The sequence below is a fragment of the Catellatospora aurea genome (genome assembly GCF_042663325.1).
In the GTDB taxonomy this organism is placed as follows: Bacteria; Actinomycetota; Actinomycetes; order Mycobacteriales; family Micromonosporaceae; genus Catellatospora; species Catellatospora aurea.
This window is the reverse complement of the sequence record NZ_JBHTAC010000022.1, coordinates 56,662-112,615: the sequence shown is the minus strand read 5'-3', so window position 1 is coordinate 112,615 and position 55,954 is coordinate 56,662. Positions and strand designations below refer to the sequence as shown.

At 72.0% G+C, this 55,954-nt stretch carries 57 protein-coding genes (2 of these 57 running past the window's edge); 28 read left to right on the top strand and 29 right to left on the bottom strand.

From position 1 onward, the window contains the following. Positions 1–1,608, bottom strand: part of the annotated coding region (locus tag ACFQO7_RS21780; protein ID WP_376808074.1) for a beta-ketoacyl synthase N-terminal-like domain-containing protein (this coding region is incomplete at its 3' end). Its footprint begins 3,037 nt before the window's first position; 1,608 of its 4,645 annotated nt are in view. 252 nt (positions 1,609–1,860) lie between these two features. Between ACFQO7_RS21780 and ACFQO7_RS21775 the strand changes: the two genes are divergently transcribed. The 9 genes from ACFQO7_RS21775 to katG all read left to right on the top strand — a co-directional run bounded on the left by ACFQO7_RS21775 (position 1,861) and on the right by katG (position 12,303). After that, a complete protein-coding gene (locus tag ACFQO7_RS21775; RefSeq protein WP_376808073.1) occupies positions 1,861–2,625 on the top strand; it encodes an SDR family NAD(P)-dependent oxidoreductase in 765 nt (254 codons plus the stop codon). Between the two features lie 32 nt (positions 2,626–2,657). Further along, the gene (locus tag ACFQO7_RS21770; RefSeq protein WP_376808072.1) at positions 2,658–3,860 is read left to right on the top strand and encodes a cytochrome P450; all 1,203 of its coding nucleotides are present in this window, start codon (positions 2,658–2,660) and stop codon (positions 3,858–3,860) included. Further along, positions 3,857–4,072: a ferredoxin gene (locus ACFQO7_RS21765; RefSeq protein WP_376808071.1), complete on the top strand. Its 216-nt coding sequence runs from the start codon at positions 3,857–3,859 to the stop codon at positions 4,070–4,072. The genes ACFQO7_RS21770 and ACFQO7_RS21765 overlap by 4 nt, the downstream gene beginning before the upstream one ends. Before the next feature lie 38 nt (positions 4,073–4,110). Then, complete coding sequence (locus ACFQO7_RS21760; RefSeq protein WP_376808070.1) at positions 4,111–5,583, top strand: MFS transporter; 1,473 nt, start codon at positions 4,111–4,113, stop codon at positions 5,581–5,583. Positions 5,584–5,858: 275 nt separating this feature from the next. After that, positions 5,859–7,472 carry an FAD-binding oxidoreductase gene (locus ACFQO7_RS21755; RefSeq protein ID WP_376808069.1) on the top strand — a complete coding sequence of 538 codons (1,614 nt, stop codon included), beginning with the start codon at positions 5,859–5,861 and terminating at the stop codon, positions 7,470–7,472. A 57-nt stretch (positions 7,473–7,529) separates the two neighbouring features. Beyond that, complete coding sequence (locus ACFQO7_RS21750) at positions 7,530–8,321, top strand: SDR family NAD(P)-dependent oxidoreductase (RefSeq protein WP_376808068.1); 792 nt, start codon at positions 7,530–7,532, stop codon at positions 8,319–8,321. 8 nt (positions 8,322–8,329) lie between these two features. Continuing rightward, on the top strand, positions 8,330–9,427 hold the full coding sequence (locus ACFQO7_RS21745) for an NAD(P)-dependent alcohol dehydrogenase (protein WP_376808067.1): 1,098 nt from the start codon (positions 8,330–8,332) through the stop codon (positions 9,425–9,427). Between the two features lie 150 nt (positions 9,428–9,577). Further along, complete coding sequence (locus tag ACFQO7_RS21740; protein ID WP_376808066.1) at positions 9,578–10,003, top strand: Fur family transcriptional regulator; 426 nt, start codon at positions 9,578–9,580, stop codon at positions 10,001–10,003. A gap of 23 nt (positions 10,004–10,026) precedes the next feature. Continuing rightward, positions 10,027–12,303, top strand: a complete 2,277-nt coding sequence (gene katG, locus ACFQO7_RS21735; protein ID WP_376808065.1) for a catalase/peroxidase HPI — start codon at positions 10,027–10,029, stop codon at positions 12,301–12,303. Positions 12,304–12,350: 47 nt separating this feature from the next. Here the strand turns inward: katG and ACFQO7_RS21730 are convergent, their stop codons facing one another. After that, complete coding sequence (locus ACFQO7_RS21730) at positions 12,351–13,430, bottom strand: hypothetical protein (RefSeq protein ID WP_376808064.1); 1,080 nt, start codon at positions 13,428–13,430, stop codon at positions 12,351–12,353. Next, positions 13,427–14,038: a flavoprotein gene (locus tag ACFQO7_RS21725; protein WP_376808063.1), complete on the bottom strand. Its 612-nt coding sequence runs from the start codon at positions 14,036–14,038 to the stop codon at positions 13,427–13,429. Before ACFQO7_RS21725 ends, ACFQO7_RS21730 begins: the two co-directional genes overlap by 4 nt. 156 nt (positions 14,039–14,194) lie before the next feature. Here ACFQO7_RS21725 and ACFQO7_RS21720 point away from each other — a divergent pair, with 156 nt between their 5' ends. Beyond that, complete coding sequence (locus ACFQO7_RS21720; RefSeq protein WP_376808062.1) at positions 14,195–14,377, top strand: hypothetical protein; 183 nt, start codon at positions 14,195–14,197, stop codon at positions 14,375–14,377. Continuing rightward, positions 14,374–15,606, top strand: coding sequence for an RNA-guided endonuclease InsQ/TnpB family protein (locus ACFQO7_RS21715; protein WP_376808061.1), 1,233 nt, complete (start codon positions 14,374–14,376; stop codon positions 15,604–15,606). The genes ACFQO7_RS21720 and ACFQO7_RS21715 overlap by 4 nt, the downstream gene beginning before the upstream one ends. Before the next feature lie 33 nt (positions 15,607–15,639). Here ACFQO7_RS21715 and ACFQO7_RS21710 read toward each other — a convergent pair whose 3' ends face one another. From ACFQO7_RS21710 to ACFQO7_RS21675, 8 genes are all read right to left on the bottom strand, one after another. Beyond that, entirely contained in the window at positions 15,640–16,986 is a 1,347-nt protein-coding gene (locus ACFQO7_RS21710; RefSeq protein WP_376808060.1) for a SagB family peptide dehydrogenase, read from the bottom strand. Further along, positions 16,983–18,140, bottom strand: a complete 1,158-nt coding sequence (locus ACFQO7_RS21705) for a hypothetical protein (RefSeq protein ID WP_376808059.1) — start codon at positions 18,138–18,140, stop codon at positions 16,983–16,985. Before ACFQO7_RS21705 ends, ACFQO7_RS21710 begins: the two co-directional genes overlap by 4 nt. Further along, on the bottom strand, positions 18,137–18,643 hold the full coding sequence (locus tag ACFQO7_RS21700; RefSeq protein ID WP_376808058.1) for a hypothetical protein: 507 nt from the start codon (positions 18,641–18,643) through the stop codon (positions 18,137–18,139). The genes ACFQO7_RS21705 and ACFQO7_RS21700 overlap by 4 nt, the downstream gene beginning before the upstream one ends. Next, on the bottom strand, positions 18,643–20,100 hold the full coding sequence (locus ACFQO7_RS21695) for a hypothetical protein (protein ID WP_376808057.1): 1,458 nt from the start codon (positions 20,098–20,100) through the stop codon (positions 18,643–18,645). Before ACFQO7_RS21695 ends, ACFQO7_RS21700 begins: the two co-directional genes overlap by 1 nt. After that, positions 20,097–20,720 carry a TOMM precursor leader peptide-binding protein gene (locus ACFQO7_RS21690; protein ID WP_376808056.1) on the bottom strand — a complete coding sequence of 208 codons (624 nt, stop codon included), beginning with the start codon at positions 20,718–20,720 and terminating at the stop codon, positions 20,097–20,099. Before ACFQO7_RS21690 ends, ACFQO7_RS21695 begins: the two co-directional genes overlap by 4 nt. After that, positions 20,699–21,964, bottom strand: coding sequence for a YcaO-like family protein (locus ACFQO7_RS21685; protein WP_376808055.1), 1,266 nt, complete (start codon positions 21,962–21,964; stop codon positions 20,699–20,701). The genes ACFQO7_RS21690 and ACFQO7_RS21685 overlap by 22 nt, the downstream gene beginning before the upstream one ends. An 82-nt stretch (positions 21,965–22,046) precedes the next feature. After that, on the bottom strand, positions 22,047–22,208 hold the full coding sequence (locus ACFQO7_RS21680; protein WP_203692783.1) for a hypothetical protein: 162 nt from the start codon (positions 22,206–22,208) through the stop codon (positions 22,047–22,049). Positions 22,209–22,498: 290 nt separating this feature from the next. Then, complete coding sequence (locus ACFQO7_RS21675; RefSeq protein ID WP_376808054.1) at positions 22,499–24,328, bottom strand: glycoside hydrolase family 76 protein; 1,830 nt, start codon at positions 24,326–24,328, stop codon at positions 22,499–22,501. Positions 24,329–24,502: 174 nt separating this feature from the next. Here ACFQO7_RS21675 and ACFQO7_RS21670 point away from each other — a divergent pair, with 174 nt between their 5' ends. Next, a complete protein-coding gene (locus ACFQO7_RS21670; RefSeq protein ID WP_376808053.1) occupies positions 24,503–25,807 on the top strand; it encodes a serpin family protein in 1,305 nt (434 codons plus the stop codon). Positions 25,808–25,826: 19 nt separating this feature from the next. Here ACFQO7_RS21670 and ACFQO7_RS21665 read toward each other — a convergent pair whose 3' ends face one another. Then, the gene (locus ACFQO7_RS21665) at positions 25,827–26,501 is read right to left on the bottom strand and encodes a PhzF family phenazine biosynthesis protein (protein WP_376808052.1); all 675 of its coding nucleotides are present in this window, start codon (positions 26,499–26,501) and stop codon (positions 25,827–25,829) included. Between the two features lie 181 nt (positions 26,502–26,682). Here ACFQO7_RS21665 and ACFQO7_RS21660 point away from each other — a divergent pair, with 181 nt between their 5' ends. Continuing rightward, positions 26,683–27,420 (top strand): tetratricopeptide repeat protein, encoded by a 738-nt coding sequence (locus ACFQO7_RS21660; protein WP_376808051.1) that lies wholly within the window; start codon positions 26,683–26,685, stop codon positions 27,418–27,420. Between the two features lie 44 nt (positions 27,421–27,464). Then, positions 27,465–28,154, top strand: a complete 690-nt coding sequence (locus ACFQO7_RS21655) for a type 1 glutamine amidotransferase domain-containing protein (RefSeq protein WP_376808050.1) — start codon at positions 27,465–27,467, stop codon at positions 28,152–28,154. Here ACFQO7_RS21655 and ACFQO7_RS21650 read toward each other — a convergent pair. From ACFQO7_RS21650 to ACFQO7_RS21640, 3 genes are all read right to left on the bottom strand, one after another. Continuing rightward, entirely contained in the window at positions 28,144–29,535 is a 1,392-nt protein-coding gene (locus tag ACFQO7_RS21650) for a WD40 repeat domain-containing protein (protein ID WP_376808049.1), read from the bottom strand. The two genes, ACFQO7_RS21655 and ACFQO7_RS21650, sit on opposite strands and share 11 nt — an antisense overlap. After that, positions 29,532–30,032 carry a SigE family RNA polymerase sigma factor gene (locus ACFQO7_RS21645; protein ID WP_376808048.1) on the bottom strand — a complete coding sequence of 167 codons (501 nt, stop codon included), beginning with the start codon at positions 30,030–30,032 and terminating at the stop codon, positions 29,532–29,534. The genes ACFQO7_RS21650 and ACFQO7_RS21645 overlap by 4 nt, the downstream gene beginning before the upstream one ends. A 76-nt stretch (positions 30,033–30,108) precedes the next feature. After that, positions 30,109–31,266 (bottom strand): GyrI-like domain-containing protein, encoded by a 1,158-nt coding sequence (locus ACFQO7_RS21640; protein ID WP_376808047.1) that lies wholly within the window; start codon positions 31,264–31,266, stop codon positions 30,109–30,111. Between the two features lie 200 nt (positions 31,267–31,466). Between ACFQO7_RS21640 and ACFQO7_RS21635 the strand changes: the two genes are divergently transcribed. Continuing rightward, the gene (locus ACFQO7_RS21635; RefSeq protein ID WP_376808046.1) at positions 31,467–31,844 is read left to right on the top strand and encodes a family 43 glycosylhydrolase; all 378 of its coding nucleotides are present in this window, start codon (positions 31,467–31,469) and stop codon (positions 31,842–31,844) included. On the opposite strand, the gene ACFQO7_RS21630 is transcribed toward ACFQO7_RS21635, so the two are convergent. Further along, positions 31,829–32,242, bottom strand: a complete 414-nt coding sequence (locus ACFQO7_RS21630) for a cupin domain-containing protein (protein WP_376808045.1) — start codon at positions 32,240–32,242, stop codon at positions 31,829–31,831. The genes ACFQO7_RS21635 and ACFQO7_RS21630 overlap by 16 nt on opposite strands. A 180-nt stretch (positions 32,243–32,422) precedes the next feature. Here ACFQO7_RS21630 and ACFQO7_RS21625 point away from each other — a divergent pair, with 180 nt between their 5' ends. Beyond that, positions 32,423–33,643, top strand: coding sequence for an amidohydrolase family protein (locus ACFQO7_RS21625; protein ID WP_376808044.1), 1,221 nt, complete (start codon positions 32,423–32,425; stop codon positions 33,641–33,643). An 80-nt stretch (positions 33,644–33,723) separates the two neighbouring features. Here the strand turns inward: ACFQO7_RS21625 and ACFQO7_RS21620 are convergent, their stop codons facing one another. From ACFQO7_RS21620 to ACFQO7_RS21610, 3 genes are all read right to left on the bottom strand, one after another. Further along, complete coding sequence (locus ACFQO7_RS21620; RefSeq protein WP_376808043.1) at positions 33,724–34,461, bottom strand: class I SAM-dependent methyltransferase; 738 nt, start codon at positions 34,459–34,461, stop codon at positions 33,724–33,726. Positions 34,462–34,500: 39 nt separating this feature from the next. Beyond that, positions 34,501–35,106: a TetR family transcriptional regulator gene (locus ACFQO7_RS21615; protein WP_376808042.1), complete on the bottom strand. Its 606-nt coding sequence runs from the start codon at positions 35,104–35,106 to the stop codon at positions 34,501–34,503. Between the two features lie 64 nt (positions 35,107–35,170). Next, positions 35,171–35,878: an SDR family oxidoreductase gene (locus ACFQO7_RS21610; RefSeq protein ID WP_376808041.1), complete on the bottom strand. Its 708-nt coding sequence runs from the start codon at positions 35,876–35,878 to the stop codon at positions 35,171–35,173. Positions 35,879–36,145: 267 nt separating this feature from the next. On the opposite strand from ACFQO7_RS21610, the gene ACFQO7_RS21605 reads away from it, so the two are divergent. After that, positions 36,146–36,706, top strand: a complete 561-nt coding sequence (locus tag ACFQO7_RS21605; RefSeq protein WP_376808040.1) for a cation:proton antiporter — start codon at positions 36,146–36,148, stop codon at positions 36,704–36,706. A 16-nt stretch (positions 36,707–36,722) separates the two neighbouring features. Here the strand turns inward: ACFQO7_RS21605 and ACFQO7_RS21600 are convergent, their stop codons facing one another. Next, positions 36,723–37,529 (bottom strand): hypothetical protein, encoded by an 807-nt coding sequence (locus ACFQO7_RS21600; RefSeq protein ID WP_376808039.1) that lies wholly within the window; start codon positions 37,527–37,529, stop codon positions 36,723–36,725. 231 nt (positions 37,530–37,760) lie between these two features. Beyond that, positions 37,761–38,369, bottom strand: coding sequence for a VOC family protein (locus tag ACFQO7_RS21595; protein ID WP_376808038.1), 609 nt, complete (start codon positions 38,367–38,369; stop codon positions 37,761–37,763). 177 nt (positions 38,370–38,546) lie between these two features. On the opposite strand from ACFQO7_RS21595, the gene ACFQO7_RS21590 reads away from it, so the two are divergent. Further along, entirely contained in the window at positions 38,547–39,131 is a 585-nt protein-coding gene (locus ACFQO7_RS21590; protein WP_376808037.1) for an NADPH-dependent FMN reductase, read from the top strand. Positions 39,132–39,143: 12 nt separating this feature from the next. On the opposite strand, the gene ACFQO7_RS21585 is transcribed toward ACFQO7_RS21590, so the two are convergent. From ACFQO7_RS21585 to ACFQO7_RS21575, 3 genes are all read right to left on the bottom strand, one after another. Beyond that, positions 39,144–40,184, bottom strand: coding sequence for a magnesium transporter CorA family protein (locus tag ACFQO7_RS21585; protein ID WP_376808036.1), 1,041 nt, complete (start codon positions 40,182–40,184; stop codon positions 39,144–39,146). 54 nt (positions 40,185–40,238) lie between these two features. Beyond that, positions 40,239–41,396, bottom strand: coding sequence for a DUF1996 domain-containing protein (locus tag ACFQO7_RS21580; protein ID WP_376808035.1), 1,158 nt, complete (start codon positions 41,394–41,396; stop codon positions 40,239–40,241). A gap of 80 nt (positions 41,397–41,476) precedes the next feature. Next, positions 41,477–42,052: a hypothetical protein gene (locus ACFQO7_RS21575; RefSeq protein WP_376808034.1), complete on the bottom strand. Its 576-nt coding sequence runs from the start codon at positions 42,050–42,052 to the stop codon at positions 41,477–41,479. Positions 42,053–42,141: 89 nt separating this feature from the next. Here ACFQO7_RS21575 and ACFQO7_RS21570 point away from each other — a divergent pair, with 89 nt between their 5' ends. Together ACFQO7_RS21570 and ACFQO7_RS21565 are read left to right on the top strand one after the other, a co-directional pair. Continuing rightward, positions 42,142–42,753 (top strand): hypothetical protein, encoded by a 612-nt coding sequence (locus ACFQO7_RS21570; protein WP_376808033.1) that lies wholly within the window; start codon positions 42,142–42,144, stop codon positions 42,751–42,753. A gap of 26 nt (positions 42,754–42,779) precedes the next feature. Continuing rightward, positions 42,780–43,865: a DUF1996 domain-containing protein gene (locus ACFQO7_RS21565; protein WP_376808032.1), complete on the top strand. Its 1,086-nt coding sequence runs from the start codon at positions 42,780–42,782 to the stop codon at positions 43,863–43,865. Between the two features lie 67 nt (positions 43,866–43,932). On the opposite strand, the gene ACFQO7_RS21560 is transcribed toward ACFQO7_RS21565, so the two are convergent. Continuing rightward, positions 43,933–44,670 carry a YqeB family protein gene (locus ACFQO7_RS21560; protein ID WP_376808031.1) on the bottom strand — a complete coding sequence of 246 codons (738 nt, stop codon included), beginning with the start codon at positions 44,668–44,670 and terminating at the stop codon, positions 43,933–43,935. A gap of 302 nt (positions 44,671–44,972) precedes the next feature. Here ACFQO7_RS21560 and ACFQO7_RS21555 point away from each other — a divergent pair, with 302 nt between their 5' ends. The 3 genes from ACFQO7_RS21555 to ACFQO7_RS21545 are packed head-to-tail and all read left to right on the top strand — an operon-like array spanning position 44,973 to position 47,523. Next, positions 44,973–46,691, top strand: coding sequence for a protein kinase domain-containing protein (locus tag ACFQO7_RS21555; RefSeq protein ID WP_376808030.1), 1,719 nt, complete (start codon positions 44,973–44,975; stop codon positions 46,689–46,691). A gap of 26 nt (positions 46,692–46,717) precedes the next feature. Then, positions 46,718–47,125 carry a hypothetical protein gene (locus tag ACFQO7_RS21550; protein WP_376808029.1) on the top strand — a complete coding sequence of 136 codons (408 nt, stop codon included), beginning with the start codon at positions 46,718–46,720 and terminating at the stop codon, positions 47,123–47,125. A gap of 29 nt (positions 47,126–47,154) precedes the next feature. Continuing rightward, positions 47,155–47,523: an aldo/keto reductase gene (locus ACFQO7_RS21545; protein WP_376808028.1), complete on the top strand. Its 369-nt coding sequence runs from the start codon at positions 47,155–47,157 to the stop codon at positions 47,521–47,523. On the opposite strand, the gene ACFQO7_RS21540 is transcribed toward ACFQO7_RS21545, so the two are convergent. Continuing rightward, a complete protein-coding gene (locus tag ACFQO7_RS21540; protein WP_376808027.1) occupies positions 47,454–49,415 on the bottom strand; it encodes a zinc ribbon domain-containing protein in 1,962 nt (653 codons plus the stop codon). The two genes, ACFQO7_RS21545 and ACFQO7_RS21540, sit on opposite strands and share 70 nt — an antisense overlap. 173 nt (positions 49,416–49,588) lie before the next feature. Between ACFQO7_RS21540 and ACFQO7_RS21535 the strand changes: the two genes are divergently transcribed. Continuing rightward, entirely contained in the window at positions 49,589–50,161 is a 573-nt protein-coding gene (locus ACFQO7_RS21535) for an aldo/keto reductase (RefSeq protein WP_376808076.1), read from the top strand. A gap of 16 nt (positions 50,162–50,177) precedes the next feature. On the opposite strand, the gene ACFQO7_RS21530 is transcribed toward ACFQO7_RS21535, so the two are convergent. Then, entirely contained in the window at positions 50,178–50,687 is a 510-nt protein-coding gene (locus tag ACFQO7_RS21530) for a hypothetical protein (RefSeq protein ID WP_376808026.1), read from the bottom strand. Positions 50,688–51,293: 606 nt separating this feature from the next. Between ACFQO7_RS21530 and ACFQO7_RS21525 the strand changes: the two genes are divergently transcribed. From ACFQO7_RS21525 to ACFQO7_RS21515, 3 genes are read left to right on the top strand one after another with little or no spacing between them, the layout of a single operon-like run. Next, positions 51,294–52,076 (top strand): alpha/beta hydrolase family protein, encoded by a 783-nt coding sequence (locus ACFQO7_RS21525; RefSeq protein ID WP_376808025.1) that lies wholly within the window; start codon positions 51,294–51,296, stop codon positions 52,074–52,076. 60 nt (positions 52,077–52,136) lie between these two features. Continuing rightward, positions 52,137–53,081 (top strand): acyltransferase domain-containing protein, encoded by a 945-nt coding sequence (locus ACFQO7_RS21520; RefSeq protein WP_376808024.1) that lies wholly within the window; start codon positions 52,137–52,139, stop codon positions 53,079–53,081. Positions 53,082–53,115: 34 nt separating this feature from the next. Then, a complete protein-coding gene (locus ACFQO7_RS21515) occupies positions 53,116–53,841 on the top strand; it encodes a hypothetical protein (RefSeq protein ID WP_376808023.1) in 726 nt (241 codons plus the stop codon). Between the two features lie 4 nt (positions 53,842–53,845). Here the strand turns inward: ACFQO7_RS21515 and ACFQO7_RS21510 are convergent, their stop codons facing one another. Beyond that, positions 53,846–54,397 (bottom strand): M15 family metallopeptidase, encoded by a 552-nt coding sequence (locus tag ACFQO7_RS21510; RefSeq protein ID WP_376808022.1) that lies wholly within the window; start codon positions 54,395–54,397, stop codon positions 53,846–53,848. Positions 54,398–54,550: 153 nt separating this feature from the next. Next, complete coding sequence (locus ACFQO7_RS21505; RefSeq protein WP_376808021.1) at positions 54,551–55,264, bottom strand: hypothetical protein; 714 nt, start codon at positions 55,262–55,264, stop codon at positions 54,551–54,553. A gap of 99 nt (positions 55,265–55,363) precedes the next feature. Between ACFQO7_RS21505 and secA2 the strand changes: the two genes are divergently transcribed. Continuing rightward, positions 55,364–55,954: the beginning of an accessory Sec system translocase SecA2 gene (gene secA2, locus ACFQO7_RS21500; protein WP_376808020.1), read on the top strand. 1,878 nt of this gene lie beyond the right edge of the window; only the first 591 of its 2,469 coding nucleotides appear in the window; its start codon is at positions 55,364–55,366; its stop codon lies off the right edge, out of view.

The following is a 55,954-nucleotide window of genomic DNA, read 5'->3' as shown; positions in this document are numbered from 1 at the left end:
CAAGGCGGCGAGTTTGCCGCCGACGGCCTGGCCGGTGTGGACCTGTCCGGCGGGGGTGCCCGCGGCCAGCGCCGCCAGCCCGGCGTGCAGCTCGTCGGGGGTGGAGCCGACGACGACGGCGCGGTGCTCGAACGCGGTGCGCGTGGCGGCCAGCGACCAGCCGACGTCGGCGACGCCCTCGGGTGCGAGCTCGGCCAGCGCGCGGGCCTGGTCGCGCAGGCCGGGCGTGGTGCGCGCAGACAGCGGCCACACGCCGACCGGCGCGTGCGCGGTGGTCGGAGAGGTCGGGATCGCGGGCGGCTCGCTGAGTACGAGGTGGCAGTTGGTGCCGCCCATGCCGAAGCCGCTGACCCCGGCCAGCAGCGTGTCGTCCGGGCGGGGCCAGGCCGACAGCTCGCGCGCGACGGACAGGCGCAGCTCGTCGAGCGGGATCGCCGGGTTCGGGGTCTCGTAGTTGAGGCTGGCCGGGATCTTCCGGTGGTGCAGCGCGAGCGCGGCCTTGATCAGGCCGGTCACGCCGGCCGCGCCCTCCAGGTGCCCCACGTTGGTCTTGACCGAGCCGACGAGCAGCGGCCGGCTCGGGTCGCGGTCCGCGCCGAGGACCGCGCCGAGCGCGGCGGCCTCGATCGGGTCGCCGACCCGGGTGCCGGTGCCGTGCAGTTCGACGTACTGGACCTGGGCGGGGTCGACCCCGGCCGCGGCGTACGCGTCGCGGAGCACCGCGCGCTGCCCGTCGGCGCTGGGGGTGGTCAGGGTCTCGCCGACGCCGTTGTTGACCGCGCCGCCGCGGATGACGCAGTAGATCGTGTCGCCGTCGGCCAGCGCCGCGGCCAGGGGCTTGAGCAGCACCGCGCCGCCGCCCTCGCCGCGCACGTAACCGTTGGCGCGGGCGTCGAAGGCGTGGCAGCGGCCGTCGGGCGACAGCCCGCCCCACTTGCTGGAGATGATCGAGGTTTCGGGCAGCAGGCTCAGATTCACGCCGCCCGCGATGGCGGTGTCGGACTCGCCCCGGCGCAGGCTCTCGCAGGCCAGGTGCACGGCGACCAGCGACGAGGACTGTCCGCTGTCCACGGTGAGGCTGGGGCCGTGCACGCCGAGGAAGTGCGACAGTCGGCTGGACAGCACGCTGCGCTGCACGCCCGGGGCGGTGTGCTGGGAGGCGGTGGGCACGCCGTCGCGGTAGACGAGCCGGGCGTAGTCGTCCCAGATCGAGCCGACGAACACGGCCAGGCGGGTGCCGCGCACCGAGGCGGGCAGCACGCCCGCGTCCTCCAGCGCCTCCCACCCGAGTTCGAGCACGAGGCGCTGCTGCGGGTCCATGGCCGCGGCCTCGCGAGGCGAGACGTGGAAGAACGCCGCGTCGAACCGGTCGACGCCGTCCAGGAAGGATCCCCACTTCGAGGTCATCCGGCCGGGTGACGACGGGTCGGGGTCGTATGCCGCCGCCGCGTCCCAGCGGTCTGCCGGGACCTCGGTGACGGTCTGCGCTCCGTCGCGCAGCAGCCGCCAGAAATCGCGTCCGGACGCGACGCCCGGCAGCCGGACCGACATGCCCACCACTGCGATCGAGTGCGCGTGCCCCGCGTCGGGATCAACAGTATGAGTCATTCTCTCCGCCCCACCATGAACAGCGATGCCGAACCCGTGACACCGAGATGTCTATTGAGACACAGCAATGGCAATAGGCTGTCCGGGAAACCGTCGCGAGGACAACCCCTACAAATCCCCTAATGCGCATAGGGGTGTCCGTTGTTACGCTCCCGGATATCTCATTCGGCGTCCCCGGTGATGTGCCGTGGGCGCGGTATTCCGCCGCGGGCGCCAGCTTTGGCCGTCCACATCCTCCGGAGCGTTCACGTCATGGACCTTGGCCTGAAGAACAAGGTGGCCGTCGTCACCGGTGCCAGCTCGGGCGTCGGCCGCGCCACCGCCCTGGCCCTGGCGGCCGCCGGCGCGCGTGTGCTCGGCACGTACCACAGCAACCCGAACGGCACGAAGGAACTGCTGGAGCAGGCCGAACGCGCGGGCACCGAGGCCCTGGCGACCCGGCTGGACCTGGCCGACGCCGGGTCGATCCAGGCGGCGGTGGACACCGCGGCCGCGCGCTGGGGCGCGGTGCACATCCTGGTCAACAACGCGGTGGCGCTGCCGCCGTTCCCGGCGCACGGCGAGCTGTTCGAGCATGCCCCGCCGCAGCGCTTCGTGGACTCGCTGACCAGCAACCTCACCGGGCCCTACCTGCTGAGCCGGGCGGTGGTCGGGCACATGCGGGCCGCGGGCTGGGGACGCATCGTGCACGTGTCGTCCACGTTCGCCGAGGACGGCTTCCCGGGGCGGGCGCCGTACGCGGCCGCGAAGTCGGGGCTGCACGGCCTGACCAAGGTCATGTCGCGGGAGCTGGCCCGCGCCGGCATCTACACCAACGTGGTGGTGCCCGGCTTCATCCCGGCCGACGGCCAGCCGCAGTCGCTGATCCAGTACGCGTCGGCCGCCGCCGCGACCAAGCGCACCACCTCCGCGCAGGACGTGGCCAACACGATCGCGTTCCTGTGCTCGGCCGCGAACTCCAACATCACCGGCCAGGTGGTCCGGGTCGACGGCCACTTCCTCACCCCCGCGCCCTGATCCCACCGCTCGCCCTGGAGGGCCGATTCGCCATGAACGACGAGAACGAGGCCGGGGAGCTGCCCGAGCTGCCGATGACCCGCGAGTGCCCGTACCACCCCCCAGCGGCGTACGAGGAGCTGCGGGCGATCGGGCCGGTGACGCGGGTGCGCCAGTTCGACGGCCGTCCGGTGTGGGCGGTGACCGGCCATCTGGAGACCCGTGAGCTGCTGTCCAGCCCGCACATGTCGGTGGACCGGTTCCACCCGAACTTCCCGATGCCGATCCCGGCGCTGACGCAGCTGCAGAGTTCGCGTACGCCCGCGATCGGGGCCCTGATCCGCACGGACCCGCCGGAGCACACCCGGCAGCGCAAGGACATCCTGCCCAGCTTCACCCTGAAGAAGATCGGCGTGCTGCGGCCGCGCATCGAGCAGATCTGCGCGGACCGCCTCGACGCGATCACGGCCAAGGGACCGGTCGTCGATCTGGTCGAGGAGTACACCAAACCCGCCGTGGCGATGGTGCTGTCGCAGCTGCTCGGCGTCCCGTTCGCCGACCGGGAGTACTTCGAGGACCTCACCTACCGCCGGTTCGATCCGGCGCAGGTGGTGGACGCGCTGGCCGACCTGACCGACTACCTGTCGCGGCTGCTGCGGGCCAAGGAGACCGACCCGGGCGACGGCCTGCTCGACGATCTGGTGGCCAAGGTCCTCGCCGGTGAGCTGGAGCGCGACGAGCTGGTCAAGTACGCGCTGGTGCTGGTGATCGCCGGGCAGGAGACCACGGCCAACACCATCGCGCTGAGCGTGCTGACCCTGCTGGAGCACCCGGATCAGCTGGCGCTGCTGCTCGACGACCCGTCGCTGTGGCCGAACGCGGTCGAGGAACTGCTGCGCTTCCTGGCCATCACCGGCGGGCTGTCCCGAGTCGCCACCGCCGACATCCAGCTCGGCGACCTCACCATCGCCGACGGCGACGGGCTGATCTTCCTCAACCCGGGGGCCAACCGGGACGAGGCCCAGTTCGAGCGGCCCAACGAGCTCGACGTGCGGCGCACCGTGCGCAACCACCTGACCTTCGGTTTCGGCATCCACCAGTGCATCGGGCAGAACCTGGCCCGGGTGGAGGTGGAGATCGCGCTGCGGGCCCTGTTCACCCGCATCCCCGCCCTGCGGCTGGCGGTGCCGATGGAGCAGATCCCGATGCGCCAGGGCCTGGTCTTCGGCATCGCCGAGCTGCCGGTGACCTGGTGAGCGGCGCGAGGACGCTGCTGCCCAGCGGCGACGCCACCCGGTGCATCGGGGCCGGGCAGTGCGTGCGGACCGCACCCGACGTGTTCGACCAGGACGACGGCGGCACCGTCGTGGTGCTGGTCGCGGAGGTCGACGAAAGCCACCGCGCGCTGCTCGACGAGGCGGCCTACCTGTGCCCCGCGTCGGCCATCAGCTTCACCGAGCGGGGCTGAGACCAGCCCCCTCCCGTCCCGGACTTGAGGAAGAAGAGATGACGACAACCGACGCGGTGACCAGCCCGGAGCAGACCGGGCGCGGCCCGTCGAGCCGCTGGACCGGCCTGGCGGTGATCTCGCTGGCCCAGCTGATGGTCACCCTGGACTCGACCATCGTTGCGGTGGCGCTGCCCTCCGCGCAGCAGGACGTCGGCCTGACCGACGTGACCCGGCAGTGGGCGGTCACCGCGTACGCGCTGACCTTCGGCGGGCTGCTGCTGCTGGGCGGCCGGATCGGCGACCACATCGGACGCCGCCGCTCGCTGATCATCGGCGTGGCCGGGTTCGCGCTGGCCTCGGCGCTGGGCGGCGCGGCCGGCAGCGCCGAGACGCTGCTGGCGGCGCGGGCGCTGCAGGGCGTGTTCGCGGCGCTGATCGCCCCGGCGACGCTGTCGCTGATCAGCCTGACGTTCCTGGATCCGAAGGAGCGGGCCAGGGCGTTCGGCATCTTCACCGCCACCTCGATGTCGGGCGGCGCGACCGGCCTGGTGCTCGGTGGCGCGCTGACCACGCTGCTGGACTGGCGCTGGTGCCTGTACGTCAACCTGCCCATCGCGGCGCTCATCCTGGTCGGCGCCTGGCTGACCGTGCCGAGGACGGACGGACGGCACGAGGCCAAGCTCGACGTGCCGGGAGCGGTGCTGGGCACCCTGGGTCTGCTGTCGCTGATCTACGGCCTGGGCGAGGCGGCCAACCTGGGCTGGTCGTCCCCGGTGATCATCGGCGCGCTGCTGGTGGGCGCGCTGCTGCTGGCGACCTTCGCGGTGGTGGAGTCGAAGGTGAGTGCGCCGCTGCTGCCGCTGCGGGTGCTGACCAACCGCAACAGCGGCGGGGCGTTCCTGGCCATGGCGATCTCCGCGTTCTGCATGCTCGGCATGTTCCTCGGCATGACCTACCAGTTGCAGTCGGTCATGGGCTACAAGCCGATCCAGGCGGGTCTGGCCTTCCTCGCCTACATCGTCACCGCCGCGATCTACTCCACGCAGGTGGCTCCGAAGCTGCTGCTGCGGGTGCGCCCCGGAATGATGATCTCGGCGGGGCTGGTCGTGTCCGCGATCGGCCTGCTGCTGCTGACCCGCCTCACACCGGAGTCGACGTACCCGGTGGACATCCTGCCGGCGCTGCTGCTGTTCGGCATCGGTGTCGGCAACATCGCCGTGCCCATCTTCAGCACCGCGATGTCGGCCGCCGACGCCCGTGACGCGGGCATCGTGTCGGCCGTGGTCAGCACCTCGCAGCAGATCGGCGGCTCGATCGGCACCGCGCTGCTGAACACCGTGTCCGCGGTGGCCGCCGCGGGATACCTGCTCGGCAATCCGACCGGCGCCGACCCGGAGGCGGCCGCGATGGTGCACGGCCTGGCCGTGGCCTGCGCGGTCGCGGGCGGGGTCGCCCTGGTCGGCGCGCTGGCCGCCCGGCTGCTCATCGTGATCGACCCCCGGCGCAAGAAGGAAGCCGCAGCAGGCTGACCCCATCCGCAGCGGCCCCCCGGAATTGTTCGATTACCGACAGGAACCATTCCGGGGGCCTTTTAGCACACGGCCGCGACAGCATTCCGCAAGCCATTGGTCACCGAGCGGTGATAAGCACGGGAAATGGGGTCCCATAGGGGTTTGTTAGGGGTCGACTCGACCGTGACAATGCGTGATCCTCGCCTTGGCGCAAACGCCTCTCCATCGCATTAGGAGAATCGTTCGACAAAAAGCGCCACGACCATTCCCTCGACCCCTCGAAGGACTCACGCATGTCCAGGCTCAGCCGAAGAATGCTCATCGCCGGAGCGGGTTCCGCCGCGGCCGGCCTCGCCACCGGCGTCGTCGCCGCGCCGGCGGCCGCGCACGACCCGGGCGAGCTCCCGCCGGGGCTGACCACGATCACGCCGGCCGACCCGCGTTACGCGGACACGCAGCTGCGCGGCTACAACAAGCGCTTCGTCGGCACGCCCGAGGCCGTCCGCATCGTCGGCAGCACCGAGCACGTGGTGCAGGCGGTCCGCGAAGCGGTGCGCGGCGGCAAGCGCATCGGCGTCCGCTCGGGCGGGCACGGCCTCGACGGCCTGGTCGACGACCCCGCCGTCAAAATCGTCATCGACTTCACCGAGATGCGCGACATCGCGTTCGACCCGGTGCGCAACGCGTTCACCATCGAGCCCGGCGCGACCCTGGGCCAGATCTACCGCACCCTCTACTACGGCTGGGGCGTCACCATCCCCGGCGGCGTGTGCCCGGCGGTCGGCGCGGGCGGCCACTTCGTCGGCGGCGGCGTGGGCCCGCTGTCGCGGCAGTACGGCCTGGTCGCCGACCTCGTCGTCGCCGTGGAGGTGGTGACCGTCGACGCGGCGGGCATCGTGCGGGCGGTGGTCGCCACCGACAACCCCGCCGACCCCAACTACGACCTGTGGTGGGCGCACACCGGCGGCGGTGGCGGCAACTTCGGCGTGGTCACCAAGTTCTGGCTGCGCCAGCCGGGCGTACGGTCCACCAACCCCACCCAGCTGCTGCCCAAGGCCCCCGGCGGTTACCTGGTCGGCCGGGCCATCTGGAACTGGTCCGACATGACCGCCGACGCGTTCCGCCGGCTCTGCGCGAACTTCGGCGCCTGGCACGAGCAGAACAGCGCCGCCGGCTCGGCGGGCGCGGCCCTGTACGCGTCGATGATCGCGCCGCGGATCGAGAACGGGAAGATCCTGATCTCGGGCCAGGTCGACCCGAGCGTGCCCAGCCAGGTCACGCTGCTGGACAGCTTCCTCGCCGCGCTCGGCGTGGGCGTCGGCCCGACGCCGCTGATCGTGAAGACCCCGGTGCAGCCGTGGCTGCAGCCGACCATCTCCGCCCCGGACACCGCCGTGTCCATGGGCATCCTCGGCCCGCCGCGCTCGAAGACCAAGGGCGGCCTGCTCAAGAAGCGCTACACCGACGAGCAGATCGACATCGCGTACCACCACCTGACCCGCGCCGACTACGCGCACAAGGCGTCGGTGTTCACCATCGCCTCGTACGGCGGCCGGATCAACGCCCTGGCCCCGAACGCGACGGCGACGGCGCACCGCCGCTCGATCATGCTCGGCTCGGTCTTCAGCTGCTGGGACGTGCCCGCCGACGACCAGCGCCACCTGGACTGGAACCGGGCGTTCTTCCGCGACCTGTACGCCTCCACCGGCGGCGTGCCCGCGCCGAGCGACGCCAACGAGGGCTGCTACATCAACTGGCCGGACGTCGACCTGGTCGACCCGGCCCACAACGGCAGCGGGGTGAGCGCGCTGGAGCTCTACTACGGCGCGAACCTGCCCCGGCTGCGGCGGGTCAAGGCGAAGTACGACCCGTGCGGGGTGTTCCAGCACACCCTGAGCATCCGCTGATCGACGGTGGCGCGGCGGTCCTCCCGCCGCGCCACCCCTACCCGGAACGGAGTGCCGATGACCGAACACGGCCCCCACCACGGCAAGGTCGCCGTCGTGACCGGCGGCGCGGGCGGCATCGGCGCCGCGTGCGCCGAACGCCTCGCCCGCGGCGGCGCGCACGTCGTCGTCGCCGACATCGACACCGAGCGCGGCAGCGCCGTCGCCGCCCGGATCGGCGGTGAGTTCGTCGCCGCGGACGTCACCCGGCTCGCCGCCAACACCGCGCTGTTCGACACCGCCGTGGCCCGGTTCGGCCGGCTCGACGTCGTGCACCTCAACGCCGGGATCATCGGCGGCACCACCCCCGGTGACGGCTTCGACCTCGACCGCTACCGCCACATCGTCGCCACCAATCTGGACTCGGTGGTCTTCGGCGTCCAGGCGGCCCTGCCGCACCTGCGCGCCACCGCCGGCGCGGTCGTCGTGACGGCCAGCGCCGCCGCGCTGCGGCCCTCCATCGAGGTGCTCTACTCCGCGACCAAGAGCGCCGTGATCGGCCTGGTCCGCTCGCTGGCCCCGGTGCTCGCCGCGGACGGGGTCACCGTCAACGCGCTGTGCCCCGGCCTTGTCGACACCCCGATGATCACCGCTCGCCAGGAGGCGATCCGCGCCGCGGGCGTGCCCGTGGCCGATCCCGCGCTGGTCGCCGACGCGCTGGAGGCCGTGCTGGCCGGCCGTGGCACCGGCGAGGCGTGGCTGGTCATGGCCGATCGTGACGTCGCCCCGTTCCCGTTCCCCGACCTGCCCGTGCCGGGCGCGCACCGATTGCGCTACCGCGACGGCGTCCTCGTCACCGACCACAGCTAGGAGAGACCATGTCGACCAGCCGTGCCGCCGTGCTACGCGCCAAGGGCGGGCCGTTCGCGATCGAAGACGTCCAGGTCGAGGAACCGCGGCCCGCCGAAGTGCTGGTCCGGGTCGTCGCCACCGGCCTGTGCCACACCGACCTGCTGGCCCGCGACCAGGTCATGCCGCCCGGTCCGCCCGCGGTGCTCGGCCACGAGGGCAGCGGCGTGGTCGAGGCCGTCGGCGCGGGCGTGCGCTCGGTGGCGGTCGGCGACCCGGTCGTGCTCGCCCCGGCGAGCTGCGGGCGCTGTGTGAACTGCCTCGGCGCGCATCCCATGCAGTGCCGGACCTTCCTGGGCCTCAACCTGCGCGGTCGCCGCCCCGACGGCAGCACCGCCTATCGCGGCGCGGACGGCGCGGAGCTGGGCGGCCACTTCTTCGGGCAGTCCTCGTTCAGCGGGCTGGTCGTCGCCGACGAGCGTTGCGTGGTGCGGGTGCGCCCGGACGCGCCGCTGGAGCTGCTCGGGCCGCTGGGCTGCGGATTGCAGACCGGCGCGGGAGCGGTGTTCAACGTGCTGAAGCCGCGACCGGCGGGCAGCATCGCCGTCTTCGGCGCGGGCGCGGTCGGCCTGGCCGCGGTGATGGCGGCGGCCGTCGCGGGATGCCGGGACATCGTCGTGGTCGACCTGCACCCCGGGCGGCTCGCGCTGGCCGCCGAACTCGGCGCGACCGCCGGATACGACGCCGCGGACGACGACGTGGTCAAGCAGATCACCGAGGCGACGGGTGGCGGGGTGGACCACGCCGTGGACGCGGTGGGGCTGCCGCAGACGGTCCGTAACGCCGTCGACGTGCTCAACGTCGGGGGCAGCGCGGCGGTCGTCGGCTCGGCGGGCACCGGGCGGGAGGTGTCGCTGGACATCTCGCGGCTGTTCGGCCGCACGGTCACCGGCGTCGTGGAGGGCGACAGCGTGCCCGGCATCCTCATCCCGCAGCTGGTCGACCTGTTCATGGCGGGCCGGTTCCCCCTCGACAGGCTGATCACCCGGTACGGCCTCGCGCAGGTCAACGAGGCCGCCGCCGACGCCGCGGCGGGGCGGGTGGTCAAGCCGGTGCTCACGCACTGAACGCGAAATTCGCCGTCCGCAGCGTGTCCGGCACCGGGTGCTCCGCCCCGGTGCCGTAAAAATGCTGTCAAGAGGGCCTAATTAGCGCGACACAGCCTGCAATCTCCGAAGTTAACTTGAATCGGTCAAGATTATGGCAATATTGGGCAGGTGACGGGCTTCGAGGCGCAGCTGCGGGCGGTCTCCCTGCGGGTGACCAAGCCCCGGCTGGCGGTGCTCGCCGTGCTCGGCGACCATCCGCACGTCGACACCGAGACGGTGATCGCCCTGGTGCGCGCCGAGCATCCCGCGGTCTCCCACCAGACCGTGTACGACGTGCTGCGCGCGCTCACCGAGGCGGGCCTGGTCCGGCGCATCCAGCCTGCCGGCGCGGTCGCCCGCTACGAGTCCCGCGTGGGCGACAACCACCACCACGTCGTGTGCCGCTGCTGCGGCGTCATCGCGGACGTCGACTGCGCGGTCGGCGAAGCCCCCTGTCTCACCGCGTCGGACGACCACGGCTTCGTGGTCGACGAGGCGGAGGTCGTCTACTGGGGCGTCTGCCCCGGCTGCGCGACCGTGCGAAGTTCCCAGTGATCGGCCAGTTCGGAGGAAGCAGAATGAGCGACACCCAGGACAACACGCCTGCCAGCGCGCAGGGTGTGGACCAGAAAGCGGCGGCCGGCTGCCCGGTCGCGCACGACTCGGTGACCGCGCACGGCAGCGAGAGCGAGAACCCGGCGATCCCGTCGCCGACGCCGAAGACCGGCGGCCGCCCGCGCACCAACCGCGACTGGTGGCCCAACCAGCTCGACCTGTCGGTGCTGCACGCCCACTCGGCCAAGGGCAACCCGCTGGACGAGGACTTCAGCTACGCCGCGGCGTTCGGCAAACTCGACGTCGAGGCGCTCAAGCGCGACATCACCGAGGTCCTCACCACCTCGCAGGACTGGTGGCCGGCCGACTTCGGCCACTACGGCGGCCTGATGATCCGGTTGAGCTGGCACGCCGCGGGCACCTACCGCATCCACGACGGGCGCGGCGGCGCGGGCGACGGCGGGCAGCGCTTCGCCCCGCTCAACAGCTGGCCGGACAACGCCAACCTGGACAAGGCCCGGCGGCTGCTGTGGCCGGTAAAGCAGAAGTACGGCCAGCAGGTCTCCTGGGCCGACCTGCTCGTGCTCGCGGGCAACGTGGCCCTGGAGTCGATGGGCTTCAAGACCTTCGGCTTCGGCTTCGGCCGCGAGGACGTGTGGGAGCCCGAGGAGATCTTCTGGGGCCCGGAGGACGCCTGGCTCGGCGACGAACGCTACGTCTCCGAGAAGGAGATGGCCGCGGGCGTCGGCGCGACCGAGATGGGCCTCATCTACGTCAACCCCGAGGGCCCCAACGGCAACGCGAACCCGGCCGCGGCGGCGCACTTCATCCGCGAGACCTTCGCCCGCATGGCGATGAACGACGAGGAGACCGTCGCGCTCATCGCCGGCGGCCACACCTTCGGCAAGACCCACGGCGCGGCCCCTGCCGGCGACCACATCGGCCCGGAGCCGGAGGGCGCGCCGCTGGAGGCGCAGGGCCTGGGCTGGCTGAGCAGCAACGGCACCGGCAAGGGCCCTGACACGATCACCAGCGGTCTCGAAGTGACCTGGACCGACCGGCCCACGCAGTGGAGCAACCGCTTCTTCGAGATCCTGTTCGGCAACGAGTGGGAGCTGACCACCAGCCCCGGCGGCGCGAAGCAGTGGGTCGCCAAGGACGCCGAGGCGATCATTCCCGACGCGTACGACGCGGCCAAGAAGCACAAGCCGACGATGCTCACCACCGACCTGTCGCTGCGCGTCGACCCGGCGTACGAGAAGATCTCGCGCCGGTTCCTGGCCAACCCCGACGAGTTCGCGCTCGCCTTCGCCAAGGCCTGGTACAAGCTGCTGCACCGCGACATGGGCCCGGTCAGCCGCTACCTCGGCCCCTGGGTCCCCGAGGCCCAGCTCTGGCAGGACCCGGTCCCGGCCGTCGACCACCAGCTCGTCGGTGACGCCGACATCACCGCGCTCAAGGCGAAGATCCTGGAGTCCGGGCTCACCGTCGAGCAGCTGGTCACCACCGCCTGGGCCGCGGCCGCAAGCTTCCGGTACACCGACCGGCGCGGCGGCGCGAACGGCGCACGGCTGCGCCTGGAGCCGCAGCGCAGCTGGGACGTGAACCAGCCCGCGCAGGTCGCGAAGGTCCTGCAGACGCTGGAGGGCATCCAGTCCGAGTTCAACGCGGCCGGGGGCGCGAAGATCTCGCTCGCCGACCTGATCGTGCTGGCCGGCTCGGCCGCTGTGGAGAAGGCGGCGCGCGACGGCGGGTTCACGGTCACGGTGCCGTTCCGGCCGGGCCGCACCGACGCCACCCAGGAGCAGACCGACGTCGAGTCGTTCAGCGTCCTGGAGCCGCAGGCCGACGGGTTCCGCAACTACCTGCGGCCCGGCGAGAAGCAAATGCCGGAGGTGCTGCTCGTCGACCGCGCGTACATGCTCAACCTGACCGCGCCCGAGATGACCGTCCTGGTCGGCGGCCTGCGCTCGCTCGGGGCCAACGCCGGTGGCACCAAGCACGGCGTGTTCACCGACCGGCCCGGCGTGCTCAGCAACGACTTCTTCGTCAACCTGCTCTCCCCCGGCACCCGCTGGAAGGCGGCGGAGACCGGCGAGCACGTGTACGAGGTCCGCGACGTGTCCACCGGCCAGGTCAAGTGGACCGCCACCGCGGTCGACCTCATCTTCGGCTCGAACTCGCAGCTGCGGGCGATCGCCGAGGTGTACGCCAGCCAGGACGCCCGGGAGAAGTTCGTGCGTGACTTCGTCGCCGCCTGGACCAAGGTCATGGAACTGGACCGCTTCGACCTCAACTGACCGTGCCAGTGTGGCCCGGCCGATCCACAGTGATCGGCCGGGCCACGTCAGCGAGCCGTGGGCTCCGCTTTCGCCGTCATGTAGTCGAGCCGGGCCAGCAGGTGCCGGGCGACCTGCTCGCCGGTGGTCCACTCGAACGCCGGGTCGGGCCGGCATTCGGCGCGCATCGCCTGGTTCATCAGCCGCCACTGCTCGGCGGGCGACACCGTGGCCTCGGCGTGGGTGGTCATGCCGGCCTCGCTCATCGCCTTGACGCGCAGCCCGAACGAGTCCGGGTAGGACACCGCCGGATGGGTCATGGCCAGCACCGGGATCCGGTTCCACACCAGGTCGCAGGTGACGGTGCCGTTGGCGTTGGTCACCACCAGGTCGGCCGCGGCGTAGTACTTCTCCGGTTCGGCCGTGAACCCGGCCCAGACGACGTCGGCGGCCCGGTCGGCGGGCACCGCGCAGAACGGCTCGGCCAGCACGAACAGCCGATGACCGGGCGGCGCGTGGTCCAGCCAGGCGCGTACGGTCAGCTCGGCGATCGCCGCGTTGTCGACCATCCGGGTCATGCCCCCGATGGTGAGCACCACGACCGTCTCGGACTCGGCCGCCCCGAGTCCGGCCCGCGCCGCCTCCCGGCTGACGCCGAAGTCCGCCACCACCGGGCCGAGCGCCTGGATCGGCCTGGTGACCCCGAACGGGCCGGGGTGCGCGACGGAGAAGTCCAGCAGCAGGATCTCCCCGGCCTGGTCCAGGATCGGATCGGACTCGGGTGCGCCCAGCTCGGAGTAGAACCAGTCGGTCAGCAGGATGGCCCGTCGCCGCCACTTCTTGACGCAGAACACCAGCGACCACACCACCTCGTCGGCGACGACCAGGTCGGGCGGGTCGTGCTCGCCCATCAGCTCCCAGACCCGGGCCCCGGCCGCCGGGGTCATGTCCTCGTGGTCGCCGATCCCCATGTCGATGCAGCTCTCGCCGTACAGGTCCAGGTAGACCGCGGCGCTGCCGGAGGCCATCACCTGGATCGCGACGTCGGGCCGCTGGGCGCGCATGGCCCTGATGATCCGCAGGTCCCGGGCGGCGTGGCCGAAGCCGTGGCCGCGGGCCAGGAACAGCACTCGTGGGGCGGAACTCACGCGGTTTCCTCCTGGAGCCGGTGACGCAGCAGTTCGGCGGTGCCCAGCGCGGCGGTGAACGGCGGCGGCCCGTACGCGTCGTCGCGGCCGGTGGTGAAGCTGCGCACCGGCACGGGCGGCAGCACGGTGACCGTGGGCCGCTGCGCCAATGCGGCGACATGCGCGGCGGTGACGGGGCTGTCCCAGCCGCCGGGCGGCAGCGCGGGGGCTACGACGACGGGTGCGGTGCTGCACTGGATCGCGAGCAGGCTGGGCGAGTCGGCCAGGCCCACCGCCAGCCGCGCGAGGTAGTTCAGGCTCGCCGGATACACCAGGACGGCCTGCGCCCACTGCTGCCAGGTCACGTGCACGGCCTCGGCGGCCGGACCGGCCCACTCGTCGACCACGGCGGCCCGGCCGGTGATCGCGCCGGCTGCCGTCGGGGTGAGAAACTGCAGCGCCGACCGGGTCAGCACGACCTGCGTCTCCAGCTGCGGGTAGGCCAGGCGCAGCCAGGCGAGGTCGCGGGGCAGGAAGGCGGCGTGCAGCGAGCCGGTCGCGACCAGCAGCAGCCGCCGGAAACCCAGCGGTGGCAGCCGGGGCTCGACGGAGGGGGCCAAGTCGTCCATCAGGACTCCTTCGAGGGGACCACCGGCTTTAGCCGGTGGGGGAATCGAAGGCCCCTTCGGGGCGGCCCGGCGCAGCCGGGACGACCGCATCGCACGCATGCGCACGGCCCGGGGCCCATAATCGTCGCATGTGGACAATATATGTATAGTCGATCGGTGTCCGCGACCAGGATGGTCCGCCGATTCTCCGGCGGCGTGTACGACCTCGGAGGCCACATCGTGTGGTGCCCGAAGTACCGCCGCGCGGTCCTCGGCGGACGTGTCATGCAAACGGTGCACCAGCACATCGACACCCGGCGGGAACGGCCGTGGCGCAAGGCGAAGCAGGACGGCCCGTGATCCGCGCCTACAAGTTCCTCCTGCGCCCCACCGCCCGCCAGGAGCAGGCAATGACCGAGATGCTGGCAGACCACTGCTCGCTGTACAACGCCGCCCTCCAGGAACGCCGTGACGCCTACCGGCACGCGTCGAAGACCACGATCCGCTACGGCCAGCAGTCCGCCCAGCTCAAAGACATCCGCGCCTTCGACCCCGAACGGCAGGGCCGCTGGTCGTTCTCCTCCCAGCAGGCCACCCTGCGGCGGCTGGACAAGGCGTTCGCCGCGTTCTTTCGCCGCGTCAAAGCCGGCCAGAGCCCCGGCTACCCCCGGTTCAAGGGCACCGGGCATTTCGACACACTGATGTTTCCGAAAGACGGCGACGGCTGCCGCTGGAACAGCACCCCTGACCACGCCCAGACCCGGGTGCGGCTGCAGGGCGTCGGGCACGTGCGGGTCCACCAGCACCGGCCGGTCAACGGCCGGGTGAAGACCGTATCGGTCAAACGGGAGGGCCGCCGCTGGTACCTGGTCCTGTCCTGCGACGACGTCACAGCGCAGCCGCTGCCACCCACGGGCGGCATCGTCGGTGTCGACATGGGCACCGTGCACTTTTTCACCGACTCCAACGGCGCCCACGAGCCGAACCCGAAGTTCCTGCACACGATGGCCGACGAGCTGGCCGCGGCCCAGCAGCACCTGGCGACGTACCCGCAGCGCACCAGACGCCGCACGAAAAAGCACCGGGCCGCCGCCCGCAAGGTCGCCAGGTTGTACGGCAAGATCCGCCGTCAGCGCCTCGACTTTCACCACAACACGGCACTCAAGCTCGTGCGCCGCCACGACGTGATCGGGCACGAGAAGCTGAACATTGCGGGCATGACCAGAAAGCCCGCGCCCAAGCCCGACCCGGAGCAGCTCGGCGTGTTCCTGCCGAACTCCGCCGCCGCCAAGGCCGGGTTGAACCGCAGCATCCTCGACGCGGGTTGGGGACAGTTCCTGGCAATCCTGGCGAACAAGGCTGAGAGCGCCGGTCGCCGAGTGATCCCAGTGGACGCCCGCAACACCTCCCGCACGTGCCCGCCCCAGATCGGCGGCTGTGGGCACGTCGCGAAGGACAACCGCGTCAGCCAAGCCAAGTTCGAGTGCGTCAACTGCGGTCTGGTGGAGAACGCCGACCGGGTGGGCGCGCTCAACGTGCTCTACAGGACCGGGCTGGTCCTCTGCGCCGGTGGTCATCCACCGACGTAGGAAGCCCGCGCGTTCACGCGTGGGTGGAGTCACTCACACATCCTCTCCGGGAAGGGAGCCGATGACGATCTCGGCCACCGCGGACACCTCGGCCGGATCGAGGCCGGTCGCCTCGGCGAAGTCGGCGGCGTCGCCGCTGCCCACGGCGCATGCGCCCAGACCCATCGCGGTGGCGCACAGGTACACCGACTGCAGGGCCACGCCGGCGTTGCGCAGCGTCAGCGAGTACGCCAGGTCGCCGTACTTGCGGGTGGTCCGGTCGCCGCGGGCGGCGAGGCTGATCAGCACCTGCGGCACCGACACCCGGTTGAGGGCCAGGTAGGCGGCGTTGATCAGCCGGACCAGCGGCACCGTGTCGCGGTTGACGACGGCGAGCGCATGCCGGTCCGGCAGGTAGCGGTACACGCCGGGGGCCAGGCCCTGGCAGGCACGGACCGTGAGGTAGTGGTCGAGTTCGTGCATCGCCCCGGCCGACGGCGCCGGCCGCAGCGTGAAGGAATAGGACCGGTCGTCGGCGGGGTCGGCGGGCAGCCGCTGCTGGACCCGGGCCACCCGGTGCAGCAGCTCACCCAGCTGCGTCAGGGTCAGCGGCGTGCCGCCGAAGCGGCGCACCGAGCGGCGGGCCTCCATGACCTCGGCCAGCGGCGGGTCGGTACGGCGCAGCGCTGCCAGGTCGGGCACGGGCAGCGCGATGTCGGTGTCGACGGCGGGCTCCGCGGGCGGTTCGTCCAGGTCGCCCACCGGTGTGCGCAGGTCGGCCAGCCCGTTTCTACTGCGGGTGTGTGTCCACACCGCGTGTGGCGGGCGTCCGGCTTCCGCGCCGGGCGCGGCGACCATGCCGACCGCCGCGAGCAGCCGCAGCAGCTGCTCACCGCCCGGGGCGAGCCCGGCGACCGTCGCCGCGACGGCCGGCGTGCACAGGCCCGCCACCACCGCCGCCAGCGCGGGGCGATGCAGCTCGACGACCGTCCCGTCGCGGGCCGACTCGACGACCGCCCGGCCGTTGAGCCGCCGCAGCAGCGCGTACGGCGACAGTTGAACCGTCTGCTCCCCGGCCGTCTCGGCGTCGGGCCGCACCTCGGCGAGCCGGGAGCGGAACCGGGCGGTGGCCACGTCGCCGTGCCCGTCGGAGCAGCCCAGGGTGATGACGCCGGCGACGAGCAGCCGCCGGACCAGCAGGTCGAGCTGCCCTTCACCGAGCGGCACCTGCTCGCGTACCTGCTGCCAGGTCGCGGGGCGGTGCAGCGCCGTCAGGACGGCGGCCACCGACCCGTCCGCGTCGTGCAGGGCCACCGGCTCGCGGTCGGGGCCGGTGATCAGCAGGTCGGCGGACGTGGTGGGGTCGACGGTCAGCTCGCCGTCCCGGCGCAGGGTGATCATTTCCGGGCGTGGCGGTATCCGGCCCGGACGGCGTCGAGCATGAGTTCGCCCAAGGGCTGTTCGAGGCCGTCGAGCACGTCGCGGGTGGCGACTGGGTGCAGATGCGCCTGCGGCAGGGTGGTGAACGCGCGCCGCACCACCGGGTCCGCCAGCAAGTTCGCCAGGGCCGCCTCGTCGGTGACCGGGAACCGGCTGTGCAGCGGCGTGCCGTCAGGCCGGTAGAGCCGGACGGACGGCAGGGTCAGGCTGACGCCGATCGCGAACGGTGTCAGCCACAGCCGGTCGAGCAGTTCGTCAGTCAGTTGCGGGTGCTGCCGCCGCCACGGGTCGGTGTGCTCGCGGGCGAGTTCCGTGACCGCAGCGGGGTCGAGCCCGGTGTCGGCGAGCCACTGCTCGGCGGCCCGGATCGACCAGGGCATTCCCCCGTCCTCCAGCGGCTTGCGCAGCGCGAGGTACGGCCGGGAGCCGAAGTCGGGCATCTGGTAGTGCGCGAACGTCGGCAGCAGGTCGGCCACGCCCAGCAGCGTGTCCGGGCGGGGCGGCACGTCGTCGGCGAAGCAGGCCGAACGGCGCGGGCCCTGGTGGAGGTTGCCGGTGAGGCTGTCCGGGGAGTCGTGGTCGACGAGGTTCGGGATGCGGCAGATGGCGGCGACGTGCCGGTCGCGGAGGAAGTTCATCAGCGCGACGTCGTCGGTCGGGGTCCACTCGCGCTGGTTGCGGGTGGCGGCCTCGCCGAACTCACGGGCGATCCGGGCGGGCAGGACCAGGGCCACGCTCGGCACGTACTCGTCCACCACCCCGGCCCAGGTCCCACCCGCGAGGGCGGCCATGCGCAGGTGGTGGGCGGTCATCGAGGTCCACTCGGTGAACAGCGCCAGGGCGGCGTCCGGGTGCTGCGCGATCGCGGCGTGCACGGCGTCGGCGAAGCCCCGGCACGGCACCGCGTCGTCCTGCAGCACCAGGTGGTGGGTGGCGTGTTCGGGTACGAACGACCAGGCCACGGCGGCGGTGCGCAGCGACGACGGCGGCCCGTGCGGGTCCGGGTCGACGACGATGTCGGGTTTGAGTTCGGGCAGGCTGTCGGCGAGCGCCTCGGCGCGGGCGAGCCGGCTCGGATGCGCCATGATCACAGTGGACAGTTGGTAATCGGTCACGGTTTTTCCTTGCCGGTGACGGTGGTCAGATGGGTCGTCGCGGTGTCCAGTGGCCAGGCGATGGTCTCGTCGTCGCAGGTCACGTGGTGCAGGCTGCCGCCGAGCAGAGCGGCCAGGTGCGCCGACACGACTCCGGCGGCGACCGCGAGTGCCCGGTAGTCGGCGGGCGAAGCGGTGGCCGGGCCGCCGAGCAGCACGGCCACGTCGGCGTCGAGGTGCGCCAGCGGCGGCGGTTGCGCATGGACCTGGTGCAGAAGCCCGTCGGCATCGACGCGATAGGTGCCGGCCGCCGCGCCGGCCGGGCCGAGGATGGCGACGCAGGCCGTCAGCGGCTCGGGTGACTGTGCCAGCGATCGGATCACCGCGGCCCCGAAGGCGTCGTCCGTTGCCGGTGGCGGTGTCAGGGATCGAACCGCCGCGGGCCCGATGCCGGGAAGGCGCGGCCCGGCGAAGTCCAGGCGCACCGCGGCGCTCAGGGTGGTGTCCTTGGGCTGGATGGGCATCAGGGCCGCTCCGGGTAGATTCCGACGACGGCCGCGAGGTGTTCGCCGCCGTCGTGCAGTTCCAGCAGGTCGGCCAAGGCCGGGTCGACGGTGTCGGCGAGCACGGCGTGGTGTCCGGTGGCGACGGCCGCGACCGCCCGGCCGGCGGCCAGGAACGCCCGGCGCAGACCCTGCTCGGCGTATGCCGAGGTCAACCGCGTGGTGGCGGCGACGAACACGAGCACGGCGGCCGGGTCGTCGGGCAGTCCCGCGATCGGCGGGGTGGCACCGAGGTCGCCACGGGTGGCGATGAGCGACTGTGTAGACGGCGACCAGCGGTAGACCGGGTGCGGCAGTCCGTGCACGCCGAGCAGGTAGGTGTCGGCATACGGCCGGGCCGTCGCCGACGGCAGCAGGGTCCGCAGCCACGGCGGCGCGTCGCTCAACAGGATCCGGGGCGAGGACGCCAGGTCGGTGTCGGCCGTGGCGGGAATCGCCTGGTCCCCGGCGACCTGCCAGGACACCCGCCGATTGAGCCACTCCAGCTTTCCGAGCACGCCGTCGCCCGCCATGGCGCAGGTCCCGCATGCGGCCGACGGGGTTACTTCGTAGACGCTGCGGCGCAGGTCGATCGTGTCGATGCGGTGCAGACGGCGGCCGGTGACCGGATCGGCGAGCCGGGTCAGCAGGCCGACGGCCTCCGCCACGGCCAGCCCGCACAGCAACTGTGCCGCCGCCTGCCCGAAGCCGGGAGCCCCGGTGGCCCTGCCCTCGGTGAGGAAGCAGTCCGGGCAGGCGGTGTCCGCGCCGGTGAACAGCGGTCCGAGTTCGACGGTGCGATCGTCGCCACCGACCCGCAACACGGGCACACCGGTCGCCGCGACGGAGGCGAGCTGGTCGTCGGTGGCGATGGCCAATGCCGCGGCGCGGAAAGGGTCAGCGGCACGGGGTTCGCGCAGGGTGCCGGTGCCGACGCCCGGTAACGCTACGGGAATGCCGACGCGGCTCGGGCTGGTGCCCAGAACGGCCAGGTCCGTAGTGACTGTGCCGATGCCGGACAGGGCGAGGTCCGTGCTGAGCAGTTCGCCCAGTGGGCCGGCCACGGCGACGACGACGGTGGCCTCGGCCAGTCGATCGCGCAGCGTCGCCAGCCGGTCGTGGCTTCCGGAGGCCGCCAGGGCGCGGGACCGGAAGGCCTCGGCGGCGTCGCCGGGTTCGGCGGGTCCGTCGTGGAGCAGCCCGCTGCGGTGCAGCAGCGCCACTGCCTGCGCGACCTGCGCGATGGGTGCCTCGGCTGCCTCGGCCACCGCAGCCAGGTCGGTGCGGCCGTCCAGCAGCGGCAGCAGCCGCGGCAGCAGGTCGCGGGCGGCGGCTCCGGTGAACAGCCGCCGACTCGGGCCGCCCTCGATCAGCAGCCCGTCGGCGGTGTCCACGACGGCCAGTCCGGCGGCCAGCGCGGGACGCCCGAGGCGGCTCATGCGAGCGCTCCTTCGGGCAGCCGGTTCGCGGTCTCGGCAAGGATCGCGGCCAGCCGGGGGTCGCCCCACGTGTCGGCGCTGCCGCAGCGCGGGCAGCCGTGCCTGGCGATGACGTCGACCCGGCTCACCAGCATGGTGGACAGGTCGACCATGGTGGTCATGCCCGGCTGTGGGCTCCGCAGCATGAGCTGCACGAGCGCCTCGGCACTGCGGAGGTGGTGCGGCAGGTGGCCGTACACGCCGCATTCGTCGTCGGCACGGTACGCGGCCAGCAGCGCGGCGCGGTGCCGCGCCTTCGGGTCGTGCTGCTCGCGGCGGAAGCCGTAGCAGTCGTAGCAGGGACCGCCGGGGGCCACCCAGGGGCCGACGATCAGCCACGGGTGTTCCACCACGACGGGCAGCCAGCCGATCCCGGCCCGCGACGCGAGCTCGTCGAACCGCCGGGCCCGGTCCGGTTCGGGCCGCCACGACACCAGCACCATCGCCCGCACGCCGCCCGGTTCGGGCCGGTCGGCGTCCAGTGCGCTCGCGCCGGCGGCCAGCAGGCGGGCCTGCACGGCGTGGCCGAACTCCCCCACGGCGGCGACCGCCGTCTCGGTCAGGCGAACGGTTGCGGCCACGGGTTCTGCTCCTGTTCGGGGGAGGCGGGCACGCCCATCGCCGCGGGCGCCTGGGTCAGTCGCGGGTGGGCGCGGAACTGCGCCAGCGGGGCCAGGGACATCGGCTGCAGCTGCGGCACCACCACGGTCAGCGCGACCAGGCCGACCCGGCGCAGCTCGGCCGAGGTCCGGTCGACGCACACCGCCTGCGCGCCGATCCGGCGCAACCGCCCCAGCACCACCGCGAGCGCCTCGGCCGGATCGGCGGGCAGTTCCCGGCAGTCGTCCGAGGTGGGGCGTCGGGCGAGGTCCTCGGTGAGGAAGGCGAAGGCTTCGGCCCGCTGCGCCACGGCCATGTACCGGGCGCCGTCCATGATGTCGGTGAACCGGGTGTCGCCGTGCACGGGCGCGGTGCCGTGCGGGAACAGCTGCCGGATGTTGGCGATCTCGATGAGGGCCTTCTCCGCCGCGTCGGCCAGGGTGCGGCCGGTCGCCGCGCCGACCAGGTTCGCGGCCTGCGCGTCGTGAGGCGCCTGCTGCAGCGCGTACACCGTCGGGACGCCCAGGTCGGTGGTGGCGTTGAACAGCACGTTGTCCAGGAAGCGGCGGCGGCCGTGGTCGAGCAGGTAGCGCACGTCCGGGCTGAACCCGGCGGGGCCGAGCAGCGGCAGCCGCAGCCGCCGCAGCCAGGTCAGCGCGATGGCGTCGCGTTCGATGACCTCCAGCAGCCCGCCGAGCAGCGCGCGCCGCGGTTCGACGTGCACGGCGTGCCCGGTGGAGATCTGGAACACGAAGCGCTCGGCGGGTTCGGGGTGCAGGCCGTAGCAGGCCATGACGGCGGGCACCCAGGTCGGCTCGCCGGACATCAGGTCGGTGCCGCGCATCCAGCGGATCTCCGCGGCGGGGTCGGCCGGGACGACGGGGCAGCCGGGGTGTGCGTACTCGGCTTCGGAGCAGCGCGGCAGCGAGGCCAGGTCGAGGACCGTGCCGGGCAGGTCCGCGGCGATCGCCCGCACGGTGTCGGCTTCGGGGTAGCTGCCCACGTAGCGCTCGGCGGCTTCGGCGATCGCGACGGTGGTGGCGAGGCCGGCGTCGAAGCCGCGGCCGGTGCCCAGCTGCGGGTTGCCGTCGTGGTGGCCGGTGTGCGAGTCGCCGCCGGCGGCGACCACGTGGCTGAGCCGGTCGAGGCCGCGGTCCGGCAGCAGTGGCCGCAGTCCGCTGACCACACCCAGCGGGCTGACCAGACTGGCGAGATCTGCGCTCATTGACATTCCCGAAACAAAGTCCGCAGGAGGCGCGACGGTGGCGCGGCTGGGCCGGCCACCGTCGCGGGTTCGTTTCAGAGGTTCAGCAACCGCAGCCGCAGGCGCACCCGCAACCGCAGCCGGTGACGGGGGCGAGCTCGGGGTCCTGCGGGGTCAGCTCGCCGGCGTTGCGCATGATCTCGGTGACGAGCATGTCCCAGTCGCCGGTGGAGACGTCCTGGACGTCCAGGTCGAGGTGGTTCATTCTTCCTCCAAACCAGATCTGTTAACAAACCTTGCTGAGAAGGTAGCAGTAGCTCCCCGGCAACGGAAGACTCAAATAGATCATTACCGTCCGTGATCACGGACTCCGATGAGGACGCGTTCTCGCCGGCAGCGACCCACCGCGGCGAGTGCGGGAATGACTGAGGGGACGGCCACCCCTCAGGACCGTCCCCTCAGCAGAGCGCGAACCGGCCCGCTACGGGCTCGTTCAGCACCACGAAGACACCATAACGGGAAATCAGCGCAAAGCACGTCATCCGTGCGTGTCGACTAGGGATTTTTCGGCGTCGCGGCCAGCAGCGCGCCGAGTCCGGAGGCCTGGGTGCGCCAGTCGCGGGCGTTCGGCGTCCCGCCGGCCCAGCGCTGCCCGATCCGATGGAGGCTGTCGCGGTCGTACTGCCAGATCGCGTCGGCCTGCCGCTGCGCGTAGGTGCGGTACGCGGCCACGCCCGAGGCGTCGGCCAGGTCCATCAGATACCGCATGAAGATGCCCTTGAACTGCTTCTGGTTGTCGTCGCAGCTGTTGGCCGGGTCGCAGGACTCGGTCAGGATGCCCGAGCGGGTCAGCACCGCCGAGTTCATCGCCGCGTCAGCCAGCTGCCGCGCCTGGGCCAGCAGCGACGCGTTGCCGGTGGCCCGCCACAGCTCGACGGCCCCGCCGACCGCCAGCCCCTGGTTGTACGTCCACACGGTCTGCCCGTTGTTCGCGCAGCCGCCGGTGATCCCGTCGTTGACCAGCCCCGAGCCGTTGATCATGCCGCTCGCGGCGAACCAGTTCCAGCCCGCGGTGGCCCGGCCCAGCCACAGCGTGTCGCCTGGAATCCGGTTGTGCAGCGCCGCGGTGAGCCGGACGTACAGCCCGATGGTGACCGCGTTCTTGTACGTGCGCTCGCGGTTCCACCAGACCCCGCCGCCGCAGACGCCGTCCCAGTACGAGTGCATGTAGTTCGCGATGGTCAGGGCCATGTTCAGGAACTTGGCGTCGCGCGTGACGTCGTACGCCTGCACCCAGGCCAGCGCCCACCAGCCGGTGTCGTCGATGGCGCGGCTGATGAAGTTGCCCTCGATCGCGTCGGTGCTCTTCTGCCCCGCCGGCATCACGCCCTTGTTCAGTTCGAACGTCCGGTCGATCAGCCAGCGGTAGTCGGCGCGGCCGGTGCGCCCCGACCAGTCCCCCAGCGCGGTGACCGCGACCGCCGAGTTCCACCAGCTCGACGGCCACCACGCGGTGTCGGTGCGATAGGCGTACGCCAGCGCGTCGGCGGCGGCGGCCGGCCGGTCGGCAGCGGGCCGGGCCCAGGCGGTGCAGCTGCCGTTCGCGCCGCTGACGGCCCGGCCGCACGCCCGCACCGCCCCGCCGTACAGCAGCGAGCGCGGATCGCGGGTGTTGACCATGGTGGTGCGCACCGAGGTCGCGCCGGCCGGGACGCTGACCCGCCCCAGCGACGAGCCGCCCGGCCAGGACGCGCCCTCGTCCCACGAGCGGTCCAGCCACACCTCGTCACCGGCCGTGCCCGCGCCGAGCGTGGCCCAGCCCAGGCCGCGGTTGTCGATGTGCAGGTCGATGCGGCGGTTGCTGATGGTCGCCCCGGGCACCGGCTGGTTGTCGCCGACGGCCGTGGCCGGATCCGCTCCGTCGCAGACGGCGTCGCAGACCTTGACGTACACCCAGGCGGTGCAGGTGACCCCGCCCGCGTTGCCGCAGGCCCGGACCATGCCGCGCCGGTGGGCGGCCGGGTCGGCGACGTTGTACATCAGGGTGCGGGTGCCGGTCCAGGTCGACGGGATGCTGGCCTTGCCGAGCAGGCCGTCCCAGGTGGAGCCGTCGGTCCAGCTGCGGTCGAGCCAGACGGAGTCGCCTACGACGCCGTTGTCGATGCTGCCCCAGGCCATCCGGTCGGCGTCGGAGACGTGCAGGACCAGCCGCCGCCCGTTGAGGTTGACCTCCGGCACGGGGAAGGTCTCCTGCCGGGCCAGCGACGGATCGCGGGTGTCGCAGTAGAGCGCGCACACCGCCGGGGCCGCGCTCGCCGGGGTCGCGACCACCGCGCCCGCCGCTCCGACGAGCAGCACCGTCATGAGGACTGTCAGCTTGCGCATCGGTTCCCCTCGCTCCACCCACCCGGGCGGGGTCGGCATTCGTCGATGTCCGTCGATCGAAGTTAACGAACTTAACCGTTCGATGTCCACGATGCGCACGTGCCACCGCGAGCAGCCGCAACCAGTTCCGGGGCCGAGACGTCTCAGAAGTCGAGACCGACTCCGGAGGCGACCATGCACGCAGGACATCCCGACCCCGCCACCGCCACCCGGCGCGCGCTGCTGCTGGGGCTGGCCGCGGCCGCCGCGCTGCCGCTGGTCGGCTGCGCCGGCGAGGACGGCGGGCCGGAGCTGGTCACCGCCGCGGACGTGGACCGGGTCGTGCCGCCGGCCGACGCCCCGGTCGCCGCCGCCGTGGACGGTGTCGCCGACTTCGGCCACCGCTTGCTGCAGGCCGCCGCCGAGCCCGGGGCCAACTTCGTCGCCTCGCCGTTGAGCATCGCGCTCGCGTTCGCGATGGTGCGCGTCGGTGCGGGCAGCACGACCGCGAAGGAACTCGACGCCGCGTTCGGCTTCCCGGCACAGGGCCGCGACCAGGCGTACAACGCCATCAGCGGGCAGCTCGCCACCGTAGACATCCCCCCGAAGCCGAAGACCGGCCCGCGCGACCCGAGCGCCAAGCGCAATCCGCCCGTGGTGAGCATCGGCAACGCCCTCTTCCCGCAGGAAGGCTTCACCGTCGGCGAAGCGTTCCTGCGCACGCTGGCCGAGCAGTACGCGGCGGGCGTCCGCCCGGTCGACTTCGGCGGCGACGCGGCCGGCCAGATCAACGCGTGGGTCAACCGCCAGACCGCGGGCCGGATCGCGAAGGTGTTCGACAGCCTGCCCGCGGACACGAAGCTGGTGCTGGCCAACACCGTCTACTTCAAGGCGGACTGGCGAAGCTACTTCATCGAGATCGCCGACGCCGCGTTCACCAAGGCCGACGGCACGGTCATCCAGACTCCGACGATGCACAACGGCCTGCGCATCCGCTACGCCGAGACCGCCGGCATCGCCGCGATCGAACTGCCCTACGCCGAGGGCCCGTACGCGATGTGGCTGATGCTCCCGCCGCCCGGCGGCAAGCCGGAGGACGCGCTGGCGCACCGGGTGCTGGCCCGGCTGCGCGACTCGTTCACCGAGTTGCAGGTCGACGTCGCCGTCCCGAAGTGGGACTTCGACTTCTCGATCGACCTTATTCCGACGCTGACCAAGCTCGGCGTGACTGCCGCGTTCGGCGCCGGAGCCGACTTCGACGGCATCGCACCGGGGCTGTTCATCTCCGACGCGGTGCACAAGGCGAACATCACCGTCGACGAGTGGGGGTCCGAGGCCGCCGCCGTCACCGGCCTGGCGTTCGCGATGAGCGGCCCGCCGCCCACGCAGGCGACGTTCATCGCCGACCGGCCGTTCGCGTTCGCCATCGTCGGCGGCGAGCACCACATCCCGCTGTTCATCGGCCGGGTCAGCGACCCGACGGCCAAGCGATCGAGCTGACCCTCCAACGCGGCCCTGCTCACAGCGTTCGGACCTCGTCGAGGGCGACACGGCCGCCGACCTCGATCCAGCCGTCGGGCCGCGGGCGTGCCAGGATCTGCGACGCGACACCCTGCCGGATGTCGAGGGCCTTGCCGAGGGTGTGCGCGAGCAGCAGCGCGGCGGCGCCGGTGGCCTCGTCTTCGATGACGGAGTCACCGCGACGGGGAAAGGCGCGCGCCCGGACCACGCCGCTTGCCTCGTCCTGCCAGGCCCAGGCATAGAGGAAGCCGCTGCCCGGCGGCGGTGCGGGCAGGCCGTCGATCTCGGCTGCGGATGCGTGTTGTCGCAGCTCGCGGCCGGCGGCCCAGTCGGCGCGACCGGCGATCCAGGTGAAGTCGCGGTCATGCCAGGTGGAGACGTCACCGGCGGGCGGACGTAGCACGTCGACTCCGGTGCCCAGATGTCGTAGCAGCCAGGACGTCCCGACCAGTGGGTGCCCGGCGAAGGGCAGGCGAACGCTGGGCGTGTAGATGTCGACCACACCGCGGTCCGGATCGTCGACAAAGACCGTCTCACTGAACCCGAGCTTCGCGGCGAGGGCCAGCCGCTGCCGCTCGCCGACCACCGTCGCGCCGCGGCTGACGACGCCGAGCCGGTTGCCGCCACGCCCGCCCGGCCCGCAGAACACCCGCAGCACATGAAGATCAGCCACAACTGCCATCGAACCATGGGTTTCCCTCCAGTGCCCGCACCTGCACTGCGTCGAGTCCCCACCCGGCATGTTCCAGATCTGACTTGCTGTGACCGCCGGCACGGGATCGGCGAGCGCGGTCGGAACCGGTGCAGGCAGCGGCATAATGTCGACAAAACCTGACACATGGGAGCTACCGCGAATGAGTTTCAGCGACGAGGTGCGGGCGGCTTTCCGGCGCGGTGAGACCGATGCCGTGGTACGCATGAGCCAGGCCGAGATCGTCCGCGCGCAGGCGGCCGGGGACCTGGCCGGTGAGGTGGAGGCCAGGTATGCCCTGGCCCGGGTGGCCATCCGCGGCGGCGACCTGCCGGGCGGCGAGGTCCGGGCCCGGGAGGCGCTCGCCGTGGCGCAACGCTCCGGGGACCGCGCCCTGGAGGAGCGGCCCCGGCATGTGCTGGCGGCGGTGGCGCGGATGTCGGGCGACCTGGCCCGCGCCCGGGACCTGTACCGGGAGAACATCGCGCTCAACGAGGCCCTGGGCCGCCCCGAGGTCGTCAACTCGGAGTACCACAACCTCGCGTTCTGCGAGCTCGGACTCGGCAACCTCGACACGGCGAGGGAGCTGTTCGCGGCGGGCCGGGAGCGGGTTTTCCAGCACGGCTGGGCCGATTTCGTACCGTACGTCTGCGTGGCCGGTGTCGCGCTCGCCTCCGCCGAGGGTGACCACGCGCGGGCGGCGCTGCTGGTGGGCGTCGCGGACGCGGCGTTCGCCGCGCTCGGGCAGGTGCCCGACCCGGATGACGCGGCTGACCTGGCCAAGGCTCGGGCGGCCGCGATCGAGAGGCTGGGCCCGGATCTGTTCGCCGAGCGGTACGCGCAGGGTCAGGCCCTCGATCCGCAGGCGGCGTTCGGGGACGCCGGGACCGCCGACATGTAACCCACCGACGTCATACGATTACTCCTCGTAGGGAGGTGGGGTACATGAAGGTCCTGATGGTGATCACCTCACATGATCAGCTCGGTGACACCGGCCGCAAGACGGGCTTCTGGCTGGAGGAACTGGCCGCGCCCTATTACCGCTTCCGGGATGCCGGATGGGACGTCACGCTGGCGTCGCCGCTGGGCGGGCGGCCGCCGCTGGACCCCAAGAGCAACGAACCGGAGTTCCGGACCGACCTGACCCGCCGGTTCGAGGCCGACGCGGCCGCCGAAGCCCAGCTCGACACCACGCTGCGGCTGGACTCGGTGTCCGCCGACGACTTCGACACCGTGTTCTACCCGGGCGGGCACGGCCCGATGTGGGACCTGGCCGAGGATCCCGTGTCGGTCGCCCTGATCGAGCAGGTGGTCCGGTCCGGCAAGGCCATCGCGCTGGTATGCCACGCCCCGGGCGCGCTGCGCCACGTCAAGACGCCCGAGGGCACTCCCCTGGTCGCCGGCCGGAAGGTCACCGGCTTCACCGACACCGAGGAAGAAGCGGTGGGCCTGACCAAGGTCGTGCCGTTCCTGGTCGAGGACGAACTCGTCGCCAAGGGAGCCCACTTCAGCAAGGCCGACGACTGGCAGCCGTACGTGGTGACCGACGGCCGGCTCATCACCGGCCAGAACCCGGCATCCTCGGGCCCGGCCGCCGACCAGCTGATCTCCATGGTCGAGAAGCTCACGAAGTAGCGTCACCGGCCCGCCTGCGCCGCACCCGGCGTCGCACCAGCCAGACCACCGCGGCCAGGACGGCGACCGTCGCAAGCGCCGCGACCTGGAAGCCGACGGGCCACGGTCCGCGGTCGGCCGACTCTGCCGTGCGCGTGCCCAGTCCGGGCAGCAGTCCCGCGGCGACCGAGATCTCGTACGGCACGCAGCGCTGCATGCCGAGCTCGCACCGGTGGGAGTCGTCGAACGTGCTCAGCACCCGGGCCGGGCTCCCGTCGAGGGGCACCGCCGACAGCGCGCCGGTGTCCGAGCCGTAGTCCCAGGCGTGCCCCAGCACCTCGGTGTCGGACAGCCAGCCCAGGAACGTCTCCGTGTCGGCGGTGCCGCGCAGCGCGGACGGCTCGGCGAGACTGACGGTGCGCACCGCACCCGGCGTCCCGGAGTCGAACAGGTAGACGCGGTGGCTGCCGACGCCCTCGGACCGCCACGGCACCACGGCCAGCAGCAGCCCCGACGGCGACCAGGCGTTGTGCACGGTGATCCCGTAGCCCTGCGGCACCATCACCTCCCGCTGCCGCTGCCCGTCCAGCCCGATCAGCCAGGTCCGCAGCTCGGACTGCACCACCAGCCGCTGCCCGTCGGGCGCGAAAGCTGCGGCCGACACCGGCACGAGGCCGGTCCCGGTGGCCTGCCCGGTGCGCAGGTTCAGCAGCATCAGCTCGCCGTGCCCGGTGGCGTACCACTCGACGTAGTTGCCGGCGTCACGGGCCGCCTCCTCCGCGACGGACGCCAGGTCGACGACCGAGTACGCCAGGATGTTGCCGTCCGGGGACAGCGCCAGCGGGACGACCCCGCCGGGGCGCGGCACCGGCACCTGCCGGACCTGCCCCGTCTCCAGGTCGACGACGCGCACCTCGGCCACCTCGCGGTCGGGTTCGGACAGCACGATCGTGCGCCCGTCCGGGGACAGCAGCCACGGCTTGGTGCGCTCGGGCACGGCGTCGAGCTGCCGGTACACGTCGGCGTCGGCGCCCAGCACGAGCGTCTGGTAGGTGCGCAGCATCTCGCTGTTGCCGTATCCGTACAGCAGCAGCGCCCGCCCCGGCGGGGCGGCGCTCACCGAACCGGTCAGCGGCGAGTATCCGGCGATCCGGTCGGGCAGGCCCGCCGCCTTTCCCGGCGACGGCCGCGCGGGAGCCGCGTCGCGGTCGCCGCCGGGGATGAGCAGCGCTCCGGTGCCCAGCAGCAGGGCCACGACCGCGCACAGCGCGGCGGTGGCGCGTCGCCGCCGGACGTCGCGCCGGGCGGCCGGCACCAGGCCCTCGATCAGTCCGGGCGGCAACGGCGGTTCGGGCTCCTTCGGGGCTGCGGCCAGCAGGGCCGCGATCTGCTGGTCGTTCACGCTCGGTCTCCTACGTAGTTGGGCAGCAGCCGCCGCAGGGCGGTGATGGCGTACGACGTCTGGCTCTTGACCGTGCCCGGCGAGCAGCCCAGCGTCCGGGCGGTCTCCGCGACGTCCATGCCGTCCCAGTAGCGCAGCACGATCACGGCGCGCTGGCCGGGGGCGAGCCTGGCCAGCGCCGCCATCAGGTCGAGGCGGTCGGCGACGTCCGCGGCCGGTGCGGGGACGTCCGGTGGTTCGGGGAACGGCCTGACCCGTCGCGCCCACCAGGTCTGCCGCTGGTCGAGGAAGATGTTGACGAGCATGCGGCGCACGTAGGCGTCCGGCGAGTCGGCCTGCGCGACCCGTGTCCAGTGCCGATACAGCCGGATCAGCGCGGACTGGGTCAGGTCGTGCGCCTCGTCCCAGTTCCCGCACAGCCGGTACGCCGTCCGGCGCAGCTCCAGCACCCGTGCTTGCGCGAACTCGGTGAAGGCGTGTTCGTCGTCGGCCCGCATGAGACCCCTCTCGTCCGTACCCCCTGACCGGAGCAGCTCGCCGAACGGTTGTGCCGTCCGGTCGTCGAATTCTCGGTCAGGCCGGTTTGACGGGCTGCCGGAGGATCGTCTTGAGCTTGGCCGGCTCCGTGCGCCGGGCGTCGCTGAGGTAGATCTCGTGATGGTCGCCGTTGAACGTCAGCCCGTTGTCCGGCAGGTAGCGGTGGTGCAGGCGGTCCAGGGTCGGCGCTTCGTCGTCGTAGGAGCCGATGTGCAGGATCTGCACGCTCTTCCCCTCGGTGAGGCTGATCAGCCGGAGGCCGGCCAGGGCCGGGTTGTCCTTCTTCTTCGCGGCTTCGACGACGGCCGCGCGGACCATGTCCTCGGTGATCCAGTCGGGCTGGCTGATCAGCATCGTCCACGACCAGGCCTGCTTGTCACGGATCACGAAGGACCGCGGGTCGTCGGCACGCCACAGCCCTTCCAGCGGCCCCACCACGAAGTCCCGGTCGAGGGTCTTCTTGCTCGCGAACTTCAGGGTGTACGCCGTCGTGAACAGGGCCTCCACGGCCTCGGCGTACGCCGGGGAGCTGTTCGGGTCGCCGTGGCCGTCGACCGCGAGGTATTTCAGCTCGGGCACGTCCACGACGACGAAGTCCTTCGCGGGCGGGGCGTACAGCTCTCGGCGTGCCTTCTTGACGTCGTACTTGTCCATCGCGGTCTCCTTGGTCAGTGTCGCGAGCGTGGCCTCGGCCCAGCCGACGTCGGCCCGGAGCATCGCCTCGCAGTAGTCGAAGATCGCCGAAGCGGCGGTGGGCAGCGGCTCCTGGTGCGCCCGGGTGGCACGGACCTCTGCCAGCTGGTCCCGCAGCGCCGTCAGCCGCCGGGTCAGCCCTTCGGCCACGTCCGCTTCCGGCAGGCCGGGGCTGTTCGCCATCCCGATCAGGACCCGGGAGCGCACCGGCGTCAGCGCCGCCAGCGCGTCCCTGGTGGCGGCCGCGCACAGGTCACGGCCCGCTGCCGTCACCCGGTAGGTCGCGCGCGACTTCGCCGCGCGCCGCTCGGTCGCCGCCGCCTCGATCAGACCACGTCCGGCGAGCTTGTCGAGCAGGTAGTAGATCGACGAGAAGCCCAGTGCGGTCCAGGTCCGCACACCCCGTTCCTCGATGACCCGTTCCAGCTCGTACCCATGGCGCGGCTGCTCCAGGAGCAGCCCAAGCACGGTCAGTTCGGCATCGGTCAACGTCGGGTCCACGCGTCTATTCTAGCGCTAGAATAATGGCGGCGGCCGGCGGGGCGCACTCCGCACCGGTCTATGCTGAGCAGCGGGCGCGCATCGGGACGCGGCCATAGCATTGCCGGATGTCCGATCTCGAATCGCCGCTCCCCCGCCATCACCACGGCACCACCGGCTCCGAAGCGCATGGCTGAACCGGTGGCGCTTTCACCAATCCGGTGATCCCGGGGTTCCACCCGGATCCCAGCGTGTGCCGGGTCGGCGGGGACTACTACCTGGCCTGCTCCAGCTTCGAGTACTTCCCCGGGGTGCCGATCTTCCACAGCCGGGACCTGGTGCACTGGGAGCAGGTCGGCAACGCGCTGGACCGGCCGAGCCAGCTCGTCCTGCCGCCCGGCATGCCGTCGTCGGCCGGCGTGTACGCGCCCACCCTGCGCCACCACGACGGCCGCTTCTGGCTGATCACCACGAACGTCGCGCCCGGCGGCGGCAACATTCTCTTCACCGCGACGGACCCCGCCGGGCCGTGGTCCGATCCGGTCCGGCTGCCCGACGTCGGCGTCGCGTTCGACTGGTTCGACTACGAACCGCTCTGACGCGGGGCGCGGCGGTCGCGGCGGCGTTCCAGCTCGTCGTCGTCGACATAGGTCAGCATCGGCTGGCCCGGCACGCAGTGCATGACGACGACGAAGCGGCTGGTCGCGTCGGGCAGGTTGTTGCCGTCCTGGTAGTGGATGACATCACCGCCCGGCTCGAAGAACGCCTCGCCCGCCCGGATGACCCGTTCGGGCTCGCCTTCGAGTTCGAAGAGCATCTCTCCTTCGATCATGTATCCGAAGATCGGGCCGGAGTGCTTGTGCGGCGGCAGTCCCTTGCCGCCGGGCGGGATCTCGACCAGCAGGGTCATCACGTCGACCGGCTGCGGGGTGCTGTCGAGCAGCCGCTGGTTGAGCATGGTGAGCACGGACGTGCTCCGGTTGTCCGCGGGGTCCATGTCGGTTCACCTCTTCGCACGGTGCCAGCGATGGCCGCTGAGCTGGTCCGGCACCGGTCCCTGCCGGTACGCCGGACGAATCCATCCTCGCAAAGGGCGGCAGGTCCTGTGTTCGGAATCGTTCACTCGGGTGGGGCGGCCGGTCTGGCACGGTCCGGCGTGACACGGGATCCTGACGTGATGACCACGCAGACGCAACCCCGCCCGAACCTGCTCGTACTGCGCGCACGGCGGCTGTTCGACGGCGGCGCCCTGATCGACGACCCGTCCGTCGTCGTCGACGGCGGCCGGATCGTCTCGGTCGTGCAAGGCGCGGCGGGTCTGCCGGATGGCGCGGACGTGGTCGACCTGCCCGCGGCCACGCTGCTGCCCGGACTCGTCGACACCCACCTGCACCTGGCATTCGACGCCACCGCCGACCCGATCGCGCGGCTGGGCGAGCGCGACGACACGGCGGCCTACGGGGCGATGTGCACGGCGGCCCGCGCGGCCGCGGCGGGCGGCGTCACCACCGTGCGCGACCTCGGCGACCGTGGTTACCTGGCGCTGCGGGTGCGCGCGGCGGCCCGCGCCGGCGACCACACGCTGCCCGCGGTCGTGGCCGCGGGCGTGCCGATCACGACACCCGGCGGGCACTGCCACTTCCTCGGTGACTGCGCCGCCGGTGTCGCGGACCTGCGCGCCGCGGTCCGCGCTCGCGCCGAACGCGGAGTCGACGTCATCAAGATCATGGCGAGCGGCGGCAACATCACCCCGGGCAGCCGCCCGGAAATGGCGCAGTACTCCGTGCACGAGCTGCGGGCGGTGGTCGAGCAGGCGCACGAACTCGGGCTGCGGGTCGCGGCGCACGCCCACGGCACGTCGTCGATCGTCGCCGCGACCGAGGCCGGCGTCGACAGCCTCGAACACGCCACCTTCATCAACGCCGGCTCCGTCGACGACATCCCCGACGGGCTGCTGGACACCATCGTGTCCCGCGGCATCGCGTTGAGCCTCACGTTCGGCACCCGGCTCGTGGACGGCCACGCGGTGCCGCCGAGCATCGCCACCCGGATGCCGCGGTTCACCGCCAACGCGGCCCGGATGCGCGCCGCGGGCGCGCGGATCGTGATCGGCACCGACGCGGGCATCGCACCCGTGAAGCCGCACTTCGTGCTGCGTCATGCGGTGCCCCAGCTCGCGCCGCTCGGCATGGACGGCGCGGAGGCGCTGCACGCGGTCACCGCACGGGCGGCCGAAGTGGTCGGGCTGGGCCATCGCAAAGGGCGGATCGCCCCCGGTTACGACGCGGACATCCTGGCCGTGTCGGGCGACCCGGTCGCCGATCCGGCAGCGATCCACCGGCTGCTCGCCGTGTACGTCCGCGGGGTCAGGCTGACCGCACCCTCGCCTGATCTTTGAGCCCTCGGCGTCCGATGGATCGGCGAATCGCCATCGGCGTCATCGGGTCCCCATAGGCTGATGGTAGGCGCGCCGTGACGCTACCGGGGCGATGTCACCAGCCGGTAGCCGACGTCGGCCGCGCCCGCGCCCGCGCGACCGTGGCGCTCCTGCCATCGCCCGCCGTCCAGGTCGGCCCGCAGCCGCCGCGTCGCCTCGGCGACCCGGGCCGGGTCGAGCCTGGCCAGCGAGGAGATCGAGGCCCGCACCGCCGGGTCGAGGTAGGCGTGCGGCCTGTCCCAGTACGCCGCGAGGAAGCCGTCGCTGCAGCCGTGCGGCACCGGCACCTCCGTCACCCGGGCGGGGGCCAGGTGCCGGGCGATGAAGTCGTGCTCGGGCAGCTGCCGCTCGGCCGCGGCGATCTCCGGCAGGTAGTCGGCGATCAGCCAGAACCGGGACATGACCGCGTGATCCCAGGTGAGCACCACCTGCCGGTGCGAGACCCGGCGCAGCTCGGCCAGCCCGCGGGCCGGGTCGGTCCAGTGGTGCACGGTGAGGATGGCCAGCCCGACGTCGAAGCGTTTGTCGGCGAACGGCAGCCGCTCGGCGACGGCGCGCACCACGGGCGCGCTGCCCGGCGGCCGTTGCGCGATCATCACCGGCGACGGCTCCACGGCCAGTACGCTGCGGTCGGCTGGTTCGTAGGAACCCGCGCCCGCCCCGACGTTGACGACCGTGCGGGCATCGCCGAGCGCTGCTTCGATGATCGCGGCCAGGCGCGGGTCCGGTCGGCGGCGCTCGGCATAACCTGCGCCGAGAGTCCGGTAAGGATCGTTCATGGGTGCCTTCCTACCATCATCAGCGCCAGGCATCGGTGTTCAGCCCTGGCCTGGTGCCGGTTCGCTCACCCGGCGGACCGCCGCCAGCAGCGCCGCACGGTGCTCGGCGAGCCGGGCCGGCGACATCGGGTCGTCGCCGGCGGTCGCGAGCAGACCCGGCGAGGCGCTGAGCCAGCCCTCCGTCATACGCAGCACGATGGCGAACAGGTCCACGGCGGCGATGTCGTCGCGGAGCCGCCCGGCGCGCTGTGCTGAGGCGACGGCGTCGACCCGGGTCTGGAAGGCTTCGCGTTCCAGTGCGGTCGGTTCGGAGCGTTCCAGGACGCGCCAGGTGGCGAGACGGCGTGCCCGGGGGTTGGCGAGCATGTAGTCGAAGCGCGCGGCGGCGAAGGCGCACAGGTCCCCGTCGTCCAGGGACGCGGCCGCGACCACGGCCCGGGTCTGCTCGGCCAGGACGGCGTCGAACAGGTCGTTCTTGTCTCCGAAGTACACGTACAGCAGGCGTTTGTTGGCTCCGGCGCGCTCGGCGATGCGGTCGATGCGCGCACCGGCCAGCCCGCACTCGGCGAACTCGTCCGTGGCGGCTTCGAGCAGCAGCGCCTTGGTGGCCTGGGCGTCGCGGGCCCGCGGCATGGGTGTGGTCATTCGGGTCTTCCTCGTCGAAGGGCGGGCCGGCCCGCGCGCCGTACGGCGGCCGGGCCGGGCCGGATCACCAGGGAATCACGCCGTCCTTGTCGAAGAACCCGCCGGTGGGGCCGTCGGGTCCGAGCTGGGCCATGCGGACGATGGCCTCGGCTCCCTCCTCGACGGTCTGGGTGCCGGCGTGGTGATTCAGGTCGGTGGCGGTGAAACCCGGGTCCACGGCGTTGATCCTGACGCCCGGGTACGCCTTGGCGTACTGCACCGTGAGCATGTTCACCGCGGCCTTCGAGGCCGGGTAGGCGATGTCGGGATAGAAGTGCGACGGAGAGTCCGGGTTGGCCAGCTCGCGCATCAGCGACGTGCCGCTGCCGACGTTGACGACGACCGGGGCGGCGGAGCGCTGCAGGACCGGCAGGAACGCGTGCAGCATCCGCACCTGGCCGAACACGTTGGTCTCGAAGATGGCGCGGACGGAGTCGGCGGTCACCTCGGCCGGTGGCACGAAGCCGCCGTCGGCGGTCCGTGGCTCGATGCCGGCGTTGTTGATCAGGACGTCGAGGCCGCCGTCGGCCTCGACGGTCTTGACGGCGGCGGCGACCGAGGCGTCGTCGGTGACGTCGAGCTGGATGAAGCGGGCGCCGAGCCGCTCGGCGGCCTGACGGCCCCGTTCCGGGTCGCGGGCGCCGACGTAGACGGTGTGTCCGGCGTCCACGAGCCGGCGGGCGGTCTCGAAGCCGAGACCCTTGTTGGCCCCGGTTATCAGCGTGATGGTCATGATGTGCCTCCTAATCCCATTTCGCCCGCTCTGCCCTGATCACCGGCTCCTTCGGCCGGTCGGTTGAGCGAGTATCTAACTAGTTGGTTACTAGCGTAGCGCGTTTCTCCGGTGGGCGACATCCCGTCGCCGAAACCGGGCGGGCAACCGAGCGGAACCGCCTGCGGCCAGGACCGCTGGGCGGTATGCAGGCGGTGGACCCGCCGGCCGGCGCACTCTCGGGTGGCCGGGTCTGCCCGACCGCCACGCGAAGGACGGAGAGCTCACGTGGAACTCCTGGTCATCGCGGTGGCCGCCGTGGTCGCCATCGTGGTCGTCAACGCCCTGGCCCGGCGTACCGGCGTGGCCGCACCGCTGCTCCTGGTGGCGCTCGGTGTCACCGTCGCCGCCGGAACCCTGCTGGTGCAGGGCGGCACGCTGCCCTGGCTGGTCCGCCGCCTGAGCCTGGGCGACGCGCCGTCGAGCACCGCCACGGACGTCCCCGCGCTGCGGCGCACCGGCCAGGAAGCCGCCCGCGCGATGCTCGACGACGCCGCGCTCGCGCGGCCCGACGGCGGGGGCTACGACCCCGAGGTCCTCGCCCGCGTACGCGCCGACGTCGTCCGCGACGACACCACCCAGGACCTCGACGCCCTGGCGACCGCCAGAAGGATCCGGCAGTACCGCGAACTCCGGTTACGGGTGATCGAGCGGCAGCGGTCGGCGCTGCTCACGGCAAGGGCGACCGGCCGCTACGACTCACGGGTGCTGGAGAAGGTGCTCGACACGCTCGACGCCGAACAGCTCATGGTCGAGCTGCGGACGGCGTCGGCGGTCGACGACGGCTGACCCCGCCCGCGGCGGCTCAGGAGGCCGCCTCCCAGACGTGCACGTCGAGCTTGACGTCCCCGGAGTCCGCGGACACACCCGTGATCTTCACCCAGGCCCAGCGCCCCTCGCTGGTGCGTACGCAGAACGCGGTGCCGGCGCGGGTCTTCTCCTGTTCGATACCGCGCTGCAGGGCGGTGGCGGCCACACAGGTCTGGTGCGACGGCTGCCCGCTGACGTACGTCAGGTCACGGTTCGAGGCGACGCCGTACGGGCCGACGCCGAGCGCCCCGCGCAGGTCCCAGCCGGACACCGAGCCGCGGACCACGTTCCAGTTGGGCGCGTCGGAGTCGAGGTCGATGGAGTAGTAGATGGGCAGCGTCACGGAGGCCGCCCGCTTGACGGCCGGCTCGCCGCCCGAGGCGGACGGCGCGGTCGGCGACGGTGACGGCGTGCTCGCCGACGGCGAGGCGCTCGGGCTCGGATCCCCCGTCGGCGCGTCCGGCGTCGCCGAGGTCGCACCACCGGGCCCGGTCTGCCCGGCGGCCGTGACAGCGGCCGGCTCGGGACGCAGCAGGCGGTCGCCCGCGGCGCCGACGGCGGCGGACACCGCGATGACGGCGAGCAGCAGGAAGACGGCGGGCAGCGCCTGCCGGTTGGTCCAGGTGCGGGCCAGTCCCCAGCCGGCGAAGACGAGCGCGGTCGCGCCGAGCAGCACAATCGCCAGCGCGCCCAGGTCGGTCAGGAATTCCAGCAGTGCCACGACCGTGCTGACGACCGTGGCGATCGCCGACAGGGCCGCGCCGCGCGCACCCGGCGCAGGGCGTTGCGATTGCTCCACCACGTATGCCACCTCGAAAGAGGAGCAGGTGCTCTCCACACCAGAGCGCCTGAGACCAACAGGAATCCAAAGCCGTCCCGGACTGTAATCGGGCCAACACTGTCCGGCTTCGAGTTGTCCTCGATCTGACGCAGCGTGACCGAAACGTTCGACACAGCCGAGAATCCCTGTCCCCCCAACGAGCACACCGTGACCGACTACGAATTCGCGGGTGACGCGACGGCTGTGGCCGGGTCACTGCGGCAGCGGTTGCCCCGACGCCTCGGCCACCATGTACGCGGCGTACCAGTCGGGCCAGTCGGGGTCGGCCGCGCCGATGCGCTTCTCGTGTTCGCCGTGGGCCACCGAAGCGCGGCGCATCGCGCTCGCCAGGTCCGTCGTGGAGGTGAACTCCGTCGCGCCCGGGTCGACGCGGCCGGGCAGCCGGTTGGTGATCTCCTGGAGCACCCAGGTGTTGCCGTCGGGATCGGCGAACTCGGCCCGCGAGGCGTACGTGCCGCGAGCGGGGTCCGGGCCCTTGATCGGGCCGTCCGGGCCGAGGTGGAAGACGTCGCTGATCTGGACACCGGCGGCGGCGATGGCATCGTGGGCCTGCTCGATGTCGGCGACGATCAGGAACGACCGGGCCGACCCGGGCGCGGCCGTGGTGAGGTTGGTGCCGAAGTGGACCGAGCACTGCGAGCCGTGCGGCGTCAGCTGGATGACACCCGACCCCGGCGGGGTCTGGTCCGAGCGCCAGCCCAGCCGCCCGTAGAACTCCTCGGCCCGAGGGATGTCGGAGACCGGGATCACCACGACTTCGAGCTTCATGTCGACGTCGGCGACACCAGGCGTCGTGCCCATCGTTTCCTCCCAAGATCGCGGCGATTTCTCGCCCTCGACGATACCGGCGAACCGTATTCACCGTGCCTTATCAGCCCAATCCCACCTGTTGTCCCGGCGAACTGCGCGGAACCGCGTACGGCGGGGACCGGGTGGAGGTATGCAGGCCGGAGGAACCGTTAGCCAGGAGGCTGTGCCATGACCACCTACAAGGTCGGATACTTCGTCGGGAGCCTGTCGTCGACGTCGGTGAACCGGGAGCTGTCCCGGGTGCTGATCCGGCTCGCGCCGGAGGAGCTGGAGTTCACCGAGATCCCCATCGGCAACCTGCCGCTGTACAGCCCGGACCACGACGCGAACTACCCGCCCGAGGCGGTCGCGCTCAAGGACGCCGTCCACCGCTCCCAGGCGATCCTGTTCGTCACGCCCGAGTACAACCGGTCGATCCCGGGCGCGCTGAAGAACGCGATCGACTGGGCCTCGCGGCCGTGGGGCAAGAACTCGTTCGACCACATCCCCGCGGCGGTCATCGGCGCATCCATCGGCCAGATCGGCACCGCGCTGGCCCAGCAGGCGCTGCGCGGCGTGCTGAGCTTCTGCAACGCCCGGCAGATGACCGCGCCCGAGGCGTACATCCAGTTCAACCAGACGCTGTTCCCCGGTGACGGCGAGGTCGTCGACGACGCGGTGCGCACGTTCCTGTCGGACTACATGACCGAGTTCCGCGACCACATCGTGCGTGTCCTGTCGGTGCTCCCCCGCCAGGGCCACGAGCAGCCGTAGGGACACCGCCGCTCAGAGCCAGTCGTTGCGCCTGAAGACGGTGTACAGCAGGACGGACAGGATCGCGATGAGGGCCGTCGAGACGAGCACGCCCCACGCGCTGCCGTAGCCGGGGAAGGGAACGTTCTGCCCGTAGAACCCGGTGATCGCCGTCGGCACCGCGATGATGGCCGCCCAGCTGGTCACCTTCTTCATGATCATGTTCAGGTGGTTCGCCTGGGTGATCAGGTTGGTCTGCACGGTGGTGGCGGCGAGGTCGTGCAGGGCGTCGGTCCAGTCGGCCGCGCGCATCGCGTGGTCGTAGAGCTTCTGGTAGTACGGCGACACGGCGTCGTCGATCGCGAGCACGTCCTGGTTCTGCAGCGACTCGACGACCTCCTCCATCGGCTTGACCACCCGGCGCAGCGCGATCAGGTCGCGGCGCAGCTGGAACAGCCGCTGCTGCGCGGGCCGCACCGCGGACCCGCGAGCGCCGAACAGCTGCTCCTCGAGGTCGTCGACGGCCTCGTCGAGCTGGCGCACCGCCTGGAACTGGCCGTTGACTATGTGATCGAGCAGGCCGTAAAGAAGGTAGGCGACGCCGTGGCGGGTCAGCGCGGGCGCGGCGTCCCAGCCCGCGACGACCGGATCAAGGTCGAGGCCGTTGTCCTTGCGGATCGTGATCAGCACGCGGTCGGTGCAGAAGACGGCGATCTCGAACAGCGTCAGCGACGAGGTGTCCGGGTCGAGGGCGGCCCCGTACGCGTCCAGGGACAGATGCTCGGGGTAGCGGTTGAGGCTGGGGCGCTGGCCCTTGTCCAGGCACTCCCCGATCGCCAGCTCGTGCAGCCCGATGTCGGCCCCGAGCATGTCCACATCCTCGGCGCTCGGCCGGTACAGATCCAGCCAGAGGACCGCCGCCGGGTCGGCCAGGTGCGCGGCGACGTCGTCGACCGAGAAGTCTTCGAGCACGCACACGCCGTCGCGATACACCCGGGACCTCGCGCGCCGCAGCGCCTCCGGCGCATCACGGTCGCCACCGGGGCCCGCGACGACCCCGCCGTCCCCGCCCACGCATCCAGCCTAGGCGAGCGGGCCGGTCACCGGAGGCGGTCGCCTACCGGCGCGTCACTGCTGGTAGCCGAAGTTGTCACAGGTCCGGCGCTGCTGGACGCAGTTCTTCGTGCGCTTGTTCATGGCGTCGACGTCCCACATCACGAACGCGTCGCCGTGCATCGACGAGGCGCTCTTGCCGTCCTTGTCGGAGGACAGGTAGAAACCCGCCGCGCTGCCCTGCGAGCCGTACGCGATGTCGAAGGTGATCGCCGGGATCTTCACCGGGTGGCTGCGCGGGCAGGCGTTGCCACGGCCGAACGACACGTGTGCCTTGTGGTCGGGGCTGTCCAGGTGCTTGCCGTCCCAGCAGTCCGGGAACTGCATGATGTAGTGCAGGGTCGCCTTGCCGTCGCAGATCGGCCAGTTGCCGTTGCCGCTGCGGGCCACGCCGTCGACGTCGCCGGGGCCGTAGTAGGCGCAGAAGAACTGGCCACCCGCGCCGCGCGGGGTCGGCTTCTTCTTCTTGGCATCGCCGACGATCATGCGCAGGCCGTTGGGCATCGGCAGCTGGTTCGCCGAGGTGTTCATCAGCGAGCGGTAGTAGACCCGGAAACCCGTCGTCTCGACCGGCTTGCCGGTCGCGTTGTCGTAGAGCGTCGGCACCCAGTACGAGGAGTGGTCCTCGACCGGCTTGCAGGTGGTCGCCGTGAACTTCATCAGGTCGGCGGCCTTGGTCTGCGCGCCGACGGCCTTGTTGCCGACGAAGGAGTGCATGTGCGACGCGCCCGGCAGCCCGGGGGCGACGATCGGGTCGTCGGGCAGCGAGTGGCTGTACTTGCAGTCGGCCCGGAACTCCGGCAGGTTGCCGACCCCGGCCGGGACCGGATCGACCTTCCGCGCCTGGTACGCGGCGACCTGCGCCTGCCAGGCCGCCTGGTCGACGGGCACCCAGCCGGGCTTGGCAGCCTTCGGCGCGGCCGCACTCGGTGACGGCGAGGTCGCCGCCGAACCGGTCGGCGCGACCGGCGACGCGGTCAGCGCGGGGCTTTCGGCCGCGTTCGACGGTTCCGGTTCGCCGGCCGCGAACACCGCCCCCGCCGCCACGGCCGTCGCGACGGCCAGACCGGCGGCGACGACGAGGACGTTGCGCCGGTTGCGGGCCAGCCGGCCCAGCAGGCCGGAACCGGGCTGCGGGTCCGGTCCGGACCCGTCGATCGTCTGGTACGACACGCTGACTCCTGGCAGACAAGGCGATCTCGTGGCCGCTGGCATGGTAACCGCGCCCGATGAACGCGATGTCTCCGGACGGGTCAGCCGCGGATCGTGATGAGGTAGACGAAGGCGGCCGCGTCCGGACGCTCCTCCGAGACGTGCGCGCGTGACGTGATCAGCCGATGCCGTCCCGGGGTGAGGCCGGTGAGCAGCACGCAGTTCGCCCACATCCACACGTCCCGGGACCGGCCGGTGGTCGTGATCGGATTGCCGAAGACGCCGTCGACGGTGAACTTGCGACGGCAGACCACTTCGAGGATCGGCAGGTCGATCTCCTCGTCGTTCTCCAGGGTGGCGTACGCGATCCCGGCGTCGGTGGGCCTGCCCTGCGGGGCGTCGTCCGTCCCGTACGCCCACCAGATCGGCAGAAAGATCGGCCGGCCCGCCGGAACGGTCACCCGCCGGAAGTTCTCGGGATCGTCACCCGCGTCACCGAACTGCCCGGCGAGGAACCACACATCCTTGGGCTGGTTCGTGGCGTAGTACTCGGCCCGGTCGCCGAGCGGCGTCCGCCACGCCGGAATCGAAGCCGCCCACCGCAGCCAGCGGGCCGCCAACCCTTGCGGGGACGCCTGGGGGTAGGGCAGCGGCGACGGCTTCGCACGACCGAACATGTGCGGCACCCTACTGCCTGCGGACCAGGTCGCGGGCGCGGAACCACCCCACGTTCCCAGCCGGTCGGCGACCGTGCAAGATGGCCTCCGTGAACGCCCCGACGCGCAGCGATCCGGCTACCGGCGAGCAGCCGCCGCCGGACGTCCGCGGCCGCCACCGGCCCGGCCTGCGGGCCAGGCTGACCGGTGGGCCGTCCCCGTCGCCGGGCCTGGTCGCCATCGTGATCATCGTGACGTGGTTGGCGGTGCTCGCGGAGTCGACCCTGGTGCCGGTGAACCCGGCGCTGCACCGGGTGGCGCTGTTCGTGCACCTCGCGTGCCTGGTCGTCGGGTTCGGCGCGGTGGTCGCCGTCGACTGGATCGCCCTGAAGTGGCTGCTGCGCCGGTGCCAGCTGCGGCAGGTGCTGGCCGTGGCCGACCAGGTGAACCTGCTGATCTGGCTGGGCCTGGCCGGCATGGCGGCCAGCGGCGGGCTGCTGCGGCCGGACCTCGGTTCGACCCTCACCCAGATCAAGCTGCTGCTGGTGCTGCTCGTGGCACTCAACGGGGTCCAGGCCTCCGCGCTGCACCGCAGGATCGCCGCGTTCACCGGACCCGTTCCCCGGTTGCTGCTGCTGCGCTCGGTGCTGGCCGCGCTGGTGTCCCAGGGCGGCTGGTGGGGCGCGATGGCGATCGGATTCCTCAGCAGCCACCCGACTTAGGCGTACCCAACCGCAGGAGGACCTCTGTGCGTACCGAACAACCGGCCCTGAATCCTCCTGGACGGGCGTCCAGGCTCGGCCGACTCGGCCCGGTTCTGATCGCGGCACCGGTCGTGCTGGCGATCGCGGTGGTCTCGTTCATCGTCGCCGACACCGGCGAGGCTTCCGCACCGGAAGCGGCGGCGACCGGACCCGCCGCGGCGACGTCTCCTGCCGCGACACCGGCGGTCTCCCCGTCGGCGAAAGCCTCGCCCAAGCCGGCCAAGCCGGGCTGGATCGCCGTGGACCCCGACGAGCAGAAGGCCCGCACCGCGGCGTTCTTCGCCCGCAAGCCGCGCACGGTGACCGGCAAGCCGGTGCAGGTCCCCGAGTTCCACGCCACCTGCACGGTCAGCCACCACCGCGACGACGATCCGATCGTCTTCCCCGGCCTGCCCGGCGCGTCGCACAACCACACGTTCTGGGGCAACAAGACCACCGACAGCCACACCACGGCCGCGTCGCTGCGTGCCGGCGCGACCACCTGCAACCCCAAGCAGGACCGGTCCGGGTACTGGATCCCGACGCTATTCCAGAACGGCCGCGTGATCGACCCCGACGAGATCACCGTCTACTACGGCTCACGGCTGAAGGACCCCGCCAAGACCCAGCCGTTCCCGTACGGGCTGCGGATGGTCGAAGGCGACGCGAAGAAGACCTCCGACCCGAACGGCAACCGGTTCTGGTGCGCGGGCATCGGCGGCGAGGTCGGCCGGTCCTCCGACGGGGTCTTCCCGGTCTGCGCGTCCACCGCGCACATCGTCCGGCAGATCACCTTCCCGGACTGCTGGGACGGCAAGCACCTGGACAGCCCCGACCACAAGGCGCACATGTCCGGCGCGCTGCACACGGGCGTGTGCCCGCGCAGCCACCCGGTGCCGATCCCGTCGGTGTCGTTCGTGATCTCGTACAAGCCGCTGAGCGCCAAGACCGACGGCATCACGCTGTCGTCGGGCAACTCGTTCTCCATGCACGCCGACTTCTTCAACGGCTGGGACGAGGAGGCGCTCGCCGCCCGCGTACGCAACTGCCTCAACCAGGGCGTCAAGTGCAACGCCGCCGGCGGCTTCTGACCCGGGCACCGCAGTGGCGTGGCCGCCGTCCGCCGGAGAACGGCGGCGGCCACGGCCGGTCGCGCAGCTACGCCGGGACCTTCTCGGCGGAGGCTGCCCCGGCCGGTTTGGCGACGAGGCGGTAGAACTGGCGGTCGTCGTTCTGCCGGACGATCACGCCGAGCTTGGTCAGGTCGGCGCGGAGTTCGGCCGCGTCCTCGGCGGCGTTCTCCTCCAGCGCCTTCTGCCGTGCCTTCAGCAGGGCGTTGGCCGTCGCGGACAGCTCGGGCAGGTCCTCGACCCAGCGCATGTACTGCTCCAGGTGCGGATCGGCGTCGAAGAACGGGTACCCGTGGCGCAGGAACGCCTCCTTCACCGCGTCCTCGTCCAGATTGTTGTTCGCCCTGGCCAGTTCACCGGTGTCGGCGCCGAGGAACACGAGATCGTCGAAGCCGTCCAGGTAGACGGCCGAGATCTCGGCGCGGGCGATCCGGCGGGTCTGCTTGCCGGCCCGCCAGATGACCAGGTCCGGCTGCACTGACACCGCCACCGAGTCCTTCAGCGTGCGCCGGGCCACCTCCGCGCCGAACACCACGCCGAGCAGCACGCAGAGCACGGTCCCGTACGGGTCGGGCACCTTCGCGAGCACCGAGATCCAGTCACGCAGCGGCATGCCGTCGACGGACGCCGCCCACTCCGACACGGCGCGCAGCGCCCAGCCGAGCCCCGCTCCGATGACGACACAGGTGGCCCACATCGCCGTGACTCTCCTGGTGGACACCTTGAGCCGGGACGGCTTGCTCGGCACGGTCTTGTTCGGACCCATACGACATCTCCTTGACGGCGCTCAAAGCCAGCATTGTCGCGGACCCGCCCGCCGCCGCGCCGCCGGGGCCACCCGCGCCCCGCGGCCGCGCATTCACCTGACCACGATGCGTCGACACAGCGAATGCGGCGATCGGCAGCCCCCTATCCGAACGCCGATTCAGGCTATCAATGGTGCTCGTTGTAGCAGTTGGCAAGCGCTCGAACACTGTTTACCCGGCGTTCATCAGTGCACGTCCCAGCCTTCTATAGGGACGGTGGACAGCAGGTGGAGGCATCATTCACCGCGTGTATTCTTCCGCGGTGCACGACTCATCCAAGAAATTGCTGGCCTATCGATATCAGCTTCTCGACGTCATCGGCCAGGGCGGGCAGGGCCGTGTCTGGCGGGCCCGGGACGAGTACCTCCAACGGTTCGTGGCGATCAAGGAACTGCTCGCGCCGGCCCACCTGACCGAGGAGGAGCGCAAGACCACCCGTGAACGCAGCCTGCGCGAGGCACGGGCCGTGGCGCAGCTGAGCCACCCGAACGTGATCCAGGTGCACGACGTGATCCCGCACGAGGGAGAACCCTGGATCGTGATGGAACTGGTCCACGCGAGATCGCTGCACCAGGTGCTCGCCTCGGACGGGCCGATCCCCGTCCGGCGGGCCACCGAAATCGGACTCGCCCTGCTGAGCGCGCTGCGCGCGGCGCATCAGGCGGGCCTCCTGCACCGGGACGTCAAACCCGCCAACGTGCTGCTCGCCGAGGACGGTCGGGTCCTGCTGACCGACTTCGGCCTGGCCACGCACCAGTCGGCGGACGCGTCGGTCACCCGCACCGGCATGGTCGTGGGCTCGCCCGCCTATCTCGCCCCCGAACGCGTCGACGGCGACCGCGGCGGCCCGGCCGCCGACCTGTGGGCGCTGGGCGCGACCCTGTTCACGGCCGTAGAAGGCAGGCTGGTCTTCGACCGGCCGTCGCCCGCGGCGACGATCGCCGCGCTGGTGACCGAGCCCCCGCCGCGCCCGACGCGGGCCGGAGCGCTGACACCGGCGCTGGAAGGCCTGCTGCAGAAGGACCCGGACCAGCGCGTGGACGCTGATCAAGCCGAGGCGCTGCTGCGTGCCGCGCTCGACCCGGCCCGCCACGACTCCCCCACGGCGGACAGCCCGGTTCCTGCGGCCGCCGCCCCTGACGGGCCTTCATGGGCCGCCCCCACACCGTTGCCGACGATGGACCCCTCGCCCGCCGACGAGCTGCACACCACCGCCGAGACCGACGTCGCCACGAACGGCGACGTGCCGCCGATGCCGTCCGGCAGCACCCGCCGCCCCTGGCCGCGGGTGGCGCTGGTGGGGGCCGTGGCATTCATCCTGCTGCTCGCAGTGGGTGTCGGCGCGGTGACCTGGCGGAACCCGGACCTGCCTGACACCACGTTCGCCAACGCCACTGAGGCCGCGCCGACCGGAACCGAGCAGGCCTCGCCGAAGGCCCGCCCTGCGCCGTCCGCGCATCCGTCACCTGCCGCGACCACGGCACCGACCGGTTCCGGTCAGCCGTCCGGCGCGCCCTCGCGATCGCCGGTGCCGAGCGCGTCGCCCGCCGGGAACGCCGGTCAACCGGCCGCGCCTCCGGCAGCGAGCCATGTCGGTGAGATCACCGGCATCGGCGGCAAGTGCGTCGACGTCGCCGGCGCGAGCCGCGCCGACGGCACCCCGATCGTGATCTACACCTGCAACGGCACCGCCGCCCAGACCTGGACCATGCGCGCGGACGGCACCGTTCGGGCGCTCGGAAAGTGCCTCGACGTGCAGGGCGGCGATACCGACGACGGCACGTCGGTGCAGCTCTGGTCGTGCGGGTCCGGCTTGGCGCGCCAGCGTTGGGTGTACGACAGCGCCACCCGTCACCTGGTCAATCCCGCCTCCGGCAGGTGCCTGGACGCCCGCGACCAGACCAGCGCCGACGGCACCCGGCTGCAGATCTGGACCTGCAACCCGAACTACCAGGCGAACCAACGCTGGACCACGCCCTGAACCGTGCAGTGTCGGCCGGTGGCATGATGCCCGGCGTGATCAACAGTAGGGGAATCGGCCTCGCGCTGGTGGCGGCCGGGTTGGTGAGCGCGTGCGGCGTGATCGGTCCGGTGGACGACGGGACGGCCTCCGAGCGCGCCGTGCGGAACTACCTCGACGCTCTGGTCCAAGGCGACCACGCCGCCGCCCACGCGCTGATCTGCACTGACGAAACCGGCGTCGAGCGCGGCGAGTTCGACGCCGCGGAGCAGGCGAACCCGGTCCGCTCCTACGAGATCGAGTCGTCGGTCGCCTGGTCGTCGCCGGTCGACGGGCACGGCTTCGGGTACCGGGTCCGGGTGACCCGCACGGCAGGAAACCCCGTCGTCCAGGAGATCCGGACACAGGGCGATCGCGACATCTGCATCCAGCACGGCAACATCAGGAACCTGTGACCGGATCATCCACCATTAGGATCACGATCATGGTGAACACGAGCTGGGAACTGGGCGGGGACCTCGACGTCGGCCGCGTCGGATATGGCGCGATGAAACTGACCGGCTGGCCGCAGGGCGGGCGGCCCGAGCGCGAGACCGCGCTGGCGATCCTGCGGCAGGCCGTCGAGCTGGGCGTGAACCACATCGACACCTCGCACTACTACGCCCGCGACGGCGTCGCGGCCAACGAGCTGATCAGGACGGCGCTGCACCCGTACCCGGCGGATCTGGTCCTGGTGACCAAGGTCGGCGCGCTTGTCGAAGGCTCGGACATCAGCGTCTCTGATTACCTGTGTTTGTCTGAGGGTGTCAGGCGTTTCGGGTGGGGGCGTGGCCGTGTCGTGCCGGGTCCGTAGTCGCCGGTGAGGGTGATTGCGGGAGTGGCGCGGACGTGGTGGAAGCCGGTCCGGTGATGCCGTGGTTTCAGGTGATCGTGTGCAGGTCCTGACGCCGCCACGCGGGGGTGGTGGTTCTTGGGTGCCTGCCCCGCCGGACGCTGGCCACCGGTGGACGCCGGTGGGGCGGGGGCCGTGCGCCGGTCGGGCGCACGGTGGGAGAGCTTGCCTGCCGACGCCGGGGGCCGTTTCCGGGTGGGTCCGGTCTTGGCCCGTGGCGTCGGTTGCCTGGTGGGGTGGGTGGTGGGGCGTCGTACGGTCGCGACGTCGCCTTCGACGACGGCGGTGATGGTGTGTCGGCCGGTGGTGCGGTCGGTGCGGACGTGGTGTTGGGCGAGCAGGCCGCGGGCGGTGATGCGCATGGCCGCGGCGTGGTCGCGGTCGAGGTTGAGCCGGCAGCGGCCGCAGATCGCCCATTTCCAGCCCCGCTCGCCCGGCCGGTCGGGGGCGGGGGTGTGGGCCAGTTCGGTGCGGCCTTGCCCGCAGCGGGGGCAGTAGCGGCTGGTGCCCCGGGCGGGCACGGTCACGACCGCGATGCCGGCTTTGGCGGCCAGGTGCACGAGCGCGTCGACGACCTTGCCGCGGACCTGCCCGGACAGCCGGGCGTTGCCTTTGCGCCGGCCGCGGGCCGCCAGGGTGGCCAGGTCCTCGACGTAGACGACGCCGGCGTGCAGGGCGACGGCCTGGTCCACGGCCCAGCGGGCGGCCGACCAGGCGAGGGTCTTGTTGAGGTGGCGGATTCGGGCGCATACGTGTTCGTGTTCGGTGGTGGCGCGTGCGGCCAGCGCGGTCAGGTGCCCGGCACGAGCGTCGCTGTCGGGCAGGCCCGCGGCCAGGGCGGTGTGGTGGTCGCGTCTGGCGGCCAGGTGTTCGCGGTGTTGGCGCAGCCGGTGAAGCTTGGCGGAGACCGCGGTGGCGTCGTAGCGCAGCATCCGGCCGTCGGTGACGACCCGGCCGGTGTCGGTCAACCGTCCGACGGTGCCGGTCAGCAGGGTGTTGACGCCCCAGTCCAGGCCGAGAGCGACCTGGTGCCCCCGCGCGGGCGCGGGTGTGACGGGTACACGGTGGGGTAGGTCGACGCGGACTCGGTGCCCGGCGATGCGCAGGGTCGGCGCGCACAGCCTGGCGTGGTCGGCGACGTGGGCGGGCAGGGTCAGGGGCAGGGCGTGCCAGGCCCAGTCGGCCGGTGACCCGGGCCGGGCCGTCAGTGGCAGCTGGACCCGCAGCACGGCCCGGCCCGGCCCGTCGCGGCCGATGCTGGTCAGTTGCCTGTCGGCGGCGGCCAACAACACCTGCGCCGCGACCGCCGGTGCGGTCTCCAGGTCGGTCAGGTCGCCGGGAAGTCGGCCGTACGCGTGCTGGTAGGCGCGGACCTGCCTGGTGCGGTTGGCGATCACCGCGTTGGTCACCCCGGCTGGCAGCAGCTCACGCAGCGCCCGCCAGTCGGCGTCGGCGCGCCTGCCGTCGCCGGGCCAGGTCGCGACGATCGCCTGCAGGACCTCGCGCCGGTACACCCCCAGCCGCAGGGCGCGGGCGGCTTCCTCTTCGGCGCACCGGCGCACCCGGTCGCTGACATACACACCCGCCGGCGCGGGCGCCGTCCAGCCCAGCCGGCGCAACGCCATCCAGCCCTTGGCCGGCAGCACCCGCCCGTCCGGGCCGACACCAGCAGCCAACACCGCCAGGTCCGCGCCGGTCCAGTGTTCGGCCACGATCTGCGCGGCCAGCTGCCCGACCAGCCCGGCCAGCCACCCGACCCGCGCGGCCAGCACCCGCTCACCGACCCGATGGCCGCCGGCCTCGACCGTCGCCGACATCGCCGCGCAGGTCGCGGTCGCGGTGAGCTGACCCACCGCCACAACCACACCCCCGCACACCGGCCAATCAGGACTGCCATGAGCCTACGACCCGCCCCCGACACAACCGCCACCCACGACAAACGCTCAGCATCCTGCACCCGGCCACACCGCCACCAGGGCGAACCGAATGCAGTCACGCTTAGCTAACCCGACCACCAGTTCACACCCTGCAGCCGTCGGAGCACACCGGGCTCACCCCGGACGGGCTGCGCCGCAGCGTGGAGGCGAACCTGCGCACCCTCGGCGTCGACCGGCTGGACGTGGTGAACCTGCGGATGAGCGACCGGGGCCATGACCGCTCCGCCGTCGCCGCGCCGCTGGAGACGCTGATGTCGCTGCGCGACGAGGGACTGATCCGGCACATCGGCATCTCCAACATCGGCCGCGCCGAGTTCGACACGGCCCGCACGATCGCGCCGATCGTGTGCGTCCAGAACCGGTACAACATCGCCTATCGCGAGGACGATCCCCTGGTGGACGCGTGCGCGGAGGCGGGTGTGGCGTACGTGCCGTTCTTCCCCGTCGGCGGGTTCCAGCCGCTGACCGCCGAGCACCTGACCACCGTCGCGGCACGGCACGACGCCACCGTCGCGCAGGTGGCGCTGGCCTGGCTGCTGGCCCGCTCGCCGAACATCCTGCTCATCCCCGGCACCGGCTCACCCGCGCACCTGGCGGAGAACATCGCCGCGGGCGACCTCACGCTCACCGACGAGGACATGGACCTGCTGGGCCGGCCGTGAAGACTCCGTAGGCGGGTCAGGAGTTCGGGCCGGCCAGCTCACGCAGGTGCAGGTGGGCGACATCGAGGAACGCCCGCCGGCTCGGCCCGATCTCCTCCCAGATCCTCGTCTCGACCGGCGCGGTGCGGTCCTTGGGCCCGTCGCGCACGAGGTCGCGTACGGCGAACGCGAGCAGCCGCGCGGCGGCGTTGAGTTCCTCGTCGCACAGCAGGTGGAGGGTCTTCTGCAGCACCCACAGCCGGTCGATCATGGCGTTGGCACGCGCCTGCCACTGCTCGTCGTCGACGCCGTAGTGGTGGTGGTCCACGGCGATCCGTTCCGCGGCCTGCACGGCCTCCAGGAACGCCATCACGTGGGTGAGCCGCTCCTGCCGGCGGGTCTCGGCCAGCGCGAGTGCGCTGCGACGCACCTCGGCACGTTCGGTGTTGCGCAGGGTCAGGCGCTGGCCGAGCAGCGCCGAGCCTCCCGCGACCACGCCGACGAGCAAGGACGCCGAAGCGGTGATCATTTCCGAGCTGAGCTGCATCCCCACACCCCTGGCCGCTCGACGGACTCCCGGAGTCTAGGCAGACCCCGGCCGCCGAATTCGCCGACTGACGGAGGTCGGACAGCGCCCGTCACCCGGCGGATACGACCGAAGTCCGGGCGGTGCCCCGGCCGTTCGTGCTGTGGTGAACAGGAGCGATCGGGGGCCCGCCATGATGAAGCAGCTGTTCGACGACCCGCTGTTCCAGATGTTCACCGAGCGGGCTTTGATGACCATGACCCGCGGCGGCGCGGAGTACGGCGAGGTCGCGGCCATCGCGGCGCAGGTCGAGCCTGGTGACGCCGACAGCTGGCATGAGGCGTGGACCGGGTACGCGGCGAAGCTGGTCGGCTGGGCCGAGGACAGCCACGCCCGTGGCCACCAGGTCAGCGCGCGGGAGGCGTACCTGCGTGCCACGACCTACCTGCGGGTGTCGTACACGCCGCTGTTCGGGGAACCGGTGGACCCCAGGCTGGTGGCGGCGTTTCAGCGGGAGTCCGACGCTTCCAGCGGTACGCGGCGCTGGCCCCGCACCCGGTCCGGCCGCTGCGGGTCCCGTTCGAGGAGACGAGCCTGCCCGGTCACCTGTGCCTGGTCGACGACCGGGTGCGGCCGCTGCTGGTGGCCGTCGACGGCTACGACGGCAACGTGCACGAGATGTACTGGTCGCACGCGGTGCCCGCGCTGCGCCGCGGATACCACTGCCTGCTCGTGGACGGGCCCGGCCAGGGCGGCGCGCTGATCGAGCAGCAGCTGCGGATGCGCCCCGACTGGGAGGTGGTGCTGCGCGCGGTCGTGGACGCGGCGCTGGCCCAGCCGGAGGTCGACGGCGACCGGGTCGCGGTCATGGGCTGGAGTTTCGGCGGCTGGCTGGCCCCGCGCGCCGCCTCGGGCGAGCCGCGCGTCGCCGCGCTGATCGCCGACCCGGGCCAGTGGGACCAGGCCGAGACCGTCCGGGCCATGCTGCCGCCGCCGGTGCGCGACCGGTATCCCGATGTCGACCCTGCCGAGCTGGAACCGATGATGCAGGACGCGGTGCGCAGCAACCCGGTGGCGCGCTGGAAGCTGGTGCAGCGCGGCATGTGGGTGCACGGCGCGCCGACGCTCGGCGCGTACGTCGTGGACCTGGGCAGGCGTTACCGGCTCTCGGACATCGTCGGGTCGATCGAGTGCCCGACCCTGGTCGCCGCCGCCGACGGTGATCCGCTCGCGGCCGGGGCCGAAGCCCTCCACGAGGCGTTGACCTGCCCGAAGGCGATGGCACGGTTCACCGCGGCGGACGGGGCGGCCGGGCACTGCGAGGGCTGGAACCGCTCGCGATTCGATCAGGTGGTGTTCGACTGGCTGGACGAGACCCTCCAGCACGGGCGAAGCCGGGTCAGCCCATGATCAGGGATCTGCCGGGTTCGACCTGGAGGGGCCGCCCCGCCGTCCGGTAGGGTCGGCCGCGTGGATCTGGAGCACACCGCCGCGCTGCTGGGAGTGCCCGTCGCCGACATCGAGCGCGTGCACCTGCTCGCCGGCGACCGGCCGTCGGCCCCGCTGCCCGCCAAGGCCGACGCGCCCGCGATCCTCGACCGGCTCGCGGTGCGGCCGGACGACGCCGCCGAGATCATGGAAGGCTGGCCGGACCCGGACTCCCCACTGTGGACGCCGGAGTTGCGCTGGCTGCTCGACCGCTCGATCGCTCTGGTCCGCGCCGATCTCGGCGGCCACGACTGGCTGCCGCCCGGTCCGGAGCTGGCGCGCGACCGAGGGCCCGCCTGGCGGCACCTCTACGTGTACGCCTACCTGGCCCTGGTGGACGTCGTCCGGGAGTATCACCGCGAGCGCGGCATCGCCGACGCGGTGTCGTGGACGTCCCTGGCGGACCTGGGCCGCAACCTGGCGATCGACCGGCGGATGAACCGCGAGGGCTGGCCGGTCATGCAGGCGTGGCTGACGCTGCACGCGCGCGGCAGCATCTACGAGCTGGGCCGGTTGCAATACCACCCCGCCGACACCACCGTCGGCCTGCACATCCCCGAGTCCGGGCCGATGACCCCGCAGGCCGTCACTGCCTCGCTGGACGAGGCCCGCGCGTTCTTCCCGCGCCACTTCCCCGACCGGACCTTCACGGCGTTCACCTGCGGCTCGTGGCTGCTCGACCCGCAACTGCTGGAGTACCTGCCGGAGGACTCGAACATCGTCCGGTTCCAGCAGCGGTTCGCGCTGGAGCCCTACGAGGAGCCGGAGGGGCTCGACGCCGACGTCGAGGTGCTGCGGTTCGTGTTCCGCAGCATCACCACGCCGCTCGACCAGCTGCCGCGCCGCACCGTGCTCGAACGCGCGGCCGTCGATCACCTGAAGGCCGGCCGCCACTGGCGCTGGCGGCGTGGTGCTTTCCCCATCTGAGCAGGCCGCAGCACGACCCGGATTGGCGGACGGCATGTCCATGCACGACATCGAGGATCTGGTGGCCGAGTCGGTCGTGGTGCTCGACGCCCGCCACGCCGCGGACGACGACCGGCTGCGGGACTGGTTCACGGCGCTGTACGCGTTCCAGGCCGGGTTCGACTGCTCGCACACCCAGGGCCGGGTGCTGGACATCCTGTTGCGCCGCCGGCACACCTACCGGCTCGCGCCGCACGAGCACCCGGACTACGCGCAGCGCCGCGGGTTCTTCGACGGGCTGACCGGGTTCCAGGCGTTGCGTGAGATCGACGAGGACGCCGACGACTTCGCCGGGTACGACGACTGGCTGGAAGACGGTTACGTCGACCCGCCGTGGCTGTACTGCGAGGCGGGCACGGCCCTGTGGCGGCGGGAGGTCGACGCGGGTCGGCTCACTGGCCGCGACGCGGTCGCGCCGGCCCGGGTCGCGCTGCTCGACGTCGCGACAGCGGTCGCCGAGGCCGCCGAGCGGCACGGCGACCCGGGGCTCGTCGCGGCCTGGTACGCCCTCGGCCCCGCACTGCTCGTCGACGACCTGATGGATGTCGAGGAGCTACGGGACGACCCGGCGGTCACCCGGCTGCGGGAGATCGTCGAGCGGTGCGGCGCGGCGTCGGCGGAGCTGCCCGACGACTACCGACCCACCGACGAGCAGCTCGACATGCTGGGCGACGAGCGCGCGACCTGGTGGTACGGCATTCTCACGTCCGCGAGCGCCTGACCGGTCAGCCCGCGGACGCGTCGGGCAGTTGCGGCGGGCAGGGGCGGCCGGGCACGGTCGTCAGCTCGAAGTGCCAGATCTCGTTGGCGTACACCTGGCAGAGCCCGTAGGCGGCGCCGTTTCGCTGGAGCCACCGGTCTGCCCGCTGCGGTCCGACGTCGATCGCCTTGCCGGTCACGTGGGTGGAGCGGTCAGGGGTGTTGACGCGCTTGGCCGCCTCCTCCGGGCCGTCCTGCGCGACGGCTTCGTCGAGCAGGTGCTGCTGGTGGCTGCGGCTGCGCCAGCCGGAGTTGATCAGCACCTCGACGCCGTCGCGGCGGGCGTCGGCGGCCGCCTGGCGGATGGCTTCGCGCAGGTCGGGGTCGAGGTTGTCGACGGCGGGGTGCCCGTCGGTGAACGGCGACACCGGCTCGTCCAGCGCGCCGTCGCTCGCGGTGAGGCCGCTGTCGGCCGAGGCGATCTCGGTGTACGCGGGAATCGCGGTCAGCAGCGCGGCGGCGGCGATGCCGACGCCGGCCCGTTTGGCCAGCGAGGGGCGCGGGGAGGGGCAGGACATGTGAACTCCTTCCGGCCACCGGAACGGGGATCCGGTGACTTACGGAAGATCACTTCAACACGCAGTGTGTTATGGCAACGTGAACCGATCACCACACATGCTCTTAACATCGGCGATAATTGCTCAGGAGCTGGCCGATCACCTACTGAGCCACTAATCGGGCAAATGCCCGTAAACCTCGATCCAAGCAGCCGCCATGATCGTGCCCGAGTCGCTGTCCGACAGGTCCGGGGCGCCGTAGGCCATGGCCGCCTCGCGCAGCGCGCCGTACGCCGACTTCCACGGCTCGGCCGCTTCCTCCTCGCCGTCGCCGTCGACGATCCAGGCCCCAGGTCCGCCACGGGCGCGGGCGCTGTCGCACACCAGTCGATGCAGCAGCCCGAACCCGGAGGCGATCGGCGACCCGAGACCGCAGGGCGGGGTGTCGTCCCGCCAGCGCTGCCAGGCGGCCCGGCAGGCGTCTCCCGCGTCGGGGTGCCTGGCCCGCGCCAGCCGGTGGGCCGTCGGCTCATCCAGAGCCCGCGCGGCGTCCAGGACCCGCACGACCGCGTCGCCGTCCGCGCCGAACATAAGCGCCGGACTCAGCTCCTCGATGACATCGACCGCCATGGCGTTGGTGTAGCCCGCACCAGGCCGGATCCGGGCGGTGACCTCGGCCAGGGCCGCCCGCTCCCCCGCCGTCGCCGCGGGCCGTATCCGCACCGCGAACAGCCGTCCGGGCCAGCGGTTGACAAGGACCCGGCCCGGCGACTCGTACACCACCAGCCACGGCGGCCGCGCCTCGGGCTGCCGCACATGGCCGCCGACCTGCGCCGTTCGCACGTGTTCGGGGGCCGAGTGATCGACCCAGAGGTAACCCGAATCCATCGATCGCTCCCCGCCCTCCGCGCAACGCGCCGAGCCTAAACGCGGCGGATGACACGTCCGGGGCGGGCGTGTCGCGGAAGAGGACGTACCTTTGCGGGCATGGGTTTGGGTGATCGGTTGAAGCAGAAGCTGCGCGCGTTCATGGAGCGCCCCGGAACGACGGTCAGTCTGGACCGTTATGAGGCGATCCTGCCGCGCATCCTGGACCTGGAGGACGAGCTCACCGCGTTGACCGACGCGGAGCTCACCGAGCGGGCGCTCGCGCTGCGCGACCTCGTCAGCGAGGCCGAGGACGGGCAGCCCTTCGTCACGCTGGCCGAGCCGCTGCCGATCGACGAGCAGGACCTGGCCGAGATCTGCGCGCTGGGCCGCGAGGCCGGCCGCCGCGCCCTCGGCGAGCGCGCGTTCGACGTGCAGCTGCTCGGGGCGATGGCGATGCTGCAGGGCAACGTCGTGGAGATGGCCACCGGTGAGGGCAAGACCCTCGCCGCGTTCATCGCCGCCTTCGGTTACGTCGTGCGCGGCTCGCGGGTGCAGGTGCTGACCGTCAACGACTACCTCGCCGACCGCGACGCGCGCTGGATGGGCCCGGCATACCGGATGCTCGGCCTGAGCGTCGACGCCGTCGGGGAGGCGTCGGGGCACGACGAGCGCGCGGCCGCGTACCGCTGCGACGTCACGTACGTGTCG

Bases quoted from the DNA above. Each gene is read 5' to 3' on its own strand.
- ACFQO7_RS21760 (WP_376808070.1), top strand. From the start codon at position 4,111: ATGACGACAACCGACGCGGTGACCAGCCCGGAGCAGACCGGGCGCGGC.
- ACFQO7_RS21625 (WP_376808044.1), top strand. From the start codon at position 32,423: ATGACCACGCAGACGCAACCCCGCCCGAACCTGCTCGTACTGCGCGCA.
- ACFQO7_RS21560 (WP_376808031.1), bottom strand. From the start codon at position 44,670: ATGGGTCCGAACAAGACCGTGCCGAGCAAGCCGTCCCGGCTCAAGGTG.
- ACFQO7_RS21775 (WP_376808073.1), top strand. From the start codon at position 1,861: ATGGACCTTGGCCTGAAGAACAAGGTGGCCGTCGTCACCGGTGCCAGC.
- ACFQO7_RS21675 (WP_376808054.1), bottom strand. From the start codon at position 24,328: ATGCGCAAGCTGACAGTCCTCATGACGGTGCTGCTCGTCGGAGCGGCG.
- ACFQO7_RS21660 (WP_376808051.1), top strand. From the start codon at position 26,683: ATGAGTTTCAGCGACGAGGTGCGGGCGGCTTTCCGGCGCGGTGAGACC.
- ACFQO7_RS21530 (WP_376808026.1), bottom strand. From the start codon at position 50,687: ATGCAGCTCAGCTCGGAAATGATCACCGCTTCGGCGTCCTTGCTCGTC.
- ACFQO7_RS21590 (WP_376808037.1), top strand. From the start codon at position 38,547: ATGACCACCTACAAGGTCGGATACTTCGTCGGGAGCCTGTCGTCGACG.
- ACFQO7_RS21695 (WP_376808057.1), bottom strand. From the start codon at position 20,100: ATGAGCCGCCTCGGGCGTCCCGCGCTGGCCGCCGGACTGGCCGTCGTG.
- ACFQO7_RS21670 (WP_376808053.1), top strand. From the start codon at position 24,503: ATGCACGCAGGACATCCCGACCCCGCCACCGCCACCCGGCGCGCGCTG.
- ACFQO7_RS21685 (WP_376808055.1), bottom strand. From the start codon at position 21,964: ATGAGCGCAGATCTCGCCAGTCTGGTCAGCCCGCTGGGTGTGGTCAGC.
- ACFQO7_RS21550 (WP_376808029.1), top strand. From the start codon at position 46,718: ATGCCCGGCGTGATCAACAGTAGGGGAATCGGCCTCGCGCTGGTGGCG.
- ACFQO7_RS21615 (WP_376808042.1), bottom strand. From the start codon at position 35,106: ATGACCACACCCATGCCGCGGGCCCGCGACGCCCAGGCCACCAAGGCG.
- ACFQO7_RS21505 (WP_376808021.1), bottom strand. From the start codon at position 55,264: ATGGATTCGGGTTACCTCTGGGTCGATCACTCGGCCCCCGAACACGTG.
- ACFQO7_RS21680 (WP_203692783.1), bottom strand. From the start codon at position 22,208: ATGAACCACCTCGACCTGGACGTCCAGGACGTCTCCACCGGCGACTGG.
- ACFQO7_RS21645 (WP_376808048.1), bottom strand. From the start codon at position 30,032: ATGCGGGCCGACGACGAACACGCCTTCACCGAGTTCGCGCAAGCACGG.
- ACFQO7_RS21750 (WP_376808068.1), top strand. From the start codon at position 7,530: ATGACCGAACACGGCCCCCACCACGGCAAGGTCGCCGTCGTGACCGGC.
- ACFQO7_RS21745 (WP_376808067.1), top strand. From the start codon at position 8,330: ATGTCGACCAGCCGTGCCGCCGTGCTACGCGCCAAGGGCGGGCCGTTC.
- ACFQO7_RS21770 (WP_376808072.1), top strand. From the start codon at position 2,658: ATGAACGACGAGAACGAGGCCGGGGAGCTGCCCGAGCTGCCGATGACC.
- ACFQO7_RS21545 (WP_376808028.1), top strand. From the start codon at position 47,155: ATGGTGAACACGAGCTGGGAACTGGGCGGGGACCTCGACGTCGGCCGC.
- ACFQO7_RS21610 (WP_376808041.1), bottom strand. From the start codon at position 35,878: ATGACCATCACGCTGATAACCGGGGCCAACAAGGGTCTCGGCTTCGAG.
- ACFQO7_RS21620 (WP_376808043.1), bottom strand. From the start codon at position 34,461: ATGAACGATCCTTACCGGACTCTCGGCGCAGGTTATGCCGAGCGCCGC.
- ACFQO7_RS21595 (WP_376808038.1), bottom strand. From the start codon at position 38,369: ATGGGCACGACGCCTGGTGTCGCCGACGTCGACATGAAGCTCGAAGTC.
- ACFQO7_RS21515 (WP_376808023.1), top strand. From the start codon at position 53,116: ATGTCCATGCACGACATCGAGGATCTGGTGGCCGAGTCGGTCGTGGTG.
- ACFQO7_RS21630 (WP_376808045.1), bottom strand. From the start codon at position 32,242: ATGGACCCCGCGGACAACCGGAGCACGTCCGTGCTCACCATGCTCAAC.
- ACFQO7_RS21510 (WP_376808022.1), bottom strand. From the start codon at position 54,397: ATGTCCTGCCCCTCCCCGCGCCCCTCGCTGGCCAAACGGGCCGGCGTC.
- ACFQO7_RS21655 (WP_376808050.1), top strand. From the start codon at position 27,465: ATGAAGGTCCTGATGGTGATCACCTCACATGATCAGCTCGGTGACACC.
- ACFQO7_RS21710 (WP_376808060.1), bottom strand. From the start codon at position 16,986: ATGATCACCCTGCGCCGGGACGGCGAGCTGACCGTCGACCCCACCACG.
- katG (WP_376808065.1), top strand. From the start codon at position 10,027: ATGAGCGACACCCAGGACAACACGCCTGCCAGCGCGCAGGGTGTGGAC.
- ACFQO7_RS21700 (WP_376808058.1), bottom strand. From the start codon at position 18,643: ATGCCCATCCAGCCCAAGGACACCACCCTGAGCGCCGCGGTGCGCCTG.
- ACFQO7_RS21725 (WP_376808063.1), bottom strand. From the start codon at position 14,038: ATGGACGACTTGGCCCCCTCCGTCGAGCCCCGGCTGCCACCGCTGGGT.
- ACFQO7_RS21755 (WP_376808069.1), top strand. From the start codon at position 5,859: ATGTCCAGGCTCAGCCGAAGAATGCTCATCGCCGGAGCGGGTTCCGCC.
- ACFQO7_RS21575 (WP_376808034.1), bottom strand. From the start codon at position 42,052: ATGTTCGGTCGTGCGAAGCCGTCGCCGCTGCCCTACCCCCAGGCGTCC.